50 protein-coding genes (1 of these 50 running past the window's edge) are annotated in these 56,126 nt (G+C 72.9%); 14 read left to right on the top strand and 36 right to left on the bottom strand.

The window, feature by feature from the left end:
- On the bottom strand, positions 1-720 hold the 5' portion of the coding sequence (locus ACF1CT_RS34135) for a glycoside hydrolase family 10 protein (RefSeq protein ID WP_391787905.1). Its footprint begins 582 nt before the window's first position; 720 of the gene's 1,302 nt are visible here — the first part of the coding sequence; its start codon is at positions 718-720; the stop codon falls past the left edge of the window.
- A gap of 187 nt (positions 721-907) precedes the next feature.
- On the opposite strand from ACF1CT_RS34135, the gene ACF1CT_RS34130 reads away from it, so the two are divergent.
- Positions 908-1,768 (top strand): 3-hydroxybutyryl-CoA dehydrogenase, encoded by an 861-nt coding sequence (locus ACF1CT_RS34130; RefSeq protein WP_391787904.1) that lies wholly within the window; start codon positions 908-910, stop codon positions 1,766-1,768.
- Positions 1,769-1,936: 168 nt separating this feature from the next.
- Here ACF1CT_RS34130 and ACF1CT_RS34125 read toward each other — a convergent pair whose 3' ends face one another.
- The 9 genes from ACF1CT_RS34125 to infC all read right to left on the bottom strand — a co-directional run bounded on the left by ACF1CT_RS34125 (position 1,937) and on the right by infC (position 11,943).
- Complete coding sequence (locus ACF1CT_RS34125; RefSeq protein ID WP_391787903.1) at positions 1,937-2,467, bottom strand: NUDIX domain-containing protein; 531 nt, start codon at positions 2,465-2,467, stop codon at positions 1,937-1,939.
- A 117-nt stretch (positions 2,468-2,584) separates the two neighbouring features.
- Positions 2,585-3,934 (bottom strand): transcriptional regulator, encoded by a 1,350-nt coding sequence (locus ACF1CT_RS34120; protein WP_391787902.1) that lies wholly within the window; start codon positions 3,932-3,934, stop codon positions 2,585-2,587.
- Between the two features lie 350 nt (positions 3,935-4,284).
- On the bottom strand, positions 4,285-6,834 hold the full coding sequence (pheT, locus tag ACF1CT_RS34115) for a phenylalanine--tRNA ligase subunit beta (RefSeq protein ID WP_391787901.1): 2,550 nt from the start codon (positions 6,832-6,834) through the stop codon (positions 4,285-4,287).
- Entirely contained in the window at positions 6,834-7,961 is a 1,128-nt protein-coding gene (pheS, locus tag ACF1CT_RS34110; protein ID WP_391787900.1) for a phenylalanine--tRNA ligase subunit alpha, read from the bottom strand. The genes pheT and pheS overlap by 1 nt, the downstream gene beginning before the upstream one ends.
- 201 nt (positions 7,962-8,162) lie before the next feature.
- A complete protein-coding gene (locus ACF1CT_RS34105; protein ID WP_391787899.1) occupies positions 8,163-9,332 on the bottom strand; it encodes an ATP-binding protein in 1,170 nt (389 codons plus the stop codon).
- A gap of 126 nt (positions 9,333-9,458) precedes the next feature.
- The gene (locus ACF1CT_RS34100; RefSeq protein ID WP_391787898.1) at positions 9,459-10,292 is read right to left on the bottom strand and encodes a TrmH family RNA methyltransferase; all 834 of its coding nucleotides are present in this window, start codon (positions 10,290-10,292) and stop codon (positions 9,459-9,461) included.
- Positions 10,293-10,453: 161 nt separating this feature from the next.
- A complete protein-coding gene (gene rplT / locus ACF1CT_RS34095; RefSeq protein WP_143625552.1) occupies positions 10,454-10,837 on the bottom strand; it encodes a 50S ribosomal protein L20 in 384 nt (127 codons plus the stop codon).
- A 108-nt stretch (positions 10,838-10,945) separates the two neighbouring features.
- Entirely contained in the window at positions 10,946-11,140 is a 195-nt protein-coding gene (rpmI, locus tag ACF1CT_RS34090; protein ID WP_351523667.1) for a 50S ribosomal protein L35, read from the bottom strand.
- A 116-nt stretch (positions 11,141-11,256) separates the two neighbouring features.
- The gene (gene infC, locus ACF1CT_RS34085; protein WP_391787897.1) at positions 11,257-11,943 is read right to left on the bottom strand and encodes a translation initiation factor IF-3; all 687 of its coding nucleotides are present in this window, start codon (positions 11,941-11,943) and stop codon (positions 11,257-11,259) included.
- Between the two features lie 356 nt (positions 11,944-12,299).
- Here infC and ACF1CT_RS34080 point away from each other — a divergent pair, with 356 nt between their 5' ends.
- Positions 12,300-12,662, top strand: coding sequence for a DUF1844 domain-containing protein (locus tag ACF1CT_RS34080; protein WP_391787896.1), 363 nt, complete (start codon positions 12,300-12,302; stop codon positions 12,660-12,662).
- A gap of 88 nt (positions 12,663-12,750) precedes the next feature.
- On the opposite strand, the gene ACF1CT_RS34075 is transcribed toward ACF1CT_RS34080, so the two are convergent.
- The 3 genes from ACF1CT_RS34075 to ACF1CT_RS34065 all read right to left on the bottom strand — a co-directional run bounded on the left by ACF1CT_RS34075 (position 12,751) and on the right by ACF1CT_RS34065 (position 15,747).
- Positions 12,751-13,479: an SseB family protein gene (locus ACF1CT_RS34075; RefSeq protein ID WP_391787895.1), complete on the bottom strand. Its 729-nt coding sequence runs from the start codon at positions 13,477-13,479 to the stop codon at positions 12,751-12,753.
- Positions 13,480-13,540: 61 nt separating this feature from the next.
- Positions 13,541-14,743 carry a type VII secretion-associated serine protease mycosin gene (gene mycP / locus ACF1CT_RS34070; protein WP_391787894.1) on the bottom strand — a complete coding sequence of 401 codons (1,203 nt, stop codon included), beginning with the start codon at positions 14,741-14,743 and terminating at the stop codon, positions 13,541-13,543.
- Positions 14,740-15,747 (bottom strand): hypothetical protein, encoded by a 1,008-nt coding sequence (locus ACF1CT_RS34065; protein WP_391787893.1) that lies wholly within the window; start codon positions 15,745-15,747, stop codon positions 14,740-14,742. The genes mycP and ACF1CT_RS34065 overlap by 4 nt, the downstream gene beginning before the upstream one ends.
- Before the next feature lie 187 nt (positions 15,748-15,934).
- Between ACF1CT_RS34065 and ACF1CT_RS34060 the strand changes: the two genes are divergently transcribed.
- On the top strand, positions 15,935-17,137 hold the full coding sequence (locus ACF1CT_RS34060) for an amino acid deaminase/aldolase (RefSeq protein ID WP_391787892.1): 1,203 nt from the start codon (positions 15,935-15,937) through the stop codon (positions 17,135-17,137).
- 58 nt (positions 17,138-17,195) lie between these two features.
- Here ACF1CT_RS34060 and ACF1CT_RS34055 read toward each other — a convergent pair whose 3' ends face one another.
- The 4 genes from ACF1CT_RS34055 to ACF1CT_RS34040 all read right to left on the bottom strand — a co-directional run bounded on the left by ACF1CT_RS34055 (position 17,196) and on the right by ACF1CT_RS34040 (position 21,737).
- Positions 17,196-18,113: a DUF2510 domain-containing protein gene (locus tag ACF1CT_RS34055; RefSeq protein ID WP_391787891.1), complete on the bottom strand. Its 918-nt coding sequence runs from the start codon at positions 18,111-18,113 to the stop codon at positions 17,196-17,198.
- 72 nt (positions 18,114-18,185) lie between these two features.
- On the bottom strand, positions 18,186-18,977 hold the full coding sequence (locus tag ACF1CT_RS34050; protein ID WP_391787890.1) for a 3-oxoacyl-ACP reductase: 792 nt from the start codon (positions 18,975-18,977) through the stop codon (positions 18,186-18,188).
- A 6-nt stretch (positions 18,978-18,983) separates the two neighbouring features.
- Positions 18,984-20,363 carry an aldehyde dehydrogenase family protein gene (locus ACF1CT_RS34045; protein ID WP_391787889.1) on the bottom strand — a complete coding sequence of 460 codons (1,380 nt, stop codon included), beginning with the start codon at positions 20,361-20,363 and terminating at the stop codon, positions 18,984-18,986.
- A 6-nt stretch (positions 20,364-20,369) separates the two neighbouring features.
- Positions 20,370-21,737 (bottom strand): glutamine synthetase family protein, encoded by a 1,368-nt coding sequence (locus tag ACF1CT_RS34040; RefSeq protein ID WP_391787888.1) that lies wholly within the window; start codon positions 21,735-21,737, stop codon positions 20,370-20,372.
- 76 nt (positions 21,738-21,813) lie between these two features.
- On the opposite strand from ACF1CT_RS34040, the gene ACF1CT_RS34035 reads away from it, so the two are divergent.
- Both ACF1CT_RS34035 and ACF1CT_RS34030 read left to right on the top strand, forming a co-directional pair.
- The gene (locus tag ACF1CT_RS34035) at positions 21,814-22,542 is read left to right on the top strand and encodes a FadR/GntR family transcriptional regulator (RefSeq protein ID WP_391787887.1); all 729 of its coding nucleotides are present in this window, start codon (positions 21,814-21,816) and stop codon (positions 22,540-22,542) included.
- Between the two features lie 328 nt (positions 22,543-22,870).
- A complete protein-coding gene (locus tag ACF1CT_RS34030; protein ID WP_391787886.1) occupies positions 22,871-23,623 on the top strand; it encodes a gamma-glutamyl-gamma-aminobutyrate hydrolase family protein in 753 nt (250 codons plus the stop codon).
- A 74-nt stretch (positions 23,624-23,697) separates the two neighbouring features.
- On the opposite strand, the gene ACF1CT_RS34025 is transcribed toward ACF1CT_RS34030, so the two are convergent.
- Entirely contained in the window at positions 23,698-24,630 is a 933-nt protein-coding gene (locus ACF1CT_RS34025) for a LysR family transcriptional regulator (protein WP_391787885.1), read from the bottom strand.
- 70 nt (positions 24,631-24,700) lie between these two features.
- Between ACF1CT_RS34025 and ACF1CT_RS34020 the strand changes: the two genes are divergently transcribed.
- Positions 24,701-25,852, top strand: a complete 1,152-nt coding sequence (locus tag ACF1CT_RS34020; RefSeq protein WP_391787884.1) for a TDT family transporter — start codon at positions 24,701-24,703, stop codon at positions 25,850-25,852.
- Here ACF1CT_RS34020 and ACF1CT_RS34015 read toward each other — a convergent pair.
- From ACF1CT_RS34015 to ACF1CT_RS34000, 4 genes are all read right to left on the bottom strand, one after another.
- A complete protein-coding gene (locus ACF1CT_RS34015) occupies positions 25,791-26,498 on the bottom strand; it encodes a helical backbone metal receptor (protein WP_391787883.1) in 708 nt (235 codons plus the stop codon). The two genes, ACF1CT_RS34020 and ACF1CT_RS34015, sit on opposite strands and share 62 nt — an antisense overlap.
- A 62-nt stretch (positions 26,499-26,560) precedes the next feature.
- A complete protein-coding gene (locus ACF1CT_RS34010; RefSeq protein ID WP_391787882.1) occupies positions 26,561-27,106 on the bottom strand; it encodes a helix-turn-helix domain-containing protein in 546 nt (181 codons plus the stop codon).
- A gap of 236 nt (positions 27,107-27,342) precedes the next feature.
- Positions 27,343-29,979 (bottom strand): ABC transporter permease/substrate binding protein, encoded by a 2,637-nt coding sequence (locus ACF1CT_RS34005; RefSeq protein ID WP_391787881.1) that lies wholly within the window; start codon positions 29,977-29,979, stop codon positions 27,343-27,345.
- A complete protein-coding gene (locus tag ACF1CT_RS34000) occupies positions 29,972-31,045 on the bottom strand; it encodes a glycine betaine/L-proline ABC transporter ATP-binding protein (protein WP_391787929.1) in 1,074 nt (357 codons plus the stop codon). Before ACF1CT_RS34000 ends, ACF1CT_RS34005 begins: the two co-directional genes overlap by 8 nt.
- 416 nt (positions 31,046-31,461) lie before the next feature.
- Here ACF1CT_RS34000 and ACF1CT_RS33995 point away from each other — a divergent pair, with 416 nt between their 5' ends.
- A complete protein-coding gene (locus ACF1CT_RS33995; RefSeq protein WP_391787928.1) occupies positions 31,462-32,370 on the top strand; it encodes a 5'-3' exonuclease H3TH domain-containing protein in 909 nt (302 codons plus the stop codon).
- Between the two features lie 46 nt (positions 32,371-32,416).
- The gene (locus ACF1CT_RS33990) at positions 32,417-33,262 is read left to right on the top strand and encodes a siderophore-interacting protein (RefSeq protein ID WP_391787880.1); all 846 of its coding nucleotides are present in this window, start codon (positions 32,417-32,419) and stop codon (positions 33,260-33,262) included.
- Positions 33,263-33,411: 149 nt separating this feature from the next.
- On the opposite strand, the gene ACF1CT_RS33985 is transcribed toward ACF1CT_RS33990, so the two are convergent.
- Positions 33,412-34,125: a MerR family transcriptional regulator gene (locus ACF1CT_RS33985; RefSeq protein WP_391787879.1), complete on the bottom strand. Its 714-nt coding sequence runs from the start codon at positions 34,123-34,125 to the stop codon at positions 33,412-33,414.
- A gap of 203 nt (positions 34,126-34,328) precedes the next feature.
- Between ACF1CT_RS33985 and ACF1CT_RS33980 the strand changes: the two genes are divergently transcribed.
- The 4 genes from ACF1CT_RS33980 to ACF1CT_RS33965 all read left to right on the top strand — a co-directional run bounded on the left by ACF1CT_RS33980 (position 34,329) and on the right by ACF1CT_RS33965 (position 38,140).
- A complete protein-coding gene (locus ACF1CT_RS33980) occupies positions 34,329-35,264 on the top strand; it encodes a hypothetical protein (protein ID WP_391787927.1) in 936 nt (311 codons plus the stop codon).
- Complete coding sequence (locus tag ACF1CT_RS33975) at positions 35,261-35,731, top strand: ABA4-like family protein (protein ID WP_391787878.1); 471 nt, start codon at positions 35,261-35,263, stop codon at positions 35,729-35,731. The genes ACF1CT_RS33980 and ACF1CT_RS33975 overlap by 4 nt, the downstream gene beginning before the upstream one ends.
- Before the next feature lie 199 nt (positions 35,732-35,930).
- On the top strand, positions 35,931-37,298 hold the full coding sequence (locus ACF1CT_RS33970) for a cryptochrome/photolyase family protein (protein ID WP_391787877.1): 1,368 nt from the start codon (positions 35,931-35,933) through the stop codon (positions 37,296-37,298).
- Between the two features lie 389 nt (positions 37,299-37,687).
- A complete protein-coding gene (locus tag ACF1CT_RS33965) occupies positions 37,688-38,140 on the top strand; it encodes an SPW repeat protein (protein ID WP_391787876.1) in 453 nt (150 codons plus the stop codon).
- A 110-nt stretch (positions 38,141-38,250) separates the two neighbouring features.
- Here the strand turns inward: ACF1CT_RS33965 and ACF1CT_RS33960 are convergent, their stop codons facing one another.
- The 5 genes from ACF1CT_RS33960 to ACF1CT_RS33940 form a co-directional block, all read right to left on the bottom strand.
- Positions 38,251-39,324 carry a DUF917 domain-containing protein gene (locus tag ACF1CT_RS33960; protein WP_391787875.1) on the bottom strand — a complete coding sequence of 358 codons (1,074 nt, stop codon included), beginning with the start codon at positions 39,322-39,324 and terminating at the stop codon, positions 38,251-38,253.
- Complete coding sequence (locus ACF1CT_RS33955) at positions 39,317-40,912, bottom strand: hydantoinase/oxoprolinase N-terminal domain-containing protein (protein ID WP_391787874.1); 1,596 nt, start codon at positions 40,910-40,912, stop codon at positions 39,317-39,319. The genes ACF1CT_RS33960 and ACF1CT_RS33955 overlap by 8 nt, the downstream gene beginning before the upstream one ends.
- Positions 40,913-40,961: 49 nt before the next feature.
- Positions 40,962-42,398, bottom strand: coding sequence for a purine-cytosine permease family protein (locus tag ACF1CT_RS33950; protein WP_391787873.1), 1,437 nt, complete (start codon positions 42,396-42,398; stop codon positions 40,962-40,964).
- Positions 42,399-42,494: 96 nt separating this feature from the next.
- A complete protein-coding gene (locus ACF1CT_RS33945) occupies positions 42,495-43,835 on the bottom strand; it encodes a hydantoinase/oxoprolinase N-terminal domain-containing protein (protein WP_391787872.1) in 1,341 nt (446 codons plus the stop codon).
- Entirely contained in the window at positions 43,832-44,875 is a 1,044-nt protein-coding gene (locus tag ACF1CT_RS33940) for a DUF917 domain-containing protein (RefSeq protein ID WP_391787871.1), read from the bottom strand. The genes ACF1CT_RS33945 and ACF1CT_RS33940 overlap by 4 nt, the downstream gene beginning before the upstream one ends.
- 89 nt (positions 44,876-44,964) lie before the next feature.
- Between ACF1CT_RS33940 and ACF1CT_RS33935 the strand changes: the two genes are divergently transcribed.
- Together ACF1CT_RS33935 and ACF1CT_RS33930 are read left to right on the top strand one after the other, a co-directional pair.
- Positions 44,965-46,488 carry a PucR family transcriptional regulator gene (locus ACF1CT_RS33935; protein WP_391787870.1) on the top strand — a complete coding sequence of 508 codons (1,524 nt, stop codon included), beginning with the start codon at positions 44,965-44,967 and terminating at the stop codon, positions 46,486-46,488.
- Positions 46,489-46,751: 263 nt separating this feature from the next.
- Positions 46,752-47,852 (top strand): LLM class flavin-dependent oxidoreductase, encoded by a 1,101-nt coding sequence (locus ACF1CT_RS33930; protein ID WP_391787869.1) that lies wholly within the window; start codon positions 46,752-46,754, stop codon positions 47,850-47,852.
- A 123-nt stretch (positions 47,853-47,975) separates the two neighbouring features.
- Here the strand turns inward: ACF1CT_RS33930 and ACF1CT_RS33925 are convergent, their stop codons facing one another.
- The 8 genes from ACF1CT_RS33925 to ACF1CT_RS33890 form a co-directional block, all read right to left on the bottom strand.
- Entirely contained in the window at positions 47,976-50,810 is a 2,835-nt protein-coding gene (locus ACF1CT_RS33925; protein WP_391787868.1) for a DEAD/DEAH box helicase, read from the bottom strand.
- Positions 50,811-50,853: 43 nt separating this feature from the next.
- Positions 50,854-51,762 (bottom strand): diacylglycerol kinase, encoded by a 909-nt coding sequence (locus ACF1CT_RS33920; protein ID WP_391787867.1) that lies wholly within the window; start codon positions 51,760-51,762, stop codon positions 50,854-50,856.
- A 16-nt stretch (positions 51,763-51,778) separates the two neighbouring features.
- Positions 51,779-52,729 carry a twin-arginine translocase subunit TatC gene (gene tatC, locus ACF1CT_RS33915; protein WP_391787866.1) on the bottom strand — a complete coding sequence of 317 codons (951 nt, stop codon included), beginning with the start codon at positions 52,727-52,729 and terminating at the stop codon, positions 51,779-51,781.
- Positions 52,730-52,799: 70 nt separating this feature from the next.
- Positions 52,800-53,093, bottom strand: a complete 294-nt coding sequence (gene tatA, locus ACF1CT_RS33910) for a Sec-independent protein translocase subunit TatA (RefSeq protein ID WP_376242239.1) — start codon at positions 53,091-53,093, stop codon at positions 52,800-52,802.
- 320 nt (positions 53,094-53,413) lie between these two features.
- On the bottom strand, positions 53,414-53,611 hold the full coding sequence (locus ACF1CT_RS33905; RefSeq protein ID WP_391787865.1) for a hypothetical protein: 198 nt from the start codon (positions 53,609-53,611) through the stop codon (positions 53,414-53,416).
- Positions 53,612-53,740: 129 nt separating this feature from the next.
- The gene (locus ACF1CT_RS33900; RefSeq protein ID WP_391787864.1) at positions 53,741-54,010 is read right to left on the bottom strand and encodes a hypothetical protein; all 270 of its coding nucleotides are present in this window, start codon (positions 54,008-54,010) and stop codon (positions 53,741-53,743) included.
- Between the two features lie 19 nt (positions 54,011-54,029).
- Positions 54,030-54,986: a helix-turn-helix transcriptional regulator gene (locus ACF1CT_RS33895; protein WP_391787863.1), complete on the bottom strand. Its 957-nt coding sequence runs from the start codon at positions 54,984-54,986 to the stop codon at positions 54,030-54,032.
- A gap of 12 nt (positions 54,987-54,998) precedes the next feature.
- A complete protein-coding gene (locus tag ACF1CT_RS33890) occupies positions 54,999-55,952 on the bottom strand; it encodes a helix-turn-helix transcriptional regulator (RefSeq protein ID WP_391787862.1) in 954 nt (317 codons plus the stop codon).
- Between the last annotated feature and the right edge of the window lie 174 nt (positions 55,953-56,126).

Below are 56,126 nucleotides of genomic sequence, written 5' to 3'. Positions count from 1 at the left end.
GGCGTCGTCGGCGAACTCCTGCCCGGCGACCGGATACGGGTAGAAGTAGTCGTCCCAGTGCACGGCGTCGATGTCGTAGCGGCGGACCGCGTCGAGCATCGCGTCCTGGACGAAACGGCGGACCTCGGGGATTCCGGGGTTGTAGTAGAGCTTCCCGCCGTACGGCAGGACCCAGTCGGGGTGCAGCCTGGCGGGATGGCCCGCGGCCAGCCGGGACGGGTCGGTGTGGTTGGCGACCCGGTACGGGTTGAACCAGGCGTGCAGCTCCAGGCCCCGGTCGTGCGCCTCGCGTACGGCGGTGCCCAGCGGGTCCCAGCCGGGATCCTTGCCCTGGACGCCGGTGAGGTACTGGGCCCACGGCTCGTACGGCGACGGCCACAGGGCGTCGGCGGTGGGCCGCACCTGGAGGATCACGGTGTTCAGCCGCCGGTCGACCGCCTCGTCGAGATACCCGATCAGCTCGGTCCGCTGGGCCGCCGCCGTCAGACCGGGCTTCGACGGCCAGTCGAGATTGGCGACCGTGGCCACCCACATGCCCCGCAGCTCGCGCCGCGTCTCGTGATGGCCGCCCCGCCGCTCCCGCCCGCCCGTGTGCCCCGGACCGGGGGCGTGCCGGGCGGCGGCCGAGGCCGCGTCACCGGCCATGGCGACCCCGCCCACCACTCCCGCGACGACTCCCGCCGCTCCCGCCACGAAGCCCCGTCTGGCCAATTGCCTCATTTCGCCGCACCTTCCGTCTCTCCGTCATCGTCCGTCACCCTGTGTTCCGGCGTAACGCAGAGCATGCCCGCCCCGGGCCGCGATGACCCGTAGGTCGCGGGTAACGTCGTGGGGTCGGGGCGGGGCACCGGAATCAGACGGGAACCTGCGACTCGGGATCAGCGAAAGGCACGAGGTGACGGACTCTATGGCCGATATTGCACGCGTCGGAGTGGTGGGCTGTGGCCAGATGGGCGCGGGTATCGCGGAGGTGTGCGCCCGCAGCGGTCTTGAGGTCAAGGTGGCCGAGACCACCGGCGAGGCGCTGGAGATCGGCCGCACCCGGCTCCACAACTCCCTCTCGAAGGCCGCCGAACGCGGCAAGATCACACCGGAGGAGCGCGACGAGACACTCGCGCGGCTGACGTTCACCACCGACCTCGGGGAGTTCGCCGACCGCGATCTCGTGATCGAGGCAGTCGTGGAGAACGAGCAGGTCAAGACCGAGATCTTCCAGGTGCTCGACCAGGTGGTGACCCGGCCGGACGCGATCCTGGCCTCGAACACCTCCTCCATCCCGCTGGTGAAGCTGGCCGTGGCGACCTCCCGTCCGGACCAGGTCGTCGGCATCCACTTCTTCAACCCGGCACCGGTGCAGAAGCTCGTCGAGCTCATCCCCGCGCTGACCACCTCCGACGAGACGGTCATGCGCTCGGAGGCCCTGGTGCAGGACGTCCTGGGCAAGCACCCGATCCGCGCCCAGGACCGTTCCGGCTTCGTCGTCAACGCGCTGCTGATCCCGTACCTGCTCTCCGCGATCCGGATGTTCGAGTCGGGCATCGCCAGCCGCGAGGACATCGACAACGGCATGGAGCTCGGCTGCGCCCACCCGATGGGCCCGCTCAAGCTGTCCGACCTGATCGGTCTGGACACCGTGGCCTCGGTCGCCGACTCGATGTACGCGGAGTTCAAGGAGCCGCTGTACGCCGCTCCCCCGCTGCTCCAGCGGATGGTGGACGCGGGCCGGCTCGGCCGCAAGACCGGCTCGGGCTTCTACGCGTACTCCTGATCCTTCTTCCGTGCCCGTACGGGGCCGGGTTTCCGGGCGATCCCCGGGACCCCGGCCCCGTACGCGTTCCCCGGGTCCCGGGAACCGTGCCCGAGCGCCGCCGGCCCCGCCCGCGCCGCGTCCGCCCCGCGCCGCCCGGCGGACGAACCGCCCCACTCGCGGGCGGCCTCACCTCACCCGTAAGTGGTGGAGCATCATCAGACCGGCGGCCATGCCCGCGGCCGGGACCTCACCGCGGGTGATCAGCTCCGGCACCCGCTTCAGAGGTATCCACTCCCGGCGCGAGGACTCGAACGCGTCGCTGGGCTGGCCGGTCCAGGCGGCCTCCTCGGACCAGTACAGGTGGTGCCGGGCGTCGGTGAGACCGTTCGCCGGCTCCACGGTCAGCAGCGGGCGCAGCGGGCCGGGGCGCCAGCCGGTCTCCTCCTCCATCTCCCGGGCGGCGGCCGCGGCGATCTCCTCGCCCTCCTCGACGACTCCGGCGGCGAACTCCCAGCCCCAGCTGTCCGTGATGAACCGGTGCCGCCAGAGCAGCAGGGCCTCGTCCGCCTCGTTGACGACGGTGGCCGCCGCGACGGGGCGGAGCCGGATGAGGTAGTGGTCGAGATGTCGGCCGTCGGGGATGACCACATCCGCAAGATTGACCCGGAACCAGCGGTTCTCGTACACGGTTTGTTCGTTCAGGTTCGCCCATTGCATGGTTTTGCCGCCTTCCGATAAGCAGGTGGCGACATCGCATCAGGAACGGGACCGGAAGGGAACGTACCGGTCCGACGGCTCGCGACGTGTCCGGAACGGCGCACCGGGGACGGCGGCTCACAGCGGCACCCGCAACGCGGCGTCGATCCGCTCCGCGGCGTGCCGCGCGTCGGCGCAGCCGCTCGCGACCAGATCGTCGCGCACGGCGCGCAACCGGTCGCGCAGCCGCCTCGACTCCATGCCCACGGCCCGCTCCGCCATCTCCACGGCCGTGGCCGCGGCCCGGTCCGCCTCGCCCCGGCACAGTTCGACCTGGGTCAGCATCGCAAGCCGGTGCACCCGGCCCCGGTCGTGCGCCGGTGTCCGCACGGCCGTCACGGCGTGCTCCCGGGCGCCGGACAGATCACCGAGGCTGAGCAGCGCCTCGGCCACCTGCACATCGACAAGACCGGGCTGGACGTATCCCGTCTCGTCGGGTTCGTGGCCCGGCCGGATGCGCTCGGCCTGCGCCTCGGCGCGCCGGATGCACTCCAGGGCACTTGTCCCGTCGCCGATCCGGGCGTGCGCCTTGGCCTGCATCGCGTACAGATCGGCGGCCAGCGCCGGTGAGACGTGGCGGCCCGCGGCCCGCAGCGCCGCCCGGGCGAACGCCACCGACTGCCGGTAGTCCGACAGGTACAGCGACTGGTTGACCAGCAGGGCCATCACGTAGCCGCCGAACCCGCGGTCCCCGCTCGCCCTCGCCAGCCGCAGCGCCTGGTGGAAGTAGCGCTGGGCGAGCCCGTGGGCATCGGAGTCGTAGGCGCAGATACCCGCCACGGCCACCAGCGCGCCCGTCGCCCGGTGCAGTCGGCGCCCCACCGCATCGGATCTGCCGCCGCGCAGCAGCGGGGCCGCCTCGGCGTTCAGGAAGCCGACGATGCGCGAACGGGTCACGATCCCGCCCGCCCGGCGATACATCCGTTCGTAGTGGGCCCGGGCCGCGCGCAGGGTCACCAGGTCCGCCCCGTCGACCCGGGTGGGACCGTCGCGCGAGGCGTCGGCGTCCTCCGGCGCGTTCTCCCACTCCCAGACGGGCATCACGGCGGCGGTGCCGGTGAGCACGGACGGGGCGGGCGGACACGGGCCGCGCTGTCCGTCGCACCGCCACAGCGCGGTGGCCCGCTCCACGAATCCGGGGAGCGCGGCGGCGGATCCGGCCGGGCCGGCGCCCGGGGGCGCCAGACCGATGTCGTCCGGCGAGAGATGCCGGTTCAGGCGGTTGCCGAGCACGTCGCAGATCAGCTCCGGCACCTGGCCCCGCGGCCGCTGCCCCTTCAGCCAGCGGGCGACCGCGGTGTGCTCGTAGCGCAGGGACAGTCCGCGGGAGCGGCCCGCCCGGTTGATGTGCGCGGCCAGTCCCGCACGGGAGACCCCCGCCTCCTCGATCAGGGCCGCCAGCAGGATGTTGGGTTCCGTCGCCCCCATGTGCCCCTCCGGTGGTTCGCACGCCGAGGCGTGTCGCACCAGTGGAGCACGATTCACACGGGGTGTGAACGCAATGTCCCGACTGCCCCGCCGCACACCCTTTCATCCCTGCGTCCGAGCCGGTTGAATCAGTCGTCTCGCGAGAGGCGGCCGGGTCGTCCGCTCCCCCTCGAACAGCCGACGACCCGTACCCGCACCGTCCGTTCCGCCGTCCCTGCCCGACGCTCCGTGGCGGCGCGGACGGTGCGGGGAACGCCCGGAAGCGGCGGTGGAACCGTCCGGCGAGACGGAAGGGACGTACCCGGTCCTCGGGTACGTCCCTTCTTCACCGCGTCATCCGCGGGGTGTCGTCACGCGCCCCGCAGCACCGCGCCGGTCCGCTCGGCGGCCAGTGCCACCGCGGCGTCGCGGGCGGCCGTCGCCTCGTCGACGGTAAGGGTGCGGTCCGCCGCGCGGAAACGCAGTGCGTACGCCAGCGACTTGCGGCCCGCACCGATCTGGTCACCGGCGAAGACGTCGAACAGCCGCAGCGATTCCAGGAGTTCGCCCGCTCCCGCGCGCAGTGCCCGCTCCACCTCGGCGGCCGGCACGTTCTCGGCGACGACCAGCGCGACGTCCTGGGTCGCCACCGGGAAGGCGGAGATCCGCGGCGCCCGGAGCACGCCGTCGACGGCCCGTTCCAGCACGTCCAGGTCGACCTCCGCGGCGCAGGTGCGCTCCGGCAGGTGGAGACTCTTGACGACGCGCGGGTGCAGTTCACCCGCGTGCCCGAAGAGGGTCTCCTCGCCGTCCACGGTGACGTACAGCGCGGCGCAGCGGCCCGGATGCCACGGCGTGTGCTGATCGCCCCGGACGGTCACCTCGACTCCCGCCTCGCGGGCGATCGTCCGGGCGGCCTCGACGGCGTCGGCCCAGTCGGCCGGGCGGCCGGCGCCCCACCAGCCGGCCTGCTCGCGGGCGCCCGCGAGGACGACCGCGGCGTGCCGCGGCTGATGCGGCAGCGTGGCGTTGAGCCGGGCGATCTCCTCGTCGGTGGGACGACGGTCGACGGGCAGCCGGACGGCCCCCGCGGCGGCGTCGGCCGCCGGGGTCTCGACCGCCGGTACCGAGCCGGAGGCCCCGGGCACGAAGACCAGGCCGGTCTCGAAGAGCGCGAGGTCGTGGCTGCCGCGGCCGTCGTTGCGCCGCAGTGCGCCGAGCAGGCCCGGCAGCAGCGAGGTGCGCAGCGAGGGCTCCTCGTCGGAGAGCGGGTTGACCAGGTCGACGGTACGGCGTCGGGCGTCGTCCGTGTCGAGACCGAGCTGGTCGAACACGGCGGGGCCGACGAACGGGTAGTTCAGCGCCTCGACGTACCCGGCTCCGGCAAGGACTCGGCCGACCCTGCGGTGCAGCCGCTGGCGCTCGGTGAGGCCGCGGCCGGACGGCGGCGTCGGGAGCGTGGAGGGGAGGTTCTCGTATCCCTCCAGCCGGATGACCTCCTCGGCGAGGTCGTTCGGCTCGCCGAGGTCGGGGCGCCAGGAGGGCACGGTGACGATCAGCTCGTCCTGGCCGCTGACGTCGCAGCCGACCTCCTGGAGACGGCGCACGACGGTCTCACGGCCGTACTCGACACCGGCGACCCGGTCGGGGTGGGACGCCGCCATGGTGATGGTGCGGGGCGCGGACGGGGCGCTGATCTCGGTGACCCCGGCCTCGGCGGTGCCGCCGGCGAGCAGCACCAGCAGGTCGACGGTGCGCTGCGCGGCGGCGGCCGCGGCCTGCGGGTCGGTGCCGCGCTCGAAGCGCCTGGACGCCTCGGAGGACAGCTTGTGGCGGCGCGCGGTCCGGGCGATCGAGATCGGGGCGAAGTGCGCCGCCTCGATGACGACCTCGGTGGTGCCGGCGCCCTCCCGCACGTCCGCGATCTCGGTGTTGGCACCGCCCATGACGCCCGCGAGGCCGATCGGTCCGCGGTTGTCGGTGATGACCAGGTCCTCCGCGTCCAGGACGCGGTCCGTGCCGTCGAGGGTGGTGAACTTCTCGCCCTGTTCGGCACGGCGGACCCCGATCGGCCCGTCGAGGCGGCTGCGGTCGTAGGCGTGCAGCGGCTGGCCGAGTTCCAGCATCACGTAGTTGGTGATGTCGACGGCGAGCGAGATCGGGCGCATCCCGGCCTTCTGCAGCCTGCGCCGCAGCCAGATCGGGGAGCGTGCCTCGGGCTGCAGGCCGACCACGGTGCGCGCGGTGAACCTGTCGCAGCCGATCGGGTCGGCGATCGTGACCGGGTGGCCGAAGGCGTTCGGCGCGGGCACGTCGAGGAGCGCCGGGTCGCGCAGCGGCAGCCCGTACGCGATGGCGGCCTCGCGGGCGACGCCGCGCATGGACAGGCAGTAGCCGCGGTCCGGCGTCACGGCGATGTCCAGGACCTCGTCGACGAGCTGGAGCAGCTCGATGGCGTCGGTGCCGACCTCGTGCTCCGGGGGCAGCACGATGATGCCGTGCGTGCCGTCGTCGCCCATGCCGAGTTCGTCGGCGGAGCAGATCATGCCGTGCGAGGTCTTGCCGTACGTCTTGCGCGCGGCGATCGCGAAGTCTCCGGGCAGGACGGCGCCCGGGAGGACCACGACGACCTTGTCGCCGACCGAGAAGTTGCGGGCGCCGCAGACGATCTCCTGCGGCTCACCGGTGCCGTTGGCGTCGCCGACGTCGACCGTGCAGAAGCGGATCGGCTTCTTGAAGCCCTCCAGCTCCTCGATGGTCCGTACCTGTCCGACGACCAGCGGGCCCTTCAGGCCGGCGCCGATCTGCTCGACGGTCTCGACCTCCAGGCCGACGGCGACGAGCTTGGCCTGTACGTCACGGCCGGTCTCCGTCGCCGGCAGGTCGACGTACTCCCGCAGCCAGGAAAGCGGGACACGCATCAGATCTCCATCCCGAACGGCCGGGTGAACCGGACGTCACCCTCGACCATGTCTCGCATGTCTTCGACGTTGTGGCGGAACATCAGCATCCGTTCGATGCCGAACCCGAAGGCGAATCCGCTGTACTTCTGGGGGTCGACGCCGCAGGCGATGAGCACCTTGGGGTTGACCATGCCGCAGCCGCCGAGCTCGATCCAGCCCTCGCTGCCGCAGGTGCGGCAGGGGCGGTCCGGGTTGCCGACGGAGGCACCGCGGCAGACGTAGCAGACCATGTCCATCTCGGCGGACGGCTCGGTGAACGGGAAGAAGTGCGGCCGGAGCCTGGTCTTCATGTCCGGTCCGAAGAGCGCCTGGACCATGTGGTCGAGGGTGCCCTTGAGGTCGGCCATGGTGAGGCCCTCGTCGACGGCGAGCAGCTCGATCTGGTGGAAGACCGGGGTGTGCGTCGCGTCGAGCTCGTCGGTGCGGTAGACGCGGCCGGGGCAGACGACGTAGACGGGGGGCTCGCGGTCGAGCAGGGTGCGGGCCTGGACCGGCGAGGTGTGGGTGCGCAGCACCACACCGGACTCGTCGTTGTCGGCGCCGTCGGCGCCGCGCACGAAGAAGGTGTCCTGCATCTGCCGGGCCGGGTGGTCCGGCACGAAGTTCAGGGCGTCGAAGTTGAACCACTCCGCCTCGGCCTCGGGGCCCTCCGCGACCTCGTAGCCCATGGCCACGAAGACATCGGCGACGCGCTCCATGAGCGTCGTCAGCGGGTGGCGGGCGCCTGCCGGGACACGGTCGTACGGCAGGGTGACGTCCACCGCCTCCTCGACCAGCACGCGGGCGTCGCGCTCCGCCTCCAGCTCCGCCTGACGCGCGGCGAGGGCCTTGTTCACAGCGCCGCGGGCCTGGCCCACGCGCTTGCCCGCCTCGGCCTTGGCCTGCGGGGGCAGTGCGCCGATCTCCCGGTTGGCGAGCGCCAGCGGCGAGGTGCCCCCGGTGTGCGCGGTCTTCGCCCGGGCGAGCGCGTCGAGGTCACCGGCGGCGGCGAAGGCGGCGAACGCCTCGTCCCGCATGCGCTCGATCTCTTCCGGTTTCAGTGCCTCGACCTCGACTGGGTCGTACGACTTGTTCGGTGCCGACATCTCTTCCCGTGCTTCCGATTGGCTGGTACTGCTCTGAACCGGGGACGTCCCGGACCCCGCGGCCCCGCTCGACGGCTGGTGGCGCAGAGGTGCCAAGGGTCGAGTCTAAGGGGCGGAGGACGTGTGCGAGGCCCGTGGGCCGCCCGGGCGGCCTCCCCGCCGTCCTGCGCCGTCCTGCCCGGCCGCCCGTGCGTGAGGCGGCTATCCCAGGTAGGCCGGTGCGCTCACGGGCAGGACGAACCGGAACTCCGCGCCGCCGCCGGGGCCGCGGCCGACCGTGATCGTCCCGCCGTGCGCCTCGACGATGCCCTTGACGATGTAGAGGCCCAGGCCCGTGCCCCCACGTTTGCTGCCCCGCCAGAAGCGGGTGAAGACGCGGGCCATCGACTCCTCGGGAATGCCGGAACCTTCGTCGCTCACGGTGACGGACGTTCCCTTCTCGTCGCTCTTCGCCGGTGCGGGTGCGACCTCAATGGTGACGGTTCCCTCGCCGTGACGCACCGCGTTTTCCAGCAGGTTGCCGAGCACCTGGTCGACCTTGTCCGGGTCGGCCCAGACCGCCGGCAGCGGCTGGCAGGTGCGGACGAGGAAGCGGTCGGGGGTCTGGCCCTTCGCGGTGAGCGCCTGGACGTGGCGTTCGACGGCGGCCGAGAGGTCCAGCGGCTGCCGACGCAGCTCCAGCCGTCCGGAGTCGATGCGCGAGATGTCGAGCAGTTCCGCGATGAGCCGGGTGACGCGGCCCGCGTCGGCGTCGACGGTCTCCAGCATCAGGCGCTTCTGGTCGTCGGTGAACCGCTCCCACTTGGCGAGGAGCGTCGCGGTGAAACCTTTGACCGAGGTCAGTGGGGAGCGCAGCTCGTGGGCGACGGTCGCGATCAGTTCGGCGTGGCTGCGCTCGGTGCGGCGGCGGGCCTCGGTGCCGCGCAGTGAGATCACCACGCGGCGCACCGGGCCGGTCGGCTGCGCGCGCACGTACCGCGCGGAGACCAGGACCTCGCGGCCGCCCGGCAGCAGCAGGTTGCGCTCGGGCTGGCCGACCCGGGTGGCGAGCCCTCCGTACGGATCGGTCACGGCCCACCAGCGGCGGCCCTTGAGGTCCTCCAGCGGGAGTGCGTCCTCCAGGCGGCGGCCGAGTGCGGCGGCCCGGGGCACGGCGGTGATCCGGGCCGCGGCGGAGTTGAAGCAGACGACCCGGCCCGTCTCGTCGGCGACGACAAGACCGTCGGGAAGATCCTCGGGGTCGACGGCCGAACCGAGGGGATGGGAGCCGGGGTCCCGGCCGTCGGCCGGATCGTCCTCGGGGCCGGCCCCCTCGCAGGCGCGCATGACGGCGGTGTGTGTCCCGCGCGGCCCGTTGCTGCCGACGCCCATATCCCCTATCCCACCTCTCGAACCGGTGCAGTGGGCCCCCGAGTGCGTCACCCTACTAGTCGTCGGTGACGGAGCGACACCCTGCGGGGGCGCACTGCGACGGTGCGCCCCCTTGGGCGCGGGGGCTCAGGAACGGGCGCGCTGGGCGCGCGCGGAGGCGTACAGGCACACGGCCGCCGCGGTCGCCAGGTTGAGGCTCTCGGCCCTGCCGTGGATGGGCACCCGCACGACGGCGTCGGCGAGCGCGCGGGTCTCCTCCGGCAGGCCCCACGCCTCGTTCCCGAAGACCCAGGCGGTCGGCCCGCCCATGGTCCCGGCGTCCAGCTCGTCGTCGAGGTCGTCGTCGCCCGCGCCGTCGGCGGCGAGGATGCGCACCCCGGCCTCCCGCAGGCCCTCGACGGCCCGCTCGACCGGCACGCCGACGGCGACCGGCAGGTGGAAGAGCGAACCGGCCGAGGCCCGCACCGACTTCGGGTTGTAGAGGTCCACCGAGGCGTCGGTGAGCACGACGGCGTCGGCCCCCGCCGCGTCCGCGCAGCGCAGCACCGTTCCGGCGTTCCCCGGGTCGCGCACATGGGCGAGGACGGCGACCAGCTTCGGCCTCGCGGCGAGGACGGCGTCGAACGGCGCGTCGAGGAAGCGGCAGACGCCGATCAGGCCCTGCGGGGTGACGGTCTGCGACACGTCGGCGAGCACGTCGGCGTCCGCGAGGTGCACCCGGGCGCCGACGGCGCGGGCGGTCGCGACGATGTCGGTGTACCGCTCGGCTGCCTCGACGGTGGCGAAGAGTTCGGTCAGGGTCGGTTCGCCGTCGCCGCCGCGGTGCCCCGCGGCCTCGCGCACGGCCTGCGGGCCCTCGGCGATGAACCGGCGCTCCTTGCCGCGGAAGTTGCGCTTGGCCAGCCGCCGGGCGGCGGTGACGCGCGGCGATCGCGGGGAGATCAGTTCGGGGGTGCCCATGGTCGGCGGCGAGCCTCTCTGCGTACGGAGGTGACGGACGTACGGGATGTGACGGCCGTACGGGGATGCGACGGCCCTACGGGACGTGGGGTGCAACGCACCGGACCCGCAGACGGCGAGCGCCTGCGGGTCCGGATCGGCACCGGGAAGTGCTGCCTGGGTCAGGCGGCCTTCGGGGCGTTGACGTCGCTCGGGAGGGCCTTCTGGGCGACCTCGACGAGGGCGGCGAACGCGTTGGCGTCGTTGACCGCGAGCTCGGCCAGGATCTTGCGGTCCACCTCGACGTTGGCGGCCTTCAGACCCTGGATGAGGCGGTTGTACGTCATGCCGTTCTGGCGGGCAGCGGCGTTGATGCGCTGGATCCACAGCTGACGGAAGTCGCCCTTGCGCTTCTTGCGGTCGTTGTAGTTGTAGACGAGGGAGTGGGTGACCTGCTCCTTCGCCTTGCGGTACAGGCGCGAGCGCTGGCCCCGGTAGCCGCTGGCCTGCTCCAGGATCGCCCGGCGCTTCTTGTGAGCGTTTACTGCCCGCTTGACGCGTGCCACTTGTTAACTCCTTGTAGCGGGGCCGTGGGGGGATTCACACGGCCCGGAAACGATTGGGTCCCGGTCTGAGTCGGTGTCGCCGCCCCCGGGTCACCGGGGGCCGCCGGCTCACTTGCCGAGAAGCTTCTTGACCTTCTTGGCGTCGGCCGGGGCCAGCACGACCGTCCCGGTCAGCGAGCGGGTCTTCTTGGACGACTTGTGCTCAAGAAGGTGGCGCTTGCCGGCGCGCTCACGGAGCACCTTGCCGGAGCCAGTGATCTTGAAACGCTTGCTGGCACCGCTGTGCGTCTTGTTCTTCGGCATAGCGCCGTTCTCTCCTCGTCAGTGGCGCCCCCTCGGTGCGGGCACCGGACAGCGGGGGCGTCAGTTTGGTGGGGACTCCGGGGTGACCGGGGCCGCCTGGATGGCGGCCCCCGGGATCACGCCTCGGAAGGTGTCTCGTCCGAAACCTCGGCGTTCTCGCCCGCGGTGTCGGCGCCGGGGGCGGTGCCCTGACGCTCGGCCTTGCGGGCGGCCTGGGCCTCGCGGGCCTCGGCCATGGCTTCGGTCTTCTTCTTGTGCGGGCCCAGAACCATGATCATGTTCCGGCCGTCCTGCTTCGGGTTGGACTCGATGAAGCCGAGATCCTCCACGTCCGAAGCCAGACGCTGGAGCAGTCGGAAGCCCAGCTCGGGGCGGGACTGCTCACGACCACGGAACATGATCGTGATCTTGACCTTGTCGCCCTGCTTGAGGAACCGGACGACGTGACCCTTCTTGGTGTCATAGTCGTGCGGGTCGATCTTCGGCCGGAGCTTCATCTCCTTGATGACCGTGTGCGCCTGGTTCTTGCGCGCTTCACGGGCCTTCATGGCCGACTCGTACTTGAACTTCCCGTAGTCCATGAGCTTGCACACGGGCGGACGGGCGGTCGCCGCCACCTCGACCAGGTCGAGGTCGTACTCCTGTGCGAGTTCCAGGGCCTTGGCAAGCGGAACAATCCCGACCTGCTCGCCGCTGGGACCGACAAGTCGCACCTCGGGAACGCGAATCCGGTCGTTGATGCGGGGCTCGGCGCTGATGGATCCTCCTCGGTAGCACCACGCGGCCGCCTGGCGGACAGCCACGTAACGTCTGTTTCGTCAGACCAACCGCACCAGTGCACAAAAAATGCCCCGGACGGGACACAGGCGGGGCTCCTCGAAAAACCGGAACACCGCCGCGGTCAGCCGCGGGGCGCATCGGGCGGCTCCATCGTCCGTACGGAACGATGGGCGCCACCTGACCGGTGACCCGCCGTCCCTCAGGACAGCCAGGTGGGAGATCGGAGCCTCCACTTGTGGGCCGGGCACATAGCTGCCCAGCCGGTCGTCACACAAGGTTAGCAGCTCGGCGGGGTGCACACCAACCGCGCGGGGGCCGGGCGCCCCGGCCGCCGCTCCCGCGGACCGGGCGCGACCGGCGGGGGCCTATCGTATGGCGCATGAGCGACACGACCCCCAGCACCGATTCCCCCGGCTTCGACGACATGGCCCGCGACATCGCGGAGGTGCCCGCGGTCGAGGTGATCGTGACGGTCGCGGTCAACCTGATGAGCGCCGCCGCCGTGAAGCTCGGTCTGACCGAGGAGGGCGAGGCGCACAAGGATCTCGACGAGGCCCGCAAGCTGGTCCACGCCCTGGCCGGCCTGCTGGACGCCAGTACCACGGAGATCAGTTCCTTCCACGCCGCCCCGCTGCGTGACGGGCTGAAGTCGCTCCAGCTCGCCTTCCGCGAGGCGTCGCTCGTGCCGGACGAGCCCGGTCGGGGCCCCGGCGAGAAGTACACCGGCCCGGTCTTCGGCTGATCCTCGGCCGGCCTCCCCGCCGTCAGACAGCTGAGCCCCACGACCCGGACGGGTCGTGGGGCTCACGTCGTGCCGGGCGTCCGCCCGGTCAGCGTGCGAACAGGGCCTCGCCCGGCGCGGACGCGCCGGGCGGGAGCACGGCAAGGTCCAGGCCGCGCACCAGCCGGGCGCGCAGGACCTCGTCGGCGGCCAGCCGCCCGGCGACCCGGCGGGCCGTTTCGGCGGGGTCGGCCCCGGCGGCCAGGACGAGGGCGAGCGTGCCGTCGGCCCCGCCCGGACCGAGATGGGCGCGGAGCACCGACGGCTCGGCGGCGACCGCGTCGCGCACCGCCGAGGTGACGGCCGGGTCGTCCAGCGGGTCCGCGCTGGTACGGCCCTCGGCGAGGGCGAGCAGCGCGGAGCCGGTCAGCTCGAACGCGACCGGGCCGGCGAGGTCGAGAACCACCGTGTCCGCCTTCTCGTGCGCGGCGGCCCGCAGCGCCTGGTGCAGGGGGACGGCGACCGGACGGGCCTTCGGGTCCCAGCGGGCCAGCGCGTCGGTCGAGGTGAAGGCGGGCAGGGCGCGCCGGTTCCCGGCCTGGAGGGTGGGCACGGCCATGTCGCTGGTCTTCTCGCGGCGCAGCCCCTGCTCGTCCACCTCGACCTCGCCGAGCACGGCGACGACCGGGACCAGGAGCCGGGTGTCCCGGAGCGCTTCGAGGACGGGGCCGACCGCCCGGCGGTCCTCGGCCCAGGCGGCGAGTGCCGCGCTCAGGGCCGGGTCGGCAGTGCCGTCGTCGTCGGAATAACCGGGGTCCGGAATGTTCTTCAGCTCCACGGGGCGAGCGTAGTACCCGCGGTTCCGCGCCCCGCCGACAGGTCGGTGCCCGGCGGGCCGTTCAGGCCCGGCGCCACGCCCCGGACCGTCCGCCGCCCCGGCCGCGCCACAGCACCGCGGCCAGCGCCAGCAGCAACGCCCCGAGGCCGCCGGCCGCCAGGGCGAGCCGGCTGGTGGGTCTGCCGTCGTGCCGCTCGGGCGACGGGCCGGGGCCGAAGAACCGCTTGTGGTATCCGGTCCCGGTGGAATCGGCGCGCCGGCCGGCGGGGCCGAGCGCGGTCCCTGCCTCGATCGCGGCGGCGGGGTCCACGATGCCGTACCCGCGGGCGTCGTCGCGGCCGGTGGCGGGGGCGCCGCGGGCCGTGTCCGTGAGCAGGCGCTTGATCTGGGCGGGGGTGAGTCCCGGGTGCGCGGCGCGGACCAGGGCGACCGCGCCGGAGACGAACGCGGCGGCGGCGGAGGTGCCCCACTCCACGTAGTACTGGTGGTCGGGGGCGGGCACCACGATGTCGACCCCGGGCGCGCTGACGGTGGTGTACCAGCGGCGGGTGGAGAACGCGGCGTGGGTGCCGTACCGGTCGACGGCGGCGACCGCGATCACCCCGGGGTAGGCGGCGGGGTACGAGGTGCGGTCGCCCTTCTCGCCGCCGTTGCCCGACGAGGCGACGACGACGGCGCCCTTCTTCAGGGCGTACTGGATGGCGGCGTCCTCCCCCGGTTCGGGGTGCGCCGACTCGCTGTCGTCGCCGAGCGAGAGGTTGATGACGTCGGCGCCGTGGTCGGCCGCCCAGCGGATGCCGTCGGCCAGGGCCGTGCCGCGGGACTCCCGGGCCTTGGTGCGGGCCGGGTCGGAGGCTTCGAGGATCACCCGGACCGGGAGGATCTTCGCCTCCGGCGCGACGCCGAGCACCCCGTCCTCGCGCCCGGCGCCGTGTCCGCGGCCCGCGATGATGCCCGCCATCGCCGTTCCGTGCCGTGCCCAGGAGCGGTCGCCGCGGGCGGCCCCGAAACCGATCATGTCCTTGCCGGGCAGCACCTGGCCCGCCAGGTCGGGCAGGCTGCCGTCGACCCCGGTGTCGACGACGGCGACGGTGATCCCCTTGCCCCTGGTGGTCTGCCAGGCCCGTTCGGTGTGCAGCGCGTCGAGCCCCCACTGCTGATCGCGCAGGGCGTCGGCGCTGGCCGGTGCCGCGGGCAGCAGCGCGAACGCGGTGGCGGCGCAGACCGCGCCCAGCGCGCGGCGGTGGCGGACGCGTCGGCTCATCGCGGCTTCTCCGTGAGGTCGGTGACGGTCCGGCGGAGGCCCTGCTCGATGCGGTCGGCGATGCCCCCGGCCTCGTGGCCGAGTCCGGACTCGGCGACCGTGCCCGTCGCGTTCGTGGCCGTGGCCCGGTCCGCCGGTTTCGGGTCGGTGACCACGCGTCCGTCGGCGAATCCGGAGACGGCGAACACGACGACCGGGAGCTCGGACGACACGTGGAGGGACCACGCGGCACGCTGCCGGTCGCCGAATCCGGCGGCGACGGTGCCCTCCACGGGGTAGGTGCGGGGCATCAGGTCGGCGCGACGGTCGAGATGCTGCGTGGCGAACCGGTCGCGCAGCGCGGTCATGGCCTCGGTGCCGCCCTCGGTGAAGACCATCCCGACCGTGGTGACGGCGCTGTCGGTGGCGTCCGTGTACGTGGCGCGCAGCAGCCGCTCGCAACCGGCCGGGCTCAGCGCCCTGGCCAGCAGGGGGTCGAGGGCCGCGGCGCAACCGCCGTCCGGCGCCACGGCGATCCGGGTCCAGACCCGGTCGGCGCCGCCGGGTCCCGCCCCCGTTCCGTCGAGGGTGCGGGGGAAGAGCGTGTCCACCGGAACGCTGTGCCAGGCGGTGCGCCCGACGGCGTAGGGGTTGCGGGCGGCGGGGTCGGCGGAGGAGGAGCCGGCCAGCCAGGCGCCGGTGGCCGCGCCGCCGATCAGTCCGAGGCCGAGCACGAGGCAGGCCACGGCGGTCGCCGTCCGGGCCGGGCGGCGGGTGGGCACGGGACGCAGCCGGGTGGTGGTCTCGGCGGGCGTCTCGGGGAGGGGCGCGGGGAAGAGGTGGTGGTGTCCGTGCGGGAACGGCGCCGGTCCGGTCGGCGGCAGGCCCGCCGGACCGTGTGGTGTCCGCCGCGGTGCGGCGGGGGCGCCGGCGAAGGGCGCGGCGGCCAGCGGGGGCCGCGCCGTCGCGGGAGGCGGGGTGGCGGGGCGGGGCGGAACGGGAGGACGCTGCGCCTCGGTACTCATCCGCCCCCCTGCTCCTGATTCCGTACCGTGCGCGGATCGACGTCGCAGGCAGGCCCGTTGGTTCGCCGCGTCCCCGTCACTCTACGGGGTGGGAGGGCTCCGGCGGGAGCGGGACGCCCGGCCTCCGGCACGATCTGCTCGGATCGTCCCCCTACCCAGTGGTACGGACGTCTGGCAAGCTGCGGCCATGACAGCCCGCGCCGCCGACCGGTCCCGTTACGACCGGGCCACCGCTCATCTGGACGCCCCGATCGCCGTCGTCGATCTGGAGGCGTTCGACGCCAACGCCGACGACCTGGTGCGCCGGGCCTTCGGGAAGCCGATCCGGGTGGCGAGCAAGTCGGTGCGCTGCCGGGCCCTGTTGGAGCGGGTGCTCGCGCGGCCGGGGTTCGCCGGGATCATGTCGTTCACGCTGGCCGAATCGCTGTGGCTGGCACGGGCCGGGTTCGAGGACGTGCTGCTGGCCTATCCGTCGGCCGACCGGGCGGCCTTCGCGGAGCTGGCCGCCGATCCGAAGCTCGCCGCGGCGGTGACGGTGATGGTGGACGACCACGCGCAGCTGGATCTGATCGACGCGGCACGGTCCGGTGGCCGCGAGGAGATCCGGGTCTGTCTGGAACTGGACGCCTCGCTCCATCTGCTGGGCGGCCTCATCCGGGTCGGCGCGCGGCGTTCGCCGCTGCGCTCACCGGCCCAACTGGCGGAGCTGGCACGTTCGGTGGCGCGCAGGCCCGGTTTCCGGCTGGTGGGGCTGATGGCGTACGAGGGGCACATCGCCGGGGTCGGGGACGCGGTCGCGGGGCATCCGCTGCGTTCCCGGGCGGTCCGGATGATGCAGGCCGCGAGCCGCAGGGAGGTGGCCGCGCGGCGGGCCGAGGTGGTGCGGGCGGTACGGGCGGTGACGCCGGATCTGGAGTTCGTGAACGGCGGCGGCACCGGCAGTGTGCAGCACACGGCGGCGGAGCGCGCGGTGACGGAGATCGCGGCAGGTTCGGGGCTGTACGTCCCGCGGCTGTTCGACAACTACACGTCGTTCACGGGGCGTCCGGCGGCGCTGTTCGCCCAGCCGGTGGTGCGCCGGCCGGGTGTGGGCGTGGTGACCGTGCTGGGCGGCGGCTATCCGGCGTCCGGGCCGGCCGGGGCGGACCGGTTGCCCGTCCCCTATCTGCCGGAGGGCCTGCGCTACGACCCGCAGGAGGGGCCCGGTGAGGTGCAGACCCCGCTGCTGGGCGCCCCGGCCGACGATCTGCTGATCGGCGACAAGGTCTGGTTCCGGCACGCGAAGGCCGGTGAACTGTGCGAACGCTTCGACGAGTTACAGCTGATCGAGGGCGACCGGGTGACCGCGGCCGTGCCGACGTACCGGGGCGAGGGCCGCACGTTCCTCTGAGAGCCTGCCGGATGGTCTCCGGCCGGCTCCGGGCCCGGGGCCGTTCCTCGGGCGGCCCTCAGGGGGCCACGGAACTGCCCACGCCGCCGCTGGTGTCGCTGTCGTCGATCGGCCGGATGCCCGCGGTGACGGTGTCCATGAGGGCGAGCGGCGGACCGTCGGGGCCCGCGTCGAAGGCGAAGCGCACGACGACCGGTGACTCGCTGCCGACGGTCGAGGGGAAGACGAGCGACTGCACGTAGCCGCCGGGCCCCTTTCCGGTGGTGACCTGCCAGCGCACCCGGTATCCGGTGCGTCCGGCGACGCTCACCGCCTCGGCGGCGATCTGCCGGTGGGAGGTGATGCCGCCGTGGATCCGGTCGCCGACGAGGTTCTCCTCGTAGGCGCCGTCCGCGGCGGCGGCGATGTCCTGTTCGGCGAGCTTCCGGGCGGAGGTGACTGCCGTGTCGCCCGCGGTGCGGGTGGTGATCGTGCCGTGGTAGCAGTAGCGGGAGGAAGCCCCGGGGCACGCGTAGGACTCGACGGTTCGCATGGTCAGCACGCTGTCGGCGGTGTGCTCGGGGCGTTCCCATCCCGCGGGGACCGGCAGGGTGACGCCGTTGAGCTGGTCGACGAGGACGGCGGGGGTGTCGGCGGTCGGGGTCGGGCTCGGTGCCGAGGTGTCCGTGCCGGTGGTCGGGGGCGCGGGGGTGCCGGACACGGCGACCGGCGGTGTGGCCGCGTCGTCCCGGTTCAGCAGGACGGCACCGGTGACGGCCGCGCCGACCACCACCAGCCCGGCCGTGACCAGTGCGATCGTCCGGGTGGTGGTGCCGGTCCTGCCGGTCCCCGCCGCGGGCGGCGGTACGGGCGGGCCGAAGCCGTCCGCGGCGGGGACCGGACGGGTGTGCGCGGTCCATGCCGTCCCGTCCCACCAGCGTTCGGTGCCGGGCGTCGCGGCGTCCGGGTACCAGTCGGGCGGTGTCGCGTTGCTCATGCCCCCACTCTAGGGTCCGGCCGTCAACAGGGGCCTCGAAAGCCCCTGTTGACGTGGTTGCGGCGCCTCGGGCTACAGGGGTGTGACGTACGCGCCCGAGATGCCTCCGTCGACGAGGAAGTCGGTGGCGTTGACGAACGAGGAGTCGTCGCTCGCGAGGAAGGCGACGGCCGCCGCGATCTCCGTGGCGTCGGCGAACCGGCCGACCGGGATGTGCACGAGCCTGCGCGCCGCGCGTTCCGGGTCCTTGGCGAACAGCTCCTGGAGCAGCGGGGTGTTGACCGGTCCCGGGCACAGCGCGTTGACCCGGATGCCCTCGCGGGCGAACTGCACGCCGAGCTCACGGGACATGGCGAGGACCCCGCCCTTGGACGCGGTGTACGCGATCTGGCTGGTGGCCGCCCCCATGACCGCGACGAAGGAGGCGGTGTTGATGATCGAGCCGCGGCGCTGCCTGCGCATGTAGGGCAGGGCGGCCTTGCAGCACAGGTAGACGGAGGTGAGGTTGACGTCCTGGACGCGTTTCCACGCCTCCAGTCCGGTGGTGAGGATGGAGTCGTCGTCGGGCGGGGAGATACCGGCGTTGTTGAAGGCGATGTCGACGGAGCCGTAGGTGTCGAAGGCCGTCCCGAAGAGCGCCTCGACCTGTTCTGCGTCGGTGACGTCGGTGCGCACGAAGGTGCCGCCGACCTCGTCGGCAGCGGCCTTGCCGGTCTCCTCGTCGATGTCGGCGCAGACGACGTGGGCGCCCTCCGAGGCCAGGCGGCGGGCGGTGGCGAGTCCGATGCCGCTGCCGGCTCCGGTGATGACGGCGGTGCGGCCGACGAGGCGGCGGCAGACGGTCTCGTTGTCGGTGGTGCTCATGCGGTCTCATGCCTCCGTGCTGATGAAGACGTTCTTGGTCTCGGTGAATGCGGTGAGCGCGTCCGGGCCGAGTTCGCGGCCGAGCCCGGACTGCCCGAAGCCGCCGAACGGGGTCCAGTAGCGGACGGCGGAGTGGGAGTTGACGGAGAGGTTCCCGGCCCGGACCGTCTGCGAGACGCGCAGCGCGCGCCCCACGTCCCGGGTCCAGATCGAGCCGGCCAGGCCGTACTCCGTCGCGTTGGCGAGTCGTACGGCGTCGGCCTCGTCGTCGAACGGCAGGACGACGGCGACCGGCCCGAAGACCTCCTCGGTGGCGACGGGCGCGTCGGGACGGATGTCGGTGAGGACGGTCGGCGGGAACCAGAAGCCGGGGCCCTCGGGCGCCTTGCCGCGGATCGCGGCGGCCCCCTCCGGTACGTATCCGCGGACCCGCTCCCGTTGGGTCCGGGAGATCAGCGGACCCATCTGTGTGCCCTCGTCGGACGGGTCGCCCACGACGACGGACTCGACCGCCGGGGCGAGGAGTTCGAGGAAGCGGTCGTACGCGGTGCGCTGGACCAGGATGCGGGTGCGGGCGCAGCAGTCCTGGCCCGCGTTGTCCAGGAACGCCATGGGGGCGGCAGCGGCGGCGGCCTCGATGTCGGCGTCGGCGAAGACGATGTTGGGGCTCTTGCCGCCGAGTTCGAGGGTGAGTCGCTTGACCCGGTCGGCGCAGCGGGCCATGACCCGCTTGCCGGTCCGGGGGGAGCCGGTGAAGACGATCTTGGCGACGCCGGGGTGTTCGACCAGGGCGTTCCCGGTGGTGGCGCCCGCGCCGGGCAGCACCTGGAGGAGGTGTTCGGGCAGTCCCGCGTCCAGGGCGATCCTTGCCAGTTCGAGGGCGGTGAGCGGGGTGGTCTCGGCGGGCTTGAGGATCACGGCGTTGCCGGCCGCGAGGGCCGGCGCGCATCCCCAGGCGGCGATCGGCATGGGGAAGTTCCACGGCGCGATCACCGCGACGACGCCGAGAGGTTCCAGGAGGGTGACGTCGAGCCCGCCGGGGACCGGGATCTGACGGCCGGAGAGCCGTTCGACTCCCCCTGCGGCGTAGTCCAGCAGGTCGCGGACGTTGGCGGCCTCCCAGCGGGCGTTGCCGAGGGTGTGCCCGGCCTCCCGGACCTCCAGCCGGGCCAGTGGCTCGGCCTCCGCGTCGACGGCGGCGGCGAAGCGGCGCAGCAGCCGGGCGCGGTCGGCGGGTGCGAGGGCGGCCCAGGCGCGCTGGGCCGCGGCGGCCCGTCGCACGGCGGTGTCGACCTCGGCGACGGTGGTGGACGGGACGGTGGCGAGGAGTTCCTCGGTCGCAGGGTTCAGTACGTGGTGTTCCACCGGCTGGTCGGGCGGGGTCATGGGGCCTCACAGTCGTTCGAAGGAGCGTCGCAGCTCCCAGTCGGTCACCGCCGCGTCGAAGGCTTCGAGTTCGACGCGGGCCATGTTGTGGTAGTGCGCGACGACGTCGTCGCCGAAGGCCGCCCGTGCGACCTCGCTGCGCTCCCAGAGTCCGGCGGCCTCGCGCAGGGTGGTGGGGACGTGGGCGTAGTCGGCGGTGTAGGCGTTGCGCGCGCACGGTTCGGGGAGTTCGAGGCCCTTCTCGATTCCGTGGAGGCCTGCCGCGACCATCGCGGCGACGGCGAGGTACGGGTTGACGTCGCCGCCGGGCAGCCGGTTCTCGAAACGCATCGAGCGGCCGTGGCCGACGACGCGGAGCGAGCAGGTGCGGTTGTCGTGGCCCCAGGCGACGGCGGTCGGGGCGAAGGAGCCGGGCTGGAAACGCTTGTAGGAGTTGATGTTGGGCGCGTAGAGGAGGGAGAAGTCGCGCAGGGTGGCGAGTTGACCGGCGAGGAAATGGCGCATCACGGCGGACATGGCGCCGTCCCCGTCGGCCATGACGCCGCGTCCGGGGTCGTCGGCGGACTGGAGCGAGAGGTGGATGTGGCAGGAGTTGCCCTCGCGTTCGTTGAACTTCGGCATGAAGGTGAGTGCCACGCCCTCCTGGGCGGCGATCTCCTTGGCGCCGGTCTTGTAGACGACGTGCTGGTCGCAGGTGACCCGGGCCTCGTCGTAGCGGAACACGATCTCGTGCTGCCCGGGGTTGCACTCGCCCTTGGCGGACTCGACGGTCAGTCCGGCGGCGGCCATGTCGTTGCGGATGCGGCGCAGCAGGGGTTCGACGCGTCCGGTGCCGAGGACCGAGTAGTCGACGTTGTACCGGTTGGCCGGGGTCAGGCCGCGGTAGTCGTTGTCCCAGGCCTGCTCGTAGGTGTCCCTGAAGACGATGAATTCGAGTTCGGTGCCGACGTGGGCGGTGTAGCCGTGTCCGGCCAGTCGTTCGAGCTGGCGGTCGAGGATGTGGCGGGGCGCGGCGGGGACGGGTGAGCCGTCCTGGCGGGTGAGGTCGGCGACGACCAGGGCCGTGCCCTCGTTCCAGGGGACCGGGCGGAGGGTGGAGAGGTCGGCGTGCAGGGCGAAGTCGCCGTAGCCGCTGTCCCAGGAGGACATCGCGTATCCGTCGACGGTGTTCATGTCGGTGTCGACGGCGAGCAGGTAGTCGCAGGCCTCGGTGCCGTGCTCCACGACCTCGTCGAGGAAGTGTCGGGCGGCGAACCGCTTGCCCTGGAGCCGTCCCTGCATGTCGGGGAAGGCGAGGACGACGGTGTCGATCTCGCCGTTCCGGACCCGGGTGCGCAGCTCCTCGATGCCGAGCGGTGCCGTTCGGTCTGCCACGGGACATTCCTCCTTCGGTCAGCCGGAAGGCTTAAGGTATGCGAGAGAACCATTGATTGTGAAGGGAACACGGGGCATGGCCGAGGAAAGCGAGTTCACCGACCGTCTGTTGCCGGTGCTCCGGCCGGTCCGGGCGGGCAACGGCTTCGAGGAGGCGCTGGAGCAGATCCTCCAGGTGGTCAGGCTGGGGCTGGTGCCGGACGGCGGGCGGCTGCCGGCCGAGCGCGAGCTCGCCGAGTTGCTGGGGATCAGCCGGGTCACGCTGCGCGAGGTGCTGAAGGTGCTGCACGACCAGGGCCTGGTGGAGAGCAGGCGCGGGCGGTACGGCGGCACCTTCGTACTGCCCCGCACCGGCAGTCCAGGCGGGGCGGAGCTGCGCCGGAGGGTGGAGTCGGTCGACATCGAGGACGTGCTGCGCTTCCGTGAGGTGCTGGAGGCGGGGGCGGCGGGGCTGTGCGCGTCGCAGGGGCTGACGGACGAGGGTGCGGACCGGCTGCGTGCGGCTCTGGCGGCGACTCACGAGGCACCTCTGCCCGAGTACCGCAGGCGCGACACCCTGTTCCACCTGACCCTTGCCGAACTCTCCGGGTCCGCCTCGCTGACCGCCCAGTACGCGGCCGTCCGGGCCACCGTGAACGACCTGCTGGACTGCATACCGCTGCTCGTGCGGAACCTGGAGCATTCGCAGCACCAGCACACGGGCATCGCCGAGGCGGTCCTGGACGGGGACGCGGAGGCGGCGCGGGCGATGACGCGCGAGCACTGCGCCGGTACCGCCGCGTTGTTGCGCGGGTTCCTGTCCTGAGACCGGGGCGGCCGTCGCGGGCCCTGCCGCGCTTCTTCCGCGCACGCGGAGTCCGCCCCTCCTTCGCCCCCTCCCGGACCGCTCCCCTCCGGACCCCTCCCCTCCAGACCCCTCCCGCTCTCCGCAGGATCATGCCGGACCGCTTCGGACCATTCCGGACCGCTTCCAACCGCTCCCGACGGCTTCGGACCGCGCTCCGGCGAAGGGCCGCGCACCGGGCGCGGGGAAGTCGGCGGTTCCCCTCTCGTCGCAAAGGTATTCTCTGCCACCATTGCAGCCTTGGAAACGCGTCCGCCCCCACGGGCGGCCGACCCGGAGGGACCGTCCCGTGCCCGAACCTCTCATCGGCGTCTCCACCTATCTGGAGCCCGTGGCCCGCTGGGGCGTGTGGGAGCTGCCCGCCGCGCTCCTCCCGGCCGCGTACCCGCGTCTGATCCAGCGCTCCGGCGGGCTCGCCGTGCTGTTGCCGCCGGACGCGCCGGCCCGGGCCGCGACGGCAGTGGCCCGGCTGGACGGTCTCGTCATCGCGGGGGGCCCGGACGTGGAACCGGCGTTGTACGGGGCGGAGCGGGACTTCCGGACCGGACCGCCCGCGCAGGAACGGGACGCCTGGGAGACGGCCCTGATCCGGGCCGCGCTGGAGAGCGGGACTCCGCTGCTCGGCGTCTGCCGCGGCATGCAACTGCTCAATGTGACGCTCGGCGGCACCCTGACCCAGCACCTCGACGGTCACGGCGGCCCGCTGGGAGCCACCGGGGTCCTCGGTGCGCACCCGGTGGTGCCCGTGCCGGGGACGCGCTACGCGTCGATCGTGCCCGAGGAGTGCGCCGTGCCCACCTATCATCACCAGTCCGTGCGGCGGCTCGCCCCCGGGCTGGTCCCGTCGGCGCACGCGGTGGACGGGACGGTCGAGGCGGTCGAACTGCCGGGACCGCGGTGGGTGCTGGGGGTGCAGTGGCATCCGGAGATGGGCGACGACCTACGGGTGGCACAGGCGCTGGTGGCGGCCTCGGCGGCCGGTCCGGCCCGGGCCCGCACGCCGTTGCGGGATCTCGCGGCACCGCGGCGGACGGGGGCCTGAACCCCGGGGGACACGCGGCGGGCGCCCCGTCCGACGCCGGCGGGCGAGAAACACCGGACCGGCGCCGCGCGTGCTCACTCCGGCCGGGCGTCCCGCACCGTCAGCGTCAGCAGGTCGCGCGCGGGCCCCGTGGGGCGGTGACCGGTCGGCCAGACCGCGCGCAACTGGCGCCTCAGCCGCATCCCTCCGAGCGGGATCTGCACCAGACGCCGCGCCGACAGCTCCTCCCCCAGCGCCAGCTCGCTCAGCACGCACGGCCCGGCCCCGCTCTGGGCCGCCCCCTTCACCGCGGTCGTCGAGGAGAGTTCCAGCAGCGGTGTGGCGAGGCCGCCGTGCGCGGCCAGGGCCGCGTCCAGCACCTGACGGGTTCCGGAGCCCGGCTCCCGCAGGACCAGCGGGGTGGCGGCCAGCTCCCGCGGCGTCAGCGGCGTGCGACGGCGGGCCCACGCGTGGGACGGTGCGACCACGACGACGAGGCGGTCATGGGCGATGACCGTGCCGTCCAGCCCCTCCGGCACGGACAGGCCCTCCACGAACCCGAGGTCGGCCTCACCGGCGAGCAGCCGCCCGGCGACCGTCGCCGAGTTCCCGGCGAGCAACGAGACCGCGGTGTCCGGACGCTCGGCGCGCAGCGCCATCAGCCAGCCGGGCAGCAGGTACTCGGCGATGGTCATGGAGGCGGCGATCCGCAGCCGGGAGTCCCGCCGGTCGCGCAGCGCCTGCGCACCGGCGTCGAACGCCTCGGCCGCCTCGACGATCCGGCGCGCCCAGTCGGTGACCAGAACGCCCGCGTCGGTGAGCCGGGAACCGCGGGGCGAGCGGTCCAGCAGGGCCAGACCGAGCTGCCGCTCCATGGACCGGACGCGGCTGCTGGCCGCGGGCTGGCTGACCCCCAGGTCGCGGGCCGCGCGCCCCAGGCTGCCGTGCCGGGCGACGGCGAGCAGCAGCTCCAGCGCGCCGAGGTCGGGGACCCGGTGGGACAGCGGAACACGCACGTCAGCGGCCATAGAGCCAGCTTATGACCTCATAGGGGCGAGGTCCCTGGTGGGGTTCCACCCGGCTCACAAGAATCGTGGCATGGCCATCTTTTCGCCGCCCCGGCAGTCCTCGGCTCAGCCAGCGTCCGCCCCGCCCCTCCCCCGGCTGCGGCACATCGGTCCCAACTGGTACGCCAGTGTCATGGGCACCTCGATCGTGGCGAGCGCGGGAGTCGCGCTGCCGGTGCACGTCCCCGGGCTGCGTGTCGCCTGCACGGTGGTCTGGGCTCTCGCGGCGGTCATGCTGGCGGTGCTGCTGCTGGCGCGTGCCGGGCACTGGGCCGCCCACCGCGACCAGGCACGGACCCATCTGCTGGACCCCGCCGTCGCCCCGTTCTACGGCTGCCTGTCGATGGCGCTGCTCGCCGTCGGCGGTTCCACCATGGTGGTCGGCCGGGACGTCATCGGGCACGGGGCGGCCGTGGCCCTGGACGCGGTGCTGTACTCGTCGGGCACGCTGATCGGGCTGGCCGCGGCCATCGCGATCCCGTACCTGATGGTGGTGCGCCACCGGATCGAGCCCGGGAACGCGACGCCGGTCTGGCTGCTTCCGGTGGTGGCACCGATGGTCTCCGCGGCACTCGGGCCGCTGCTGATGCCCGAGCTGCCCGCCGGGCAGTGGCGGGAGGCGGCGCTGCTGGCGTGCTACGCGATGTTCGGCCTGAGCCTGCTCGCCACGCTCGTGATGCTGCCGCTGATCTTCGCCCGGCTGGTCCACCTCGGTCCGCTGCCGCTCGCGCTGACGCCCACGCTGTTCCTGGTCCTCGGGCCGCTGGGGCAGTCGACCACCGCCGTCAACCAGCTCGCCGATGTGGCCGGGGACGCGGTCCCGGCACCGTACGCGGCGGGTTTCGAGGTCTTCGCCGTGCTGTACGGGGTGCCGGTGATGGGCTTCGCGCTGATGTGGCTTGCCCTGTCCGTCGCGTTGGTGGTGCGTGCCGTGCGGGGCGGCATGACGTTCGCCATGACCTGGTGGGGCTTCACCTTCCCGGTCGGCACGTGCGTCACGGGCGCCGCCGGACTGGCCCGGCACACCGGGCTCACCGCGTACACCTGGCTGGCCGTCGCCCTCTACGCGCTGCTGGTGACGGCGTGGGCGGTGGCCGGGCTGCGGACGCTGCGCGGGCTGCTCAGCGGAGCGCTGCTCGCAGCGCCGCGGGCGCCCGCACCAGCGACGGTCCGTACCACGTGAGGAACCTCCCGTCGACGAGGGCGGACGGCAGGGCGGGGAACGCCTCGGGTCCGTCGTCCGCGGTGAAGCGGTACGGCTCGTCGGGCAGCACCACCAGGTCCGCTCCCGCGGCGTTGAGTGCGTCGAGCGGAATCCGGGGATAGCGCTCGGGGTGGTCCGCGTAGACGTTGTCGACGCCGAGCCTCGACAGCAGGTCGCCGGCGAAGGTGTCGTGGCCCAGCACCATCCAGGGCCTGCGCCAGATCGGCACCACCGCCCGGCGCGGGGCCCGGGGCGGCGGGAGCGCCGCCCAGGCGGCCTCGGCCTCGTCCAGCCAGCGCGGCCGGGGACGACCGCAGGCGACGGCGAGGACCCGTTCCAGTTCCTCGAAGGCCGCGTCGAGGGTGCGGATCTCCGTGACGAGCACCTCGACCCCGGCCTCCCGCAGCGCCGCGAGGTCCGGTTCCCGGTTCTCCTCCTCGTTGGCGACGACGAGATCGGGCCGCAGCGCGAGGATCGCCGCCACGTCGGGGTTCTTGGTGCCTCCGACCCGGACGGCGGCAAGTCCGGCCGGGTGCGTGCACCAGTCGGTGGCACCGACCAGCCGGCCGGGCGCGGTGACGGCGACGGCCTCGGTGAGCGACGGGACCAGCGAGACGACGCGCACGGCGGGCCCCCTCTCGCACCACGCCCCGTCCGCTTTCCGGTCGAAGGTCACCCGACAGCCTCTCAGCGGCGCGGGTCGAAGGTGGCGTCGATGTGCTCGGCGACCGCGACGACCAGCAGTCGCGTACCGGGCGCGGTCGCCCGCCAGCGGTGCCGCACCCCGCCGGACAGAAAGAGTGTGTCGCCCTCCTCCAGCCGGTACGCCTGCCCCTCGGCCTCCACCTCCGCCGCGCCCCGCACCACGTACATCACCTCGTCGTTGCGGTGCTGGAACTCGCGTCCGAGGTCGAGCTCCCCGGTGAACTCCAGGGCGCTGAGCTGATGGCGTCCGCGCACCACCCTGCGGGCCCCGTCGCCCCCGGCCGCCCGTACCACGTCGACGGCGCGCGCCGAGTCCGCGGCGGCGCGCAGCCGTGCCGTGGTGGTCTCCAGGGCTTCGGCGACCCGGCGCAGCGACGTGGCACTGGGCCGGGCCCGCTCGTTCTCGATCTGGCTGAGGAACGGCACGGACAGGCCGCTGCGGGTGGCGACCGCGGCAAGTGTGAGCCCCAGGGATCTGCGCCGCCGCCGAATCGCGGCGCCCACGCGGAGTGCTTCCTTCTCCTCCATGTCCGGCTCCCTCCCGATGCGCCATCCTTCCGGTTCCGGGCACCTTACGCACACGGGTTGCGCGAGGACGGCCGGTATCGGCCTCGCCCGGGAGGGCCGGTGGCGTCCGCCGCCGGTCGTGGACGGGTTCGCCGGTGCGACTCCGGACAGCCGGAGGGGGCGGGTCCCCGCCCCGTCGGACAGCCGGAAGGGGCGGACCCGCCCACGGCGGGTCCGCCCCTTCCCACCACCGGTTCCTACTGCGGGGCCATCGTGTCCGCGATGCCCGGGTTCTGCTGCATCCAGGCCTTCACGGCCTCTTCCTCGTGGCCCGCGCCGCGCTTCTGGATCTCGTTCTCCAGACCGGCGAGCTGGTCCTCGCTGAGCTTGAAGTCCTTGAACCACTTCGTCAGCCGCGGGTACGTCTTCGGGAAGTCCTTGTTCGCGATGGTGTGCAGCCGGTCGCCGTCACCGAACGCCTTCTCGGGGTCCGCGAGCTTGGTCATCTCGTACTCGCTGTACGCCCAGTGGGGTGTCCAGAGCAGTACCGCGATGGGCTCCTTCTTGGCGTACGCGCGCCTCAGCTCGGACAGCATGCCCGGGGTCGAGGAGTCGACGACCTGGTACTCCTTGTCGAGACCGTACGTCGGCAGCACGTTCTTCTTGAGGTTCTCCATCGTGGCGGTGCCCGGCTCGATGCCGATGATCCGGCCCTTGAACTGCGACGCCTTGCCCTTCAGGTCGGCGAGGGACTTGACGTCCTTCACGTAGGAGGGCACCGCTACCTCGATGGAGGTCGGGCCGTACCACGAGCCGATGTCGGTCAGCTGCGAACCGTACTTGTCCCAGTAGTTCTTCTGGGTGTACGGCAGCCAGCCGTCGAACTGCACGTCGATCTGGCCGCGGGACATGGCGGTGTACATCGGGCCGACCTCGAACTGCTTGAGGTTGATCTTGTAGCCGCGCTCCTCCAGGACCGCCTTCCACAGGTACGTGGCGGCGATGTCCTCCTCCCAGGGGAACCACGCCATCTCGACGGGACGGTCGCGTTCGTCCTTGCCGTTCGCGCTCTTGGCGCCCTTCGCGGCGCCGGTCACGGGGGTCCACTTGTCGGCGACGCCGGGGTTGGCTTTCAGCCAGGTGCGGACGGCGTTCTGCTCGTTGCCCGAGCCTGCCTTCTGGATCTCCGCCTCCAGACCGGTCAGCTGGTCCTCGCTCATCCTGAAGTTCTTGAGCCAGGCGCCGACCTCCGGGTTGTCGGCGGAGAAGCCCTTGCGGGCCAGGGTGTGGACGCCGTCGCCCTTGCCCCAGAGGCCCTTGGGGTCCTTGAGCTTGGTCAGTTCGAACTGGTTGTACGCCCAGTGCGGCGACCAGAGCGGGACGACGATCGGTTCCTTCTTGGCGTACGCGCGCTTCAGCTCGGCCAGCATCGACGGGGTGGAACCGTCGACGACCTTGTACTCCTTGTCCAGGCCGTAGCCCGGCAGGATCTTGTCCTTGAGCAGGCCCATCTCGCCGGCGCTCGGCTCGATGCCGACGATCCGGCCCTTGAACTGCGACGCCTTGCCCTTCAGGTCCTCCAGCGACTGGACGTCGTCCATGTACGCGGGGACGGCGAGCTCCAGCGAGGTGGGGCCGTACCAGGAGCCCAGGTCCTCCAGCCGGTCCTGGTACTTCGCCCAGTAGCTGGCGTGGGTGACCGGGAGCCAGGAGTCGGTCTCGAAGTCGATCTGGCCGTTGGCCATGCCGGTGTAGAGCGCACCGGCCTCGTACTGCTTGACGTCGACCTCGAAGCCCTGCCGCTCCAGCATCTCCTTCCAGAGGAAGGTGGAGGCGATGCCCTCGTCCCAGGGGATGTACCCCATGCTGATCTTCTTGCCGGCGCCGATCTTCGCGGCGGAGGCGGTGTCGCCCTTGTCCGCGCCGCCGGAACCGAAGATGCCCACGCCGCCCGCGACGATCGCGAGCACGACGATGCCGACGACCGCGACGACGGGCTGCGGGCGGTGGTTCCAGATCTTCAGACCGCCGGCCATCGCCTGCGCCTTGGCGAGTGCCCTGCGGGCGAGCGGCGAGACCTCGCGGCCGAGCGCGCCGGTCATCCGGTCCAGGTACATCGCCACGATGACGATGGAGACGCCCGCCTCGAAGCCGAGGCCGACGTCGACGTTGCCGATGGCGCGGTAGACGGCGCCGCCGAGGCCTCCGCCGCCGACCATGCCGGCGATGACCACCATGGACAGGCCCAGCATGATGACCTGGTTGATGCCCGCCATGATCGTGGGCAGGGCGAGCGGCAGTTGCACCCGCAGCAGGGTGTTGCGCCTGGTGGTGCCGAACGCCTCGGCGGCCTCGACGAGCTCGCCGTCGACCTGGCGGATGCCGAGCTCGGTCATCCGGACGCCCGGGGGCAGCGAGAAGATGATGGTGGCGATGATGCCGGGGACCACGCCGACGCCGAAGAAGATGACGCCGGGGATCAGATAGACCATGGCGGGCATGGTCTGCATGAAGTCCAGGACGGGCCGGGTCACCGCGCTCACGGTCTTCGAGCGGGACGCCCAGATGCCGAGCGGCACCGAGAGCACCAGCGCGATGATGGTGGCGACGAGCACCAGGGTGACGGTGTCCATCGCCTCGTCCCACAGCTCGACGGAGTCGATGACGGCGAAGCCGACGAAGGCGAGGACACCGGCGAGCAGGCCGCGCAGCCACCAGGCGATGACGGCGACGATGCCCGCGAAGAGCAGTGGGGCGGGGGCGGAGAGCACGGCGGCTATGCCGTCGAACATGCCGCTGACGATCGAGCTGATCGCGTCGAACAGCCAGGCAAGATGGGTCTGCAGCCAGTCGACGGCGGAGTCGACCCAGTCGCCGAGAGGGAGCCTAAACACTGGCCACCTTCTTCGTGCTCGCCGCGCCGGGCCTGACGTCCTGCGGGACCTCGGTGGGGCTCATCGGCTCGCCGAGGACGGCGAGCAGCCGGGCGCGCGGCACGACGCCGACGAGCTTGCCCTTCGTGTCGGTGACGGCGACGGCGACGCCGCTGCGCGAGCAGGGGGTGAACAGTTCGATGATCGGCGTGGACTCGCCGACGGTGGCCGGGGCCTCCCGCAGAACGTCGTCGGGGGTGCGCAGTTCCTTGCCGTCGTCCGTGCTGGTGCCCATGACGGTGTGCGGCTCGGCCATGATGGCGCCCGCGGTCAGCACCCGGGTGCGGTCGACGTCCTGGGTGAAGGAGGCGACGTAGTCGTTGGCCGGGGTGACCAGGATGTCCTCGGCGGTGCCGAGCTGGACGATCCTGCCGTCCCGCATCACGGCGATGCGGTCACCGAGGCGCATCGCCTCGTTGAGGTCGTGGGTGATGAAGACGATGGTCTTCTTCAGGCGCTTCTGCAGTTCGAGCAGCTGGTCCTGCATGTCGCGGCGGATCAGCGGGTCGAGCGCGCTGAAGGACTCGTCCATCAGCAGCAGGTCGGCGTCGGTGGCCAGGGCGCGGGCCAGGCCGACACGCTGCTGCATGCCGCCGGACAGTTCGTCGGGCCAGGACTTCTCCCAGCCCGCGAGGCCGGTCAGCTCCAGGGCCTCGGCGGCACGCCGCTCCCGCTCGCCGCGCGGCACGCCCTGCACTTCGAGGCCGTACGCGGCGTTCTCCAGCACGCTCCGGTGGGGGAAGAGCGCGAAGTGCTGGAACACCATGCTGATCTTGGAGGAACGGACATGGCGCAGCTCGGCGGGGCTCAGGGCGGTCAGGTCCTGGCCGTCGAACAGCACGCGTCCGGCTGTGGGCTCCAGGAGTCCGTTGAGCATGCGCAGCAACGTGGACTTCCCGGACCCGGACAGACCCATCACGACGAAGATCTGTCCCGGCTCCACGGTGAACGAGGCATCGATCACCGCTGCGGTCGTTCCGTCGGCGCGGAGCTCGTCGCGGTCGGCGCCGCTCTCCAGCTTCCGCACTGCTTGATCGGGTCTTCTGCCGAACACCTTGTACAGGTGCTCGGCTTGCAGCCTTGACACATACACCTCGCGCGTAGAACCGAAAAACGGTCTGCCACCCCCTCCGGCAGACCGTGGAGCGGTGCGGATTCGGTCCGCTATGGCACGCGCATGGGTCGACACTGCGACGTGATCCGCTCCGGCTGCGCGCCTGCCCGGACTTACACGAGCCAAACACAAGAGTGACCCAGGTCACATATGAACGGTTTGCGTCGCACAACCGTGCCGACCGATGAACAATGCGCGTCCGGACCGCGCGCGTCGCCGGGGAACGGCATCGGGAAGGGCACGTCCGGCCCCCGCTCCCCCGCCCGTCGGCGCGAGCGGCGGCCGGTGTCGGCGGGGTGCGGCATCATCGGGGTGTGACGCGACGACTGATGCTCCTGGACACCGCTTCCCTCTATTTCCGCGCCTACTTCGGGGTCCCCGATTCGGTACGGGCACCTGACGGAACGCCGGTCAACGCCGTGCGCGGGCTGCTCGACTTCATCACGCGGCTGGTCCAGGACCACCACCCGGACGACCTGGTCGCCTGCATGGACGCGGACTGGCGGCCGCACTGGCGAGTGGAGCTCATCCCTTCCTACAAGGCGCACCGGGTCGCGACGGAGACCGCCGAGGGGCTGCCCGACGAGGAGGAGACCCCGGACACCCTGGCTCCCCAGGTCCCGGTGATCGAGGACGTGCTCGACGCGCTCGGCATCGCCCGGGTGGGGGTGGCGGGCTACGAGGCGGACGACGTGATCGGCACGCTCACCCGTCGCGCCAACGGCCCGGTGGACATCGTCACCGGCGACCGCGACCTCTACCAGCTGGTCGACGACGCCCGCGGTGTGCGGGTGCTCTACCCGCTGAAGGGGGTCGGCTCGCTCCAGCTGACCGACGAGGGGTGGCTGCGGGAGAAGTACGGGGTGGACGGCCCGGGCTACGTCGACCTGGCGCTGCTGCGCGGCGACCCGAGCGACGGGCTGCCCGGCGTTCCCGGCATCGGCGAGAAGACGGCGGCGAAACTGCTCGACGCCTACGGTGACCTGGCCGGGATCATGGCCGCGGTCGACGACCCCTCGTCCCGGCTGACCCCCTCGCAGCGCAAGCGGCTCGACGAGGCACGGGACTACGTGGCCGTCGCGCCGAAGGTGGTCCGGGTCGCCGGTGACGTACCGCTGCCGGCCTTCGACCCCGTGCTGCCCGCGGAACCGCGCGACCCGGTCGCCCTGGACGCCCTCGCGCAGCGGTGGGGGCTGGGCGGCGCGGTACGGCGACTGCTCTCCACTCTCCAGGCCTGAGGTGCTAGCTTAGGTAAGCCTAAGCATCGGACTCAGGGAGAACCTCGTGGCAGAACGACCGGCACGGCAGGCACCCAAGGCGCAGGCGGCCGAGGTTCTGCGCACGGAACGGATCACCCCGCACATGGTGCGCGTGGTGCTCGGCGGGGACGGCCTCGCCGACTTCGGCCTCTCGGGGTGCACCGACCACTACGTGAAGCTCTGCTTCGCCCCCGAGGGAGCTGACTACGCCCACCCGTTCGACATGGCGCGGATCCGCGAGGAGCAGCCCCGGGAGCTGTGGCCCACCACCCGCACGTACACGGTGCGCTCCTGGGATCCGGTCGCCCGCGAGCTGGCCATCGACTTCGTGGTCCACGGCGACGAGGGCCTCGCCGGACCCTGGGCGCTGCGCGCGGCCCCCGGCGAGCAGGTCACGTTCCTCGGCCCCGGCGGGGGGTACGCCCCGGACACCTCGGCCGACTGGCACCTCCTGGTGGGTGACGAGAGCGCCCTCCCGGCCGTCGCCGCCGCCCTGGAGCAGATGCCGGCGGGCGCGGTGGTGCACGCGTTCGTCGAGGTGGCGGACGCCTCGGAGGAACAGAAGATCGTGACGCCCGACGGGGTGGAGGTGACCTGGCTGCACCGCGGGGAGCGCCCGGTCGGCGACGCGCTGGTCGCCGCCGTACGGGAACTGGAGTTCCCGCGGGGCGACGTCCAGGCGTTCGTCCACGGCGAGGCGGGCTTCGTGAAGGAGATCCGCCGCCACCTGCGCCTGGACCGCGGGATCGCCCTCCCCCGGCTGTCGATCTCCGGGTACTGGCGACTCGGCCAGAACGACGACGCCTGGCGCTCGGTCAAGCGGGAGTGGAACGCCCAGGTGGAGCGCGAGCAGGAGGGCGCGGCGGCCTGACGCCGCCCGTTCGCGCCCCGGCCCCGGCCGGGGCGCGCGTGTTTCCGGGCCGACCGGGCCACCGGGTCTCCGCAGCCGCTGAGGGCCTGCCGGGTGCTTCGGCCGGAAAGCGGACGCGGCAGCCCGGCCGGAGGCCACCCGGCAGGCCCTCAGCCGCCCGCGCGCCCGTCCGGGCAGTCGTCCCCGGCCACCGCGGCCCTGCCGCCCCGAGTCGCCGCACCGCCGCGCCGCGCCGCGTCGTCGCCGTAGACCCGCGCCGACGCGTCGACGTGGGCGAGCCGCCGCACCGCGTCGAACATCGCCTCCCCGAGGACCGTGCCGATCACCACGTGCTCCACGAGGTCCTCGCGCACCGCCCGGCGTCCCACGTAGTCGAGGTCGGCCCGGGCGACCGGCTCGGCGGCTGCGGCGTAGGTGTCGAGCAGCTCCAGGAATCCGCTGTGCCCTGCCCGGCGCAGCGCGACGATCACCCCGGCCAGGGACTCGCCGGCCGCGCCGCCCGCCCCCGCGCGCCAGCCGCGCCGCTCGATCAGCTCCGCCACCTCCTCGCGGGCGTCGTCCAGCTCGGGCCCGGGCTCGTTGCCGGGCAGCGGGGTGAGCCGCTTCGCCGCGACGCCGAGCACCTTGTGCACCGGCTGGTCCGGATCCTCGACCGCCCGCAGCACGTCGCCGATCGCCGCCAGCGAGAGCCCGCCGACGTCCAGCAGCGCCCGGATCAGCCGCAGCCGGCGCTCATGGCCCGCGTCGTAACGTGCCTGGTTCGGGCTGGTCAGCTCCCCGGCGGGCAGCAGCCCTTCCCGCACGTAGAACTTGATCGTCGGTACCGGGACGCCGGACCTGCGACTCAACTCGCCGATGCGCACCGCGCGTTCTTCCTTTCGCCTTGCCAACCCCCCGCCCCATCATAGATAGTTCCCCTATCGGATAGCGGAAAGCTCTACTATCCATATTTCCCTGGGGGGATCCCATGTCTTCACCGAACTCGGGGCGCGCCGCGCGCCATCGGCCGCTCCTGCCTTCCGCACCGCTCTCGTGGCACCGGCCGCTGGTGCTCTTCGCGGCGGCGATGGCCGTCATGGCGGTGGTCTCGGCGGTGGGGCTGCTGGTCGACGACCGGGTACTGGCGGGCGCGGCGATCTGGTCCAAGCCGTTCAAGTTCGCGGTCTCGTTCGTCGTCTACGCGCTCGCGCTCGCCTGGATGCTGACCCTGGTGACCCGGGGCCGACGCGCCGGCCGGTGGGCCGGGACCGTGATCGCCGTATCCGGTCTCGTCGAGATGGCGATCATCACCACCCAGGTGGTGCGCGGGAAGCGGAGCCACTTCAACCACGCGACGCCCATCGACGAAAGACTGTTCGGCATCATGGCCGTCACGGTGGTCGTGCTGTGGACCGGCACCCTGGTCATGGCCGTCCTGCTGCTGCGAACCCGCATGGCCGACCGCGCCGCGGCCCTGGCGGTCCGGTCCGGAGTGCTGCTCGCCCTGGCGGGAGCGGCCATCGGTTTCCTGATGACCCGGCCCACGCCCGGACAGCGGGCGGCCGGGAGCCTGGACACCGCCGACGTGATCGGCGCGCACTCCGTCGGCGTACCTGACGGCGGCCCCTCGATGCCGCTCACCGGCTGGTCGACGACCGGTGGCGATCTGCGGATACCGCACTTCGTGGGCATGCACGCGCTCCAACTGCTCCCGCTTTTCCTGCTCGTGCTGACGGTGTCGGCCCCGCGCCTGGCCCGGCTGCGCGATCCGCGCGTCCGTCTGCGGCTGGTGCTGGTCGCCGCCGGGGCGTACACGGCGGTCGTCGCACTCCTCACCTGGCAGGCGCTGCGCGGACAGCCGCTGGTCCACCCCGACGGTGCGACGCTGGGCGCGGCGGCCCTGATCGCGGCGGCGACCGCCGTCTGCGGTCTCGGAGCGCTGCGATCGACCAACCCACCGCCCGAGGACGTCTCCGGTTCCGCGTCCCCACGCCCCCGCACGGAGAAGGAGCTCGTGGCATGACCGGCACACTCTTCGAGATCACGTTCTATCTGACCGCCCCGTTCTGGCTGCTCATGATCCTCGCCCCCAACTGGCGCCCCACGGCACGGATCGCCGCCTCCCCGCTCACCGTCCTCCCGGTACTGGCGCTCTACCTGGTCATGGCCGTGCCCGTCCTCCCGGAACTCTGGGAAGCGGTGCGCAGTCCCGACATCGACACCTTCCGCGATCTGGTGGCGCTGGCGAACGGGGCCGGGGCGTTCTGGGCGCAGATCATCGCGTGGGATCTGCTGCTGGGCCAGTGGATGTTCCTGGAGGGACGCCGACTGGGGGTCTCTCCGCTGGTGATGGGGCCTCTGCTGGTGCTGACGATCCTGCTGTCGCCGTTCGCCCTGCTGGTCTTCCTCGCGCTGCGGGCGGTACTGCTGTCGAGGACCCGGGCCGGGAACGAGGTCCGGGACCGGATCGGGAACGCGCCTCTGCCGTAAGGGCTGTCACGCGACGGGCCGGGGAGCAACAGGCGACGCGCGCGGCGCGGGACCGTCGGCCCGGGGCCGGGCCCGTGGAAGGATGCGCGCATGCCCGGGCCGGCCGTCCCGTGCCTCCGCGCTCCCGTCCCGCGCGCCGCGCCCGTGGTCCCGTCGGGTACGGCCGCGTGACACACCGACGACAGGAAAACACCCGCACATGTCCGTCTCCGTTGCCCTGTTCACCTCCGACCTGCGGCTGCACGACAACCCGGTACTGCGGGCCGCCGGTCGCGACACGGACGCCGTCGTTCCGCTGTTCGTGCGCGACCGGGGCATCCGGCGGGCCGGGTTCGACGCCCCCAACCGCCGCGCGTTCCTCGCGGATTGCCTCCAGGACCTCGACGCGGGGCTGCGCCGTCGCGGCGGGCGGCTCATCGTCCGGGACGGTGACGTGGTGGGTGCGGCCCGTGCCGTCGTCACGGAGACGGGGGCCGGCGACCTGCACGTCGCGGCCGGGGTGAGCGATTACGCGGTGCGCCGCGAGGAGCGGCTGCGCAGGGCGCTGGCGGCCGTCGGCTGCACGCTGCACGTCCACGACGCGGTCGTCACGGCACTCGCCCCGGGCCGGGTCGTCCCGGCGGGCCGCGACCATTTCGCGGTGTTCACACCGTACTTCCGCCGCTGGGAGGCGGAGGAGATCCGGGGCACCCTGCCCGCGCCGCGGACGGTGCGGCTGCCGGAGGGGGTGGCGGGCGGCCCGGTGCCGGAGCGGGGCGAGGTGACCGGGGTGTCGCCCGGGCTCGCCCCGGGCGGCGAGTCAGCGGGGCGCCGGCTCCTGTCGTCCTGGCTGAACGGCCCGATGGCCGACTACGAGAGCGGTCATGACGATCTGGCCGGTGACGCGACGTCGCGTCTCTCCCCCTACCTCCACTTCGGCTGCCTCTCGGCGGCCGAAGTGGTCCACCGGGCGCGGCACCGGGGCGGGCCGGGCGCCGAGGCGTTCGTACGGCAACTGGCCTGGCGGGACTTCCACCACCAGGTGCTGGCCGCCCGTCCGGACGCCGCCCGCGCCGACTACCGGCCGCGCGGCGACCGCTGGCGGTCGGACGAGGACGAGATCGCCGCCTGGCGGGCCGGACGCACCGGCTATCCGTTGGTGGACGCGGGGATGCGGCAACTGGCGCACGAGGGCTGGATGCACAACCGGGCACGGATGCTGACGGCGAGTTTCCTGACCAAGACCCTGTACGCGGACTGGCGGGTCGGGGCCGCGCACTTCCTGGACCTGCTGGTCGACGGCGATCTGGCGAACAATCAGCTGAACTGGCAGTGGATGGCCGGGACGGGCACGGACACCCGGCCCAACCGCGTCCTCAACCCGGTGGTCCAGGGCAGGCGGTTCGATCCCCGGGGCGCGTACGTGCGCCGTTGGGTGCCGGAACTCGCCGGGCTGTCGGGCGGGACCGTCCACGAGCCGTGGAAGCCTGCCGCCCGGGAGGCCGCGCCGGACTACCCGGCACCGCTCGTCGACCTCGGCGAGGCGCGAGCCCGCTTCGAACGGGCCCGCGGCCTCGACCGGCCCTGAGGATGTGACGTGGTGACGCGCCGGGCGGGCCCGACTCCGCCCGGCACCCCGCCCGGGGACGATTCCGGCGACGCGGCGGGCGTGCGCACCGGACCTCGCACGGCAGGCGGCGGTTCGACGACATGACCGGCGGCGCGGTGCACGGCTCCGGCGCGCTGGACCGGGCCGCCGCACGTGCCGCTCCCCGGACGAGGTGGCCGGATGCCGAGGAGGCCCGGCCCGCGGAACCGGGCCGCATGGCTGGACGCCGCTCCGTCCGCCTCCCGTTCCGCGAGGCCGCCGCGCGCCGCACGATTACGCATAAGGGACATATAAGAGCACAATGGCAGTGCGGGCCTCCCGTGCACGACGTGGTGGCCCGGTCCGCGGAAGCGAAGGAGACGAACCCCATGTCGAACCTCTCGCACGCCGGCCGTGAGATGGCCGGCCACCCCGATGTTTCCGAAATGCGTGATCGTTACGACCGCGTGCTCGGTGGGCGTGACGTGGCACTCGTGGACGCACCGGTGTTCCTCGTCGGTCTCTACTGCGCCATCTCGCCCTGGGTGATCCACTTCACCGCCACCCAGCCGTCGCTGATGGTCCACAACCTCATCATCGGTATCGCGATCGCGGCGCTGGGTCTCGGTTTCACCGCCATGCCGGAACGGATGTACGGCCTGAGCTGGGCCATCTGCGCCATGGGCGCCTGGCTGATCATCTCGACCTGGGTCGTCGGCAGCGCCCCGAGCCTCGGCGTCGTCCTGAACAACGTCATCGTCGGCGGACTGACGGTACTCCTGGGTCTGGTCTGCGCCGGTGCCTCCCTCAAGCGCGGCAAGCACGGCAGGCGCACGGCCTGAGAGGAACGCGCGGTTCGGGAGCAAGCAGTCCGGGAGGACAACGGCCGGCCGGTCCGCATGTGACGGACCGGCCGGCCGCGCAGCCCGGCGGGGCCGCGCCCCGCCCCCGCTCAGTCCCGCCGGAACGGCAGGTAGTCGACGTCGTACCCGAAGTAGCGCGGTCCGGCGAGTGCCAGACCGCCCGGGGTCGTCCAGCGGGGGTCGCACGGGGCCGCGAGCACACTGACCCGCAGGCCGTAGCGCAGTCCCTCGGTAGTTACCGGGTCACCGGTGTCGGTGTCCAGCACACAGATCAGGTCGGGGGTGGTGGCGACCGTCTCCCCGTCCCGGGTGGCGAGCAGATGCTCGTTCTGGAAGCCGAGTTCGAGGAGGCGGCCGGTGTCGTCGCCGACGCCCTCGATCCGGGCGCCGCCCCGGGCGAAGCCGCCCTCGGTCCGGCGGCCGACGTCGACGACCTTGCCGGTCAGCAGATGCGTTCCGGACAGCATGGCCCGGGCGGCGCGCACCGGGTCCGTGTGGGCGGCCCGGGCCTCGCGGACGGCGGCTCCGAGCCGCTCGGCGAGCGTGAGGGTGGCGGGGACGAGCCCGTCGGCGAGCTGGTCGCCGCGCATCACGGTGTCGGCGCTGGAGATCTGGCAGCCGAGTTCCACGCAGACGGCCCGGGCGATGCGCTCGGCGGCGTGGTTGGAGACGGCGTCGACGATGATGCTGTTGCCCTTGTCGTCGGCGAGCGCCATCGGCGTGTTGGCCACCCCGATCAGTCCGGGCAGCACCATCTGCGCCTCGGGGAAGGCCCGGCCCATCGCGTCCCCGTCGACCAGCGGAAGGCCGGCCTCCGCGGCGCAGGCGATGGGGAGCATCGAGTTGACGCCACCGACCTCGATCGGTGCGATGTGAGTGGCGGGACGTCCGATGTGCTTCTCCAGGGCGCGCAGGGCGGCGACTTCCTCGCCGCCGGCCGGGACGCGTTCCAGCAGCACCGTCGGTGCTCCCATCCCGGAGACCGGGACGACGGTGGCGTCGGCCGGCACCTCGTCGAGGGCGACGAGCCGGACCGGTCCGTACTTGCGGATGGCCTCGCGGGCCAGCAGCTTGCCGATGTACGGGTCGCCGCCCCCGCCGGTGCCGAGGATGCCCGCGCCGCGCGCGATGTCGTCGAGGTTGTCGAGGTTGATCTCACGCATGTGACGCTGCTCCGTGGGTCTCGCGCGCCCCGGCCGGGGTGCGGGTGGTACCGATGCCGTTCAGGTCGAGGTCGCCGACCGCCTTGACCCGGATGCGGGTCGCGCCGCCGGGCAGATAGGCGAGCGGGACCTCCTCCACGTCGACGACGCGGACGGTGCCGGGCCTGGCGCCCGCGCTCTCGGCCCGGCCGACCGCCTCCTCACGGGCCTCGGCGAGCACGGCGTCGCGGCGGCCCTCGGGAACTCTGAAGACCCGGTCCACCTCGCCGCCGACCTGGGCTATGGCGGCGCCGACGGCGTTGGCGACGTCGAAGTGGCCCGGGCGTCGCACGTCGTCGAAGCCGGGCAGGGACGAGGGCACCAGCACGCTGCCGCCGCCCACCGCGACGACCGGCAGCGGACCGGGCGAGGTGCGCATCCGGTCGACGGTCTCGGCGAGCCGCCCGGCGATCCGGTCGAGGGCCCGTGCGGTGAACTCCGGGTCCAGGTGGGCGACCCGGGAGCGGTCGCCGATGTCGGCCCGGCCCGCGGCCACCGCGAGGTCGGTCGCGGTGAGGGTGGATCCGCCGAAGACCAGTGCCTCCTCGGTGAGCCGGTAGCCCACCGAGCGGGGGCCGGTGTCGCCCCCGGCCGAGACCAGGGACCCGCCGCCGATGCCGAGCGAGAGGACGTCGGGGATGCGGAAGTTGGTGCGGATGCCCGCGGCCTCGCTCTCGCCCGCCGCCTCGCGCGGGAAACCGCCCGCCAGGATGCCGACGTCCGCGGTGGTGCCGCCGACGTCCACGACCGCGCAGTCGCCGAGCCCGGAGAGGAACGCGGCGCCGCGCATCGAGTTGGTGGGCCCCGAGGCGAACGTCGCCACCGGGTAGGCCCGCGCGAAGTCGACGTCCATCAGCGTGCCGTCGTTCTGCGACAGGAAGAACGGCGCGGTCAGCGAGACGTCGGCGAGGGACGTGGCGAACGACGCCACGATCGTGTTCGCCAGGTCGCGCAGGGCCGCGTTGATGATGGTGGCGTTCTCGCGGGCGAGCAGCCCGACCCGGCCCAGCTCGTGGGAGAGCGAGAAGTGGACGTCCGGTCCCAGCTCGGCGGCGAGGATCTCGGCGGCCCGGCGCTCGTCGTCCTCGGCCACCGGCGAGAACACCGAGGAGACGGCCACCGAGGTCAGTCCCCGCGCGGCGATGTCGGCGGCGGTGCGCCGCAGTTCGTCAGGGTCGAGCGGGGACAGCGGCCGTCCGTCGAACTCGCGCCCGCCGTGGCAGAGGTACCCGTGCCCGCCGACGGCCGCCCGCTGGCGCTCCGGCCAGTCCGTCATCGGGGGCAGGGCCGCCGTCGCCGGCAGCCCGAGACGGACCGCGGCGACGGGTGCCAGCCTGGCGCCCTCGATCAGCGCGTTCAGGAAGTGCGTCGTGCCGATCATCACGGCGGTGACGGATTCCTTCGGCGGGTCGAGGGCCCGGATCGCCGCGGTGACGCCCGAGGTGATGTCGGAGGTGGTGGGGGTCTTCGCGGTGGCGATGATCCGGTCGTCGTCCCCCAGGAGGGCGGCGTCGGTGTTGGTGCCTCCGACGTCGATTCCGATGCGCATGGTGTGTCCGTCTTTCGTAGCGGGTGGGGTGTCGGGGTGGGGCCGCCGGTCAGAGACTGTTGAGGGCGCTCGGCGGCCGGGCCGCGTCCTGCTCCGCCTCGATCGCCGCGGCGGGTCGGGCGGGCTGGGCGAACGGCAGCTCGCGGGCGCCGCGCACCAGGCCGAGCTTGCCGACGACGACGTAGCCGAGCCCGGCGAGCAGCAGGGAGTTGAGCGCCGGTATCCCCCACCACTGGTAGTGGTCGCCGAGCCAGCCGAACAGGGAGGCGACGCCCCACAGGACGATCGTGGCCGGAACCCAACTGGGCTCGGTCTCGGGCAGCCGTCCCACGGAGCGGGACGCGTCGAGCTGCGGTCGCCACTTCTTCACCACGAAGTACTCGGCGACCATGATTCCGGCGACCGGCGGGGTGAGGATGCCGAGCACGGTGAGGAAGTCGGTGAACCGGTCCAGGATTCCGGCCGCGGCGGCGAGACTGCCCAGCACGCCGATGACGACGGTCGTGCCGACCCGGTGCAGCCGGACCTTGAACAGCGCCTCGACGGCGCCGATCAGACCGAGCGACGAGGAGTAGAGGTTCCAGTTGTTGATCTTCACGGTGGCGGAGACCAGGACGATGACGCCGATCACGCCGGAGGACGACGTGATGATGGCGATCAGGTCGGACGACTTCACCGCGTAGGCGAGCAGGACACCGCCGAGACCCAGGACGTACTCGCCGAGGCTGATGCCGACGACGGTCTGCTTGACGACGTCTCCGGTGTTGCGGTTGAAGCGGGTCATGTCGGGGGTGGTGACGGCGCCGACGATGTAGGAGCCGGCCACGATGGTCGCGCCGGTCGCGATGGACAGATGGGCGCCGAACGGCCCCGCGGTCACCAGGTCGCCGATGTCGTGCCGGGAGAACTCCACCGCCATGGCCCAGCCCGCGAGCCCGAGGAAGGCCGGGACCGTGACGAACGCGGTCCAGCCCATGGCACGGAAGCCGCGCAGGACCAGCGCGGTGACGCCGAGACCGCAGATCAGGCACCAGGCCCAGACCGGCAGTCCGGGCACGATGGAGTGCAGTCCGGAGGCGAAGACCGCCGTCTGCACGCCGAACCATCCGAACAGGCTTACCGCGATGACGACCCCGATCAGGGTCGATCCGTAGCGCCCGAACCCGGTCCAGCGGACCAGCATCGACGTGGAGAGCCCCTCCCGCATGCCCGCGATGCCGACGAAGATGCAGACGATCTCCAGGATCACCGAGCCGAGCGTGAACGCCCAGAACGCGCCCCAGAAGGAGAGCCCGGCGCCGAGCGTGGCGCCCAGCAGGAACTGGGTCAGGTCGGAGAGCTGGCCGAAGCGCTGCACGGCGACGTTGAACCAGGAGTAGCGGGCCGCGCGCGGCACCCGCTCCAGCGGGTAGTCCTCGTCCTGGGTCTGCGGCTGCGGTGGTGGCGCGTCCTGTGCGGGCGGCCGCACGTCGAACTGCTGGGTCATGGGGACGGTCCTCGGGTGTGCGGGATGGGCGAAGGGGCTCGGCAGCACGGCGGCGGGCTGCTCCGCGGGAAAGCGGGGTGGGACGTGGGGCGGGTTTCAGAGCGGGAGCGGTGGCCCCGCGGCCCGGGCGCGCAGGAGCACCGCTCCCGGCAGGTACGGCACCGGCAGGTCCGGTTCGGACCGGACCTCCACGCGTCGCGGGTCGGCGCCGGCCCGAACGGCACCGGCCCTGGCGAGATCCCGTACCTCCTCGCGCACGGCGTCGAGCCGACGGCCGGGGCCCCGGGTGACGATGCGGTCGTACTGCCCGCCGACGGGGCTGGCCGCCGCGCCGAAGGCACCGGCCACGCCGCCGTGCTCCGGTCGTACGACGTCGAAGCCGGTGAGTACCGGGCCGGGTACACCGTCCGCGCCGCCGCCCACCAGGATCAGCGGCAGCGGTCCGGCCGCGGGGCGCATCCGGTCGGCGGCCTCGGCGAGCTGGCGGTGCGCGTCGGCGGGCACCGTGATCAGATCGGGAAAGCGCAGGCTGACGGGCACGCCGCCGAAGCGTTCGCCGGGACCGGCCTCCTGCGGATAGCCGCCGCTCAGGGCGCCGACCCGGGCGCGGCGGCCACCGATGTCGGCGACCACGGCGTCGCCGAGCCCGGCGAGCAGCCCGGCGCCGCGAAGGGTGCAGGCGGGGCCGCTGCCCAGGCTGAGCCCGGGCTGGCGGCGCAGGTATTCCAGGCTCATCAGGGTGCCGTCGCTGCGGGTGACGAGTATGGCGGCGCCGGGCGCGAGGCCGAGGCCGGGCAGGGCCGCGGTCAGTTCGTCGGCGACCCGGGCCACCAGCACGGACAGGGCCGCGTCGAGGACGGTGGCGTTCTCCCGCGCCAGCAGGCCGAGGCTGCCGACGTCGCTGGAGAGCAGGACGGTCGTGTCGGGCCCGGTCTCGGCGCGCAGGATCTCGGCGGCCTCCCGTTCCTGACCGCCGTCGACCGGTGAGAACACGGCGGTGACGGCGAACGCCTCGGCGCGGCCCGCGAGCGCGGCGCCGAACCGGGCGACGGCGTCCCGGTCGAGCGGTGTGGTGTCGCGGGGGTCCAGGCCCCCGCCGCCCCGGACGTCCGCGGTGCCCGCGCAGACCGCGTCGCGCAGCGGGGCGGGCCAGCCGAACAGCGGCCGCACGGCGTCCGCGGCCGTGCCGCCGACGCGCAGCACGCCCACCCGTGCCAGGCCGTCCCGTTCCCTGACCGCCCGGGCGGCCACCCGCAGGCCCACGGCGAGCTGGGTGGCCCGGCGCCGCGGCTCGGCGGGGAGCGCGCCGACCGCGGCGACGAGCGACCCGACGGCGTCGCCGGGGAGCGAGGGAACCTTGACGGCCCGGACCGCCCGGGCGCCGTCGAGCAGGACGGCGTCGGTGTTGGTGGGGCCGACGTCCACGCCGAGGATCACGGGGTGCCTCCCGGGTCGCGGTCGGCCCGGGAGGGGCCGGGGGCCAGACCGGGGAGGCCGAACGCGGACGGGCCGGCCAGTCGCAGGCCGTCCTGCGTGTACCAGACCGGGGCGGACGGCAGCGTGACGAGGGCGACGCGCAGCCCGTAGCGGATCTCCTCGACCGGGACGGCCCAGCCGGTCCGCACGTCGACGAGCGCGATCACATCCGGGACGACGGCGAGCGCAGTGCCGTCCTCCAGCGCGGCGACGAATTCGCTGCGGGCCTCGACGAGCACGAGTCGACCCGCGTCGGCGCCCGCCCCCTCCAGCAGGACTGCGGTGGCGTCGTCGGCGTCCTCGGCGGCGTAGCGGCGGACCGAGGAGACCTTGCCGGTCAGCAGCGGCTCAGGGCCTTCGCCCCGGCCCAGCGCGAGCGCCCGGGTGACGGATCCGGTGACGGCGTGGCGGGCGGCCTGCCCTGCCGTGAGCGGGTAGTCGGTGGACGCGGCGCGTCCGCCGAAGGCGGCGACGGCGGCGCGGACGAACCGTTCCAGGTGCGCGCCGTCGACATCGTCGACGACGACGGTGTGGCCGTGCTCGTCGGCGAGGACGGTCGGGCCCGGGCGCAGCCCGGCGAGTTCCAGGACGTTCTGGTCCATGCGCGGGAAGGCGCGTCCCATGGAGTCGGCGTCGAGCAGCGGCAGGCCCAGACGGGCCGCCCAGGCGACGGCCAGGCAGCCGTTGAGGCCGCCGATCTCGCTGCTCATCACCGCGGCCACCGGTGCGTCGTGCAGTTCCTCGAAGCGGGCGCGCAGCCGCGCGGGCTCGTCCCGGCCGCCGATCCGCTCGGCGGCGACGGCGGGCGATCCGACGAGTCCGACGGGCATGACCCACGCGTCGGCGGGCAGCGCGGCCGGGGCGACGACGGGCACCGGACCGCACTCCTCGATCGCCTGTCCGGCGACGGGGAGGGTCACATCGGCGGGTCCGCCGCCCCCCGATCCCAGGACGGCACAGCCCCGCGCGAAGTCGGCGAGTGCTCCGGCGTCCACGTGCATGTGTTCCAGCGTAGGGAGACGCGGATCGTCCGGGCCGGGTCCGTGGCACGCGGTTCGTCGTGTCGATGTGCTCGCGGCACACTGGAGGGATGCCGAACCTCCTCGATCTCCTCGCCTCCCCCGGTCTTGACGGGCTCCGCCCCCTGGTGGGCCCGCTCGACGCGGTGGAGGTCACGGGGGTGCGCCTGGAACAGCGCCCGGACCGGCTCGCCGCCCTGCCCGTCGGCACGGTCGCCGTGCTCCTGGCACCGGTGCCGGGACACCTGCTGGACGTGGCGGTGCGCGACGCCGCGGCGGCGGGGGCCGCCGCGCTCGTCCTGACGGGCAGGGCGCGGGCACCGCACGAACCGCCCGCCGAGGTGACGGCGACCGCGCGGGCGCTCGCCGAGCGGGGCCGGGTCGCGCTGCTGTACGCCGACGGCGACCTCGCGGCCCTCGTGGTGGCGGTGGAGCGGGCGGTGGCCGGGTCCGCCGCGGAGGCGCTCGCCCGGGTCGCCGCCGCGGCGCGGGAGGTGACGGCCGCGGCGGGCGACCCGGGGCGGGTGGCGGCAGCGGCGACCCGGGCCCTCGGGGTCCCGGTGGAACTGCGGGCCGCGGGTCCTGGCGAGGAGGGCGCCGCCGCCGCCGGACCGGACGGCGAGATCCGGCTCGCGGCGCCACCGCTGCCCGGCCACGCGGGGTCCGCGGTGCGCTCCGTCCTGGCGCTGGCCGCCCTCGCGGCGGCGGGCGGCGGGCACGGCGACGTCCCGGTGCGCTCCCGCGGCCGGCTGCTCGCCGAGCTGCTCGTGGCCCCGCGTGATCAGGCGACCCGGCTGGCCGCCCGGGGCCGGGCGCTCGCGCTGCCGGTGGACGGCTGGCACATCGCGCTCCGGGTGGAGGCCGGTGGTCCGGACACCGCCGACCGGCCGAGGGCGCTGGACGCGGTGATGTCCCAGGCACTGACCCTGCTGCGCGCCTGGGAGGGTCCGGCGGCGGCGTCGGCCGCCGATGCCGTGCAGTGGAACGCCGCACTCGTCGACGACGCCCTCGTCCTGCTCGGCACCTGGTCGGGCGACCCGGGGGCGGACGGGCGGCGCGCCGTCCTGGCACGCGCGCGCCGGGTGGTGGACCGGCTGGCCGGGCTGCGGCCCGAGGCCGGACTGCGGTGCGGTGTGGGGTCCGCGCACCGGGGGCCGCTCGGTATCCGCGCCTCGGCCCGGGAGGCACGTGCCGCCGTGCCGCGCGTCGGTCCGGCGACGGTGGCCGCGCACGACGCGGTGGGGCTCGACCGGATGCTGCTGGAGTGGTACGCCTCCGACACGGCTCGTGAGGCGGTCGCCGAACTCCTCGCCCCCGTCCTGGCGTTGGGGGCGGAGCGGGCGGAACCGCTGCTGCGCACGCTCCAGGGCTATCTGGACCACAACAACTCGCCCGCCCGGGCCGCCGAGGCGCTGCACCTGCACCGGAACGCGGTGGGCGCCCGCATCCGCAAGGTCGTCCGGCTGACGGGCGCCGACCTGAACGATCCGGATGTCCGCCTGGCCCTCCAGTTGGCCTGCCGCGCGGGCCTGTCCGCGCGGCACGCGGGGCCGGGCGCGGCCGGGTCCGACGAGGGCCGTGCGTCCCGGCCCTGACCCGGACGGCGGGGAACGGACCCGCGGCCCGGGCTCGCGGGCCGGCGCCACCCGCCCGCGACGTCACGGGCACGGAGCCGCCGGGAACGGTTGACTCGGCGCCAACCCGCCTGTTCCACTGGGCTGATGAGCCCACAGCTGCGGCTGGTCACCCGTGACCACATCGACTTCGGTCGTGTGTGGTCCGCCTCGTGTCGTCCCTGACCGCTTCCGCGTCAGCACGTCACACGACCCTCCCCCGCAGGATGAGATGAGGCTTCGCCATGCCCGTCGAGTTTCTCGGCATCGCAGCGACCAACGAAGGTTCCGAAGTGACCCCCCGATCCGGGGGCTCGTTCGACAGGAACTACACGCTCCGGCTGGCCCGCGCGCACGAGGACCACGGCTGGGACCGGGTGCTGTTCGCCTACGGATCCGGCTCCCCCGACCCGTCCCCCGCCGCCGCGTATGTCGCGGCCCGCACCGAATCGCTCCAGATCCTCGTCGCACACCGCCCCAACGTCTCGTACCCGACGTTCGCGGCCAAGACCTTCGCGACCCTGGACCACATCAGCGACGGCCGGCTCGCCGTCCACTTCATCACCGGCGGCAACGACCACGAGCAGCGGCGCGAGGGCGACTTCCTCACCAAGGACGAACGGTACGCGCGCACCCGTGAGGCCATCGAGGTCATCAAGAAGGTGTGGACGTCGCACGAGCCCTTCGACCACGAGGGCACGTACTACCGCTTCCGCGACTTCGTGAGCGACGTCTTCCCCGCGCAGCAGCCGCACCCGCAGGTCTCGTTCGGCGGCTCGTCACCGGCGGCGTACGCGGCCGGGGGTGCCGAGGCCGACATCTACTGCCTGTGGGGCGAGCCCCTGGCGCAGACCGCGGAGCAGATCGCCTCGGTGCGGGCCGCGGCACGCGCGGCGGGCCGGACGGATCTCCCGAGGATCCAGGTCGCGTTCCGGCCGGTCATCGCGCCGACCGAGGAACTGGCCTGGGAGAAGGCCCATCGGACGCTGGAGCGGATCAGGGCCCGCAGGGCCGGTGCGCCGCCGGGCCGCCGTCATTCGCCGAACGTTCCGGAGAACACCGGTTCCCGACGGCTCCTCGCGGTGGCCGCCGAGGCCGAGCGCCACGACCGGGCGCTGTGGACACCGACCGCGGCGGAGACGGGCGGGGCCGGCAACTCCACCGCCCTCGTGGGCACGCCGGAAACGGTGGCACAGGCGCTGCTGGACTACTACGACCTGGGGGTGGACATCCTCTCCGCCCGCGGCTACGACCTGCTGGACGACGCGATCGACTTCGGACGGCACGTCATCCCGATCGTCCGCGAGGAAGTGGCCAAGCGGGACGCGGCACGCACGGTCGTCTGACACGTACCGCCCGGGCCGGAGGTGTCCCGGCCCGGGCGGCCGGGAACACCCTCGGTACGGAGCGTCCCGTACCCGGTGCTCCGTACCGGCCCGCCGAGGCCGGACGCGGAACCGCCCCCGGCCTCACCCCACGGAGCTGTAGGCCACGACACCGCGCAGCACCGCGTCCACCGCCTTGCGCGCGCTCTTCGCCACCGTGCTCCCGTCCCGTGGCGCGGCCGCCTCGATCTGGCCCAGCACGTCGATGACCTGCTTGCACCACCGCACGAAGTCCCCGGCGGGCATCTCCACCTCGTTCAGCACCTCGTCCAGCGACCGGCCCGACGCCCACATGTGGACCGCCCAGGCGAACCCCAGGTCGGGCTCGCGCTGGCCGACGCCCTCCGCCTGGTTGATCTTGAAATCCTCTTCCAGGGCGTCGAGCCTGCCCCAGATCCGGACCATCTCCCCCATCGCGGTCCGGGCGGGCCCCGACGGCAGCTTGGGCGCCACGGCGTCGTCGGCCTGCCGCGCCTCGTACACCAACGCCGAGACACAGGCCGCGAGTTCGGCGGGGCTGAGCCCCTCCCAGACACCGTCGCGCAGGCATTCGCTGGCCAGCAGGTCCAGCTCCCCGTAGAGCCGGGCGAGCCGTCGGCCGTGCTCGGTGACCTCGTCGCCGCGCAGGTAGCCGAGCTCGGTGAGCAGCGCGACGATGCGGTCGAAGGTGCGGGCGATCGTGTTCGTGCGCCCCTCGATACGGCGCTCCAGCTGCTTGGTGTCGCGCTGGAGCCGGTGGTGGCGCTCGGCCCACCGCGCGTGGTCCTCGCGCTCGTCGCATCCGTGGCAGGGGTGCGCGCGCAACTCCGCCCGGAGGCGGGCTATCTCCCGGTCGTCGGCGGCGGCGGCCCGCCCCTTGCGGTGCCGCTCCGGCACGATGTGCCCGGCCTTCGTGCGCAGCGCCGAGGCGAGATCGCGACGCGACTGCGGCGAGCGCGCGTTGAACGACTTCGGCACCCGCATCCGCTCCAGCGCCTGCACCGGGACCGGGAAGTCGATCGAGGCGAGCCGCTTCACCTGCCGCTCGGCGGTCAGCACCAACGGCCGCGGCCCGTCATGGTATTCGGGTCCCCGGCGCCCGTGCCCGTTGGCCCGGCCGGCCGGCAGTCCGGGATCGAGGACCAGCGCCAGCCCGGCGAACTTCCCGGTCGGCACGTGGATGATGTCGCCGGGCTTCAGCTTCTCCAGGGAGGCCGCCGCCTCGACCCGGCGCTGTGTGGCCCCCCGCTTGGCGAGTTCGGTCTCCCGGTCCTTGAGTTCGCGGCGCAGTCGCGCGTACTCCCCGAAGTCGCCGAGGTGGCAGGTCATGCCCTCCCGGTAGCCCGCGAGCCCCTCCTCGTTCCGCTGGACCTGCCGGGAGATCCCCACCACCGACCGGTCCGCCTGGAACTGCGCGAAGGACGTCTCCAGCAGTTCGCGCGAGCGGTGCCGCCCGTACTGGTGCACAAGGTTGACGGCCATGTTGTACGAGGGCCGGAAGCTGGAGCGCAGTGGATAGGTGCGGGTGCCCGCGAGCCCGGCCAGCGCGCCCGGGTCCATGCCGCGCTGCCACAGGACCACGGCGTGGCCCTCGACGTCGATCCCGCGGCGCCCGGCCCGTCCGGTCAGCTGGGTGTACTCGCCGGGGGTGATGTCGGCGTGCTGCTCGCCGTTCCACTTGACGAGCTTCTCCAGCACGACCGAACGCGCGGGCATGTTGATGCCGAGGGCCAGGGTCTCGGTGGCGAAGACCGCCTTGACGAGGCCGCGGACGAAGAGCTCCTCGACGACTTCCTTGAACGTGGGCAGCATTCCGGCGTGGTGCGCGGCGATGCCCCGCTCCAGCCCTTCGAGCCACTCGTAGTATCCGAGGACGTGGAGGTCCTCACCCGGGATGGTGGCGGTCCGCTCCTCGACGATCTCGCGGACCAGGCGGCGCCCCGCCTCGTCGTTGAGCCGCAGCCCGGCGTGCAGGCACTGCTGCACCGCGGCCTCGCAGCCCGCCCGGCTGAAGATGAACGTGATGGCGGGCAGCAGCCCCTCGGCGTCCAGCCGGTCGATGACCTCGGGCCGGGCCGGGGTCCAGATCCGGCCGCGCTGGCGGCGCTCGCGCTCCCGGTCCGCCTCCCGGACCATCTTGCCGCGGCGGCGCTCGCGCGGGTTGTACGTCCGCTGGTTCTCCATCCGGGCGAGCCGGATGAGATCGGGGTTGACCTCACGGCGGGCGGTACCGCGGCCCCCGTGGTCGGACTCCTCCTCGAAGAGGTCGTACATCCGGCGGCCCGCCAGCACGTGCTGCCAGAGCGGCACGGGGCGGTGCTCGGAGACGATGACCTCGGTGTCGCCGCGGACGGTGTCCAGCCAGTCACCGAACTCCTCGGCGTTGGACACGGTCGCCGAGAGCGACACCAGCGTCACGGACTCCGGGAGATGGATGATCACTTCCTCCCAGACGGCGCCCCGGAACCGGTCGGAGAGATAGTGCACCTCGTCCATCACCACGTACCCGAGGCCGCGCAGCGTCTGCGAGCCCGCGTACAGCATGTTCCGCAGCACCTCGGTGGTCATGACGACCACGGGGGCATCACCGTTGACGCTGTTGTCGCCGGTCAGCAGGCCGACCTTGTCCGGCCCGTAGCGTTTGGCCAGGTCGGCGAACTTCTGGTTGGAGAGCGCCTTGATGGGCGTGGTGTAGAAGCACTTGCGGCCCTGTTCGAGGGCGAGGTGCACGGCGAACTCGCCGACGATCGTCTTGCCCGAGCCGGTCGGGGCCGCGACGAGCACGCCCTTGCCGGCCTCCAGTGCCTCGCACGCCTCGATCTGGTAGGGGTCCAGATCGAACGCGTACAGCTCGCGGAAGGGCGCGAGTGCGGTGGCCAGCTCGGCGGCACGGAGCCGGGAGGCCTGGTATCGCTCAGCGGGTGAGAGGTCCTCTGTCATCTTGCTTCGAGCCTACCCGCCGCCTGTGACAGTGGCGCGATCTTTAAAATCCGGTGGTCGGAACGGGGCCGAGCACCCGCACCGCGCCCGGTGCGCAGGTCGCCGTGAGCGGCAGCGCGCCCAGCGGCTCACCGTCCGCGTACGCGGTGAGACCGGGCGCGGCCAGCTCGATCGAGGAGACCCGGTGCACGGTCACCACGGGATGGTCGAGGTGCGTGCCGCGGTAGACCCGGGGGAAGACCTTGAGGAGCGTGGTGCGGCTGCACTCGCCGACGACGGTCACGTCGAGGAGCCCGTCGTCCATGACGGCGTCCGCGCAGATCCGCATGCCGCCGCCGTACGTCGTCCCGTTGCCCACGGCGATCAGCGTCGCCTCGATCTCCCGGACCGGCCCGCCGTCCAGCCTGATCCGGTACGGGACGGGCCGGAACGCGGCGAGTTCGGCGAGGATCGCGAGGTCGTACTTGAAACGGCCGCCGACCCAGCGCATCCGGTTGCCGCGGTCGTTGACCCGGGAGTCGAAGCCCGTGGCGAGCACGGACCCGAACCACCGGTCGCCGACCCTGCCGAGGTCGATCTCCCGGACAGCGCCGCTCTTGAGCGCCTCGGCGGCAAGACGTCCGGCGGCCGCCGGATCCCTGATCGGCAGCCCCAGCGCACGGGCGAAGTCGTTGCCGGTGCCGACGGCGACGACCCCGAGCGGGGTGTCCGTCCCGGCGACCGCCTGCAGGGCGAGGGACATCATGCCGTCCCCGCCCACGGCCATCAGCGCGCCGGTGCCACCGGCGACGGCCTCGCGGGCCCGCCGCAGCGCGTCGCCGGCGTCCTCGCCGAGAACGGTGCGCACGGAGAATCCCGCGTCCCGCAACGCGGAAGCGGCCGGCTGCGCGGCACGCGCGCCCCGGCCGCCTCCCGCGGTGGGATTGACGAAGAGGGTGATCTCGCTGGTCACCCGGGGACCCTACAGGTCAGGTGATGTCGTCGTAACCGTTGACCCGGTCACGGTCCGAGCTCGCCTGGCCCGGCACGGAGCGGCCTGACGAGACCGCTTCGGTCTCACCGATGTCGTCGGGGGTGAGGTCCAGCTCCGACGCCTCGTCGTCGCCCGGGCCCTGCGCCGCGATCCTGGCCTTGCGACGGTCGTTGAGCAGGGAGATTCCCGTGGCCACGAAGTACAGGACCCAGATCGGCCCGGCGAGCGCCAGCATCGACAGCGGGTCGGTGCTGGGAGTGGCGACCGCGGCGAAGACCGTGATGCCCATGATCATGCCCCGCCACCAGCCGAGCATCCGCTTGCCGGTGAGCACCCCGCCCAGGTTCAGCATGACGAGCAGCAGGGGCAGCTCGAAGGAGAGGCCGAAGACCACGACCATGCGTGTGATCAGGTCCAGCAGCTCGTCCAGCGGCAGCTGGTTGTCCAGGTCGGCCGGTGAGAAGTCGAGCAGCACCCGGGCCATCGTGGGCAGCATCTTGTACGCGAAGAAGCCGCCGGCGAGGAAGAGCGGGAAGCCCGCGCCCACGAAGCCGAGGGAGTACTTCTTCTCGTTCCGGTGCAGACCGGGGGCGATGAAGGCCCACAGCTGGTAGAGCCAGATCGGCGAGGAGAGGACGACACCTGCCATCAGGGAGACCTTGAGCGCCAGGGTGAACGGTGTGAGCAGACCGTTCAGGACGATACGCGCGCAGGTACCGTCCTCCTTCTGGGCGAGATCGGCGAAGCTCGACTCGCAACCGACCGACTTCAGCACCGGGTTGGTGAAGAACTCGATGATCCCCTTGTAGAAGAAAGCGGCGACGATCGTCACGACGACGATCCCCAGCAGGCCCTTCACCAAGCGATTACGCAGCTCACGCAGGTGCTCCACCAGGGGCATGCGGCCCTCTGGGTCCGTCTCCTGCTTGCGGGCAGACTTGAGCAACCCACATCCTCATCTCGTGCAGCGGGCCGTCACCGATCCCGGCGCCTGCGTCGGCCCGTATCGGTCAGCGTCAGCGCTTGGTCGAGTCGGTCGGCTCGGCGACCGGGCGGGAACTGGTCACGTCACCGGGCGCGGCCTTGATGGTGCGCGGGGCGGCCTGGTCCTGGGCCGCGTCGTTCGCCGCCGGCTCGGCCGGGGTGGCCGACGGGCCGCCCTCGGACTTCATCGCCTTGGCCTCGCTCTTCAGGATGCGAGCGGACTTGCCGAGCGAGCGAGCCATGTCGGGAAGCTTCTTCGCGCCGAACAGCAGAACGATGACGACGAGGATCAGGATGATCTCGGGAGCGCCGAGCCTTCCGAACATATGCGTGTACCTTCTCACCGAGGCAGCAGGGGTGGGGCGGGTCGAACCTCGGACGGACGTCCGATCGTCGTACTGTCAGCGATCGTATCCCGCAAGGGTAAACACGGGGCAATACCCGGGCGTTCTCACGGTTACGGCCCATGCCTCGCTCTCCGGGCCGCTTGAGCAGCGTACCTGCCGAACCGGAGAAACTGGAGGCCGCGGCCTCGCCGATCCGTCTTCCCCGGTCACGGCAGCGCATGATCGCGCGGAACGGAGCGGACGGACCCGGCCCGGCGGCCGGTTCCCGGAATGCTCCCGCCGGGGACGACGGAGCCTTCTCAGCGCAGGGTCTCGCCCGTGGCGGCGAGATTCACGGCGGCCCGTTCGAGGTCCTCCGCGGCCCGGTTGACGCGCTCGGCGGTCAGTGTCACCTGACGCCCCAGACGCCGGACCTCGATGAAGACCTTGACGGCCAGTACGCCCAGGACGGCGATACCGAGAAATCCCAGGGCGATGGCGAGCATGGGCCAGAACATGCGCGGAGCCTCGATGTGTCTAGGTGCCCGAAGGACTGCCGACGGGCGGGTACGGAGAAGGGCCGGGGACCACGGACACGCGGGAGCGGCGGCGCCACGACCGGCGAGCGCGCCGGGCACGGCGCCGCGTCAGACGCCGCTGTGGAGGCGCAGCGTCCGTACCCCACCGCCGGTGAGAAGTTCGACTATCCGCTCCCCGGCGGGCTTGCGGACGGCCGCACCGCACTCCGGGCAGGTGAAGGAGTAGAACGTCGTCCGGCGACTGGCGCCCACGGCGAGGCGGATGGCGCCCGCCGCCAGTTCGAACCGCCCGCGGCAGTCCGGACAGGCCGCCTTGAAGCGCACGGACTCCGGCACCACCACAGTCGACACATCCGACATCACAGACATCTCTCTCATATCTCCCTCGGATATCCGCTCAGACCGGGTCGTCGTAGGCGGCGAGCGCGGCGCGAGCCGCTTGCTGTGCGCTCCGCGCCAGCTCGGGCGGGGCCACGATGCGCCCCTCCCCGCCGAGCCTCAGCGCCAGTCTGCGCAGCGAGGCGGGATCGGGGGTGCGCAAGGTGATCCGCAGCCCGCCGTCCGGCAGCTCCTGGGCGGTGTCGTGCGGGTAGTACTCGGCGACCCACCGCCCGCCGGGACCGACCTCGACCACGACCTCCGGATCCTCGGCCGACGGCTGGACGAGCCCCTCGGACAGGTCCCTCAGTTCGAGCTCCGGCGGCGCGGCCGGTTCGTCCAGCAGCCGGATCTCGGCGACCCGGTCGAGCCGGAAGGTGCGCCGGTCCTCGGAGGAACGGCACCACGCCTCCATGTAGGTGTGTCCCACGGCGAACAGCCGGATCGGGTCCACCTCGCGCTCGGTGAGTTCGTCCCGCGCGGGCGAGTAGTAGCGCAGCCAGAGCCGGCGCCGCTCCGAGATCGCCCGGTCCACCTCCGCGAAGACGCCGCCCTCGGACTCGAAGGTGACCGACAGCCTCGAACTGGCCGCCCCCACCTCACCGGCGGCGGTCTCCAGTTTCGCGGTGGCCCGCAGCAGCGCCTGACGGTCGCTCTCGCGCAGCCCCGGCAGCGTGGCGACGGCGCGGGCGGCGACCAGGAGCGCCGTCGCCTCGTCGGCCGCGAGCCGCAGCGGCTCGGCGACGTCGTCCGGGTTGTGCCACCAGATCCGTTCGCCGTCGGTGTCGATGTCCAGCAGGTCGCCGCCGCGGAAGCTCGTACCGCACATGGGCAGCACGTCGAGATCGGAGATCAGTTCGTCCTCGGTGATCCCGAAGGCACGGGCGACGTCCTGCACGTGGGCACCGGGACGCTCGCGCAGGTACGTGACCAGGGAGAGCATCCGGCGGGTCTGGTCGATGGCGTTCGTGGCCATGGGACGGCCCTCTCAGTCCTTGGCCACGGCACGCAGCCGGTCCATCACGTCGGCCCGCAGATCGGCGGGCTCCTGCACGACGACGTCCGGCCCGAACTCGACGAGCCAGGCGTCCAGCCCGTGTCCGTACGGAATCTCCAACTCGTCCCAGCCGTCCCCGAGTTCGCGGACCGAGACGGCCCGCGAGCGCAGCGGGTATCCGGCACCGGTGCGCAGCCGGATCCGGGCGGTGCGGGTCGCCGTCTCCCCCGCCCAGCTCTCCACGGTCTCGCGGACGGTGACGACGTCGGGCACCTCCGCGGTGAAGGTTCCGGCGCGCGAGCGCACCCTGCCGGTGATCCTGGAGAGCCGGAAGACCCGCTCGGCGCCGCGCTCCCGGTCCCAGCCGGCCAGGTACCAGTGGCCGCGCCAGCACTCCAGGGTCCAGGGCTCGACGTGGCGCGTCCCGGGCCGGGCGGAGTTGGCCTTGCGGTAGTCGAAGGTCACCGGCCGGCGGTCACGGCAGGCCAGCATCAACGGCTCGAACGCGCTCTCGTGCACGGGGATCCGGGGTTCGAGCGCGCTGTGCACCTCGTACGCGTCCTCGGCCTCCGGCATGCCGGCCGCCCGCAGCTTCTGGAGCGCGCCGCTGGCGGCGCCCGCCAGCCGCGCCTGCTGCCAGACCTTGGCGGCCAGGCCGAGCGCCGCGGCCTCCTCGGCGTCGAGTGTGATCGGGGGCAGCCGGTTGCTGTCGCGGCGGGCGAGGTAGCCGATGTCGCCGTCCAGGTTCTCCACGGTCTCGATGATCAGACCGAGCTCGCGCAGATCGTCCTTGTCACGCTCGAACATCCGGTTGAAGGCGTCGTCCGAACCGGCTTCCAGGTAGGCCTCGATGGAGCCCCGCAGCTCACGCTTGCTCAGCGGGCGCCGGGTTCCCAGCAGGCACAGGGCCAGGTTCATCAGCCGCTCGGCCTTGGCGATCGCCATCGACGCCCTTTCTGTTGTGCTCCACGACGGTCGACGGTACCGCTCCGCGCTGTCGGGACAAAAGCGAGGGCCCACGCCTTGGCGGATTCTTGGGGTCCTCGCAACACCTGATGGCTTACGTGGTCGTCAGTAGATCACGCAGGCGCTCGGCTGGGGTTTTCCAGCCGAGCGTTT

The organism is Streptomyces sp. NPDC014734 (assembly GCF_043083325.1).
In the GTDB taxonomy this organism is placed as follows: Bacteria; Actinomycetota; Actinomycetes; order Streptomycetales; family Streptomycetaceae; genus Streptomyces.
This window is presented reverse-complemented; position numbering and strand designations above follow the sequence as displayed.

Excerpts from the sequence above, each read along its gene's own strand:
- mycP (WP_391787894.1), bottom strand. The coding sequence starts at position 14,743 with ATGAGCCGACGCGTCCGCCACCGCCGCGCGCTGGGCGCGGTCTGCGCC.
- ACF1CT_RS33900 (WP_391787864.1), bottom strand. The coding sequence starts at position 54,010 with ATGAGAGAGATGTCTGTGATGTCGGATGTGTCGACTGTGGTGGTGCCG.
- ACF1CT_RS34045 (WP_391787889.1), bottom strand. The coding sequence starts at position 20,363 with ATGACCCCGCCCGACCAGCCGGTGGAACACCACGTACTGAACCCTGCG.
- ACF1CT_RS33950 (WP_391787873.1), bottom strand. The coding sequence starts at position 42,398 with ATGACCCAGCAGTTCGACGTGCGGCCGCCCGCACAGGACGCGCCACCA.
- ACF1CT_RS33890 (WP_391787862.1), bottom strand. The coding sequence starts at position 55,952 with ATGGCGATCGCCAAGGCCGAGCGGCTGATGAACCTGGCCCTGTGCCTG.
- ACF1CT_RS33995 (WP_391787928.1), top strand. The coding sequence starts at position 31,462 with ATGCTCCTGGACACCGCTTCCCTCTATTTCCGCGCCTACTTCGGGGTC.
- pheS (WP_391787900.1), bottom strand. The coding sequence starts at position 7,961 with ATGTCGGCACCGAACAAGTCGTACGACCCAGTCGAGGTCGAGGCACTG.
- ACF1CT_RS34100 (WP_391787898.1), bottom strand. The coding sequence starts at position 10,292 with ATGGGCACCCCCGAACTGATCTCCCCGCGATCGCCGCGCGTCACCGCC.
- ACF1CT_RS34025 (WP_391787885.1), bottom strand. The coding sequence starts at position 24,630 with ATGGCCGCTGACGTGCGTGTTCCGCTGTCCCACCGGGTCCCCGACCTC.
- ACF1CT_RS33935 (WP_391787870.1), top strand. The coding sequence starts at position 44,965 with ATGCCGAACCTCCTCGATCTCCTCGCCTCCCCCGGTCTTGACGGGCTC.
- ACF1CT_RS34080 (WP_391787896.1), top strand. The coding sequence starts at position 12,300 with ATGAGCGACACGACCCCCAGCACCGATTCCCCCGGCTTCGACGACATG.
- ACF1CT_RS34065 (WP_391787893.1), bottom strand. The coding sequence starts at position 15,747 with ATGAGTACCGAGGCGCAGCGTCCTCCCGTTCCGCCCCGCCCCGCCACC.
- ACF1CT_RS34125 (WP_391787903.1), bottom strand. The coding sequence starts at position 2,467 with ATGCAATGGGCGAACCTGAACGAACAAACCGTGTACGAGAACCGCTGG.
- ACF1CT_RS33965 (WP_391787876.1), top strand. The coding sequence starts at position 37,688 with ATGTCGAACCTCTCGCACGCCGGCCGTGAGATGGCCGGCCACCCCGAT.
- ACF1CT_RS34010 (WP_391787882.1), bottom strand. The coding sequence starts at position 27,106 with ATGGAGGAGAAGGAAGCACTCCGCGTGGGCGCCGCGATTCGGCGGCGG.
- tatA (WP_376242239.1), bottom strand. The coding sequence starts at position 53,093 with ATGTTCGGAAGGCTCGGCGCTCCCGAGATCATCCTGATCCTCGTCGTC.
- ACF1CT_RS33980 (WP_391787927.1), top strand. The coding sequence starts at position 34,329 with ATGGCCGTCATGGCGGTGGTCTCGGCGGTGGGGCTGCTGGTCGACGAC.
- ACF1CT_RS33955 (WP_391787874.1), bottom strand. The coding sequence starts at position 40,912 with ATGCGCATCGGAATCGACGTCGGAGGCACCAACACCGACGCCGCCCTC.
- ACF1CT_RS33895 (WP_391787863.1), bottom strand. The coding sequence starts at position 54,986 with ATGGCCACGAACGCCATCGACCAGACCCGCCGGATGCTCTCCCTGGTC.
- ACF1CT_RS33940 (WP_391787871.1), bottom strand. The coding sequence starts at position 44,875 with ATGCACGTGGACGCCGGAGCACTCGCCGACTTCGCGCGGGGCTGTGCC.
- ACF1CT_RS33970 (WP_391787877.1), top strand. The coding sequence starts at position 35,931 with ATGTCCGTCTCCGTTGCCCTGTTCACCTCCGACCTGCGGCTGCACGAC.
- ACF1CT_RS33905 (WP_391787865.1), bottom strand. The coding sequence starts at position 53,611 with ATGTTCTGGCCCATGCTCGCCATCGCCCTGGGATTTCTCGGTATCGCC.
- ACF1CT_RS34105 (WP_391787899.1), bottom strand. The coding sequence starts at position 9,332 with ATGGGCGTCGGCAGCAACGGGCCGCGCGGGACACACACCGCCGTCATG.
- ACF1CT_RS33925 (WP_391787868.1), bottom strand. The coding sequence starts at position 50,810 with ATGACAGAGGACCTCTCACCCGCTGAGCGATACCAGGCCTCCCGGCTC.
- ACF1CT_RS34120 (WP_391787902.1), bottom strand. The coding sequence starts at position 3,934 with ATGGGGGCGACGGAACCCAACATCCTGCTGGCGGCCCTGATCGAGGAG.
- ACF1CT_RS34035 (WP_391787887.1), top strand. The coding sequence starts at position 21,814 with ATGGCCGAGGAAAGCGAGTTCACCGACCGTCTGTTGCCGGTGCTCCGG.
- rpmI (WP_351523667.1), bottom strand. The coding sequence starts at position 11,140 with ATGCCGAAGAACAAGACGCACAGCGGTGCCAGCAAGCGTTTCAAGATC.
- ACF1CT_RS34130 (WP_391787904.1), top strand. The coding sequence starts at position 908 with ATGGCCGATATTGCACGCGTCGGAGTGGTGGGCTGTGGCCAGATGGGC.
- ACF1CT_RS34020 (WP_391787884.1), top strand. The coding sequence starts at position 24,701 with ATGGCCATCTTTTCGCCGCCCCGGCAGTCCTCGGCTCAGCCAGCGTCC.
- pheT (WP_391787901.1), bottom strand. The coding sequence starts at position 6,834 with ATGCGTGTCCCGCTTTCCTGGCTGCGGGAGTACGTCGACCTGCCGGCG.
- ACF1CT_RS34055 (WP_391787891.1), bottom strand. The coding sequence starts at position 18,113 with ATGAGCAACGCGACACCGCCCGACTGGTACCCGGACGCCGCGACGCCC.
- ACF1CT_RS33930 (WP_391787869.1), top strand. The coding sequence starts at position 46,752 with ATGCCCGTCGAGTTTCTCGGCATCGCAGCGACCAACGAAGGTTCCGAA.
- ACF1CT_RS33975 (WP_391787878.1), top strand. The coding sequence starts at position 35,261 with ATGACCGGCACACTCTTCGAGATCACGTTCTATCTGACCGCCCCGTTC.
- ACF1CT_RS34060 (WP_391787892.1), top strand. The coding sequence starts at position 15,935 with ATGACAGCCCGCGCCGCCGACCGGTCCCGTTACGACCGGGCCACCGCT.
- ACF1CT_RS34050 (WP_391787890.1), bottom strand. The coding sequence starts at position 18,977 with ATGAGCACCACCGACAACGAGACCGTCTGCCGCCGCCTCGTCGGCCGC.
- ACF1CT_RS33960 (WP_391787875.1), bottom strand. The coding sequence starts at position 39,324 with ATGCGTGAGATCAACCTCGACAACCTCGACGACATCGCGCGCGGCGCG.